Raw genomic sequence first — 55,546 nt, 5'->3', positions numbered from 1 at the left:
TGGCCGGCATCCTGCTCGGCGGCATCACCGTGGTGGTCTGGAAGCAGCTGTCCGGCGGTATCTTCGACCTGTACGAAATCATTCCCGGCTTTATCCTGGCGACTGTGGCGATCATCGCCGTCAGCCTGCTGACCGAGGAGCCGGAAGCCGCGCTGCAGGCCCAGTTCGACGATGTCGAGCGCAAACTGGCCTGATTAGGTTGCATCCACATCCGCAGCCGGTCGTCTGCGGGTGTGGCTCCCGAGCCAGGATTTTATGCTGATGCCCGGCCCGGGCCCCACGACGACCCGATAGTGCTTCGCCGGCCCACACCTCGTTGTGTTGGGCCGGTTTTTTTTGCCTGGATGAAACCCATTGAGCGGGCACCTCTTCTTTGTGCCGAGGGATTTAGCAGGCATGGCTGGCCCCCGGTTCAAAATCGCTCGATCCGGTAAGGCTGCGGGTCGATGGTCGGCGTTTCCCCGGTCATCAGGCTGACCACCAGCTCCGCGCTAACCGCTGCCTGGGTCAGGCCCAGGTGCTGATTGCCGAAGGCGAACAGCAGTCGGTCATGTTGCGGGTGGCGATCGATCACCGGCAGCGAATCGGGCAGGGTGGGGCGGTGGCCCATCCATTCGCGGCAGTTCAGCGCTGGGTCTGCGAGCGCCGGGACAAGGGCCTGGCTGTGTCGGCGCAGGGTCTTGAAACGGCGCGCAATCGGCTTCAGTCGCAGGCCGCCGAGTTCGCTGAAGCCCACCGCGCGCAGGCCGGAGTCCAGCGGGCTCATGACGAAGCGCCGCTCGGCCGAACCGATCGGCCGGTTAAGGCTGACGGCCGGGCTGTCCATGCTCAGGTGATAGCCGCGCTCCGCCTCCAGCGGCACCTCGATCCCTGTGCCTTGCAGCAGCGTCTTGCTCCAGGCACCGGCGCAAATCACCGCCTGATCGAAGCGCAGGTCTGCTTCCGCGGTCTTTAACCGGACCTGTTGCGCATTCGCGGAGAGGCTTTCGACCGCCTGCTGCACGAAGCGCCCGCCGCGCACCTCGAACGCGGCGAACAGCAGGCGGCAGAGTTGATAGGGCTCGCGCACCTGGCAGGCTTCGGGGAAATACAGGGCGTGGCTGAGCGTGCCGGCCAGCGCCGGCTCCAGTTGCGCCAGGCGCGTGGCATCGACCAGCTCGGCGCGCACGCCCCATTGCTGCAGGTAGCGGGCATGGGCCTTGGCGTCCTCCAGGCGCTGCGCCGACTCCCAGACCAACAGGTAGCCGGAGTTGCACAGCTGTTCGCTCGCGCCTATATCGGCCAGGCAACGCTGCCATGCCGGTAGCGCCGCCCGATTGAGCGCGAGCAGACCGTCACGCGAGCGCTCGACCTGAGCGGGACGGGCTGCGGCGACGAAGCGCACCAGCCAGGGCAGGCTGCGGTGCAGGTATCCCAGCGGCAGTGCCAGCGGCCCATGCGGGTCGAGCAGCATGGCCAGGGCACCGCGCAGGGTCTTGCCGTTGGACAGCGGGTCGATCAGCTCGGTGGCCAGGTAACCGGCGTTGCCGAAGGAGGCCCCCAGGCCTGGCGCATCTCGGTCGATCAGGGTCACCCGATAGCCCTTGCGCTGGGCCTGCAAGGCGGTACACAGGCCGATCACCCCGGCACCAACCACCGCGACGGAAACAGCAACAGGCTGGGTTGCAGCGGATGCTTGCATCAGGCCACCTCTTCTGCGGCAGTTGTCAGGGTATTGCCGGCCGAATGTCGGCTATCGGCATCTGCCTGGTCGTCCTCGGCACGCTTGGAAAACCAGCCGGTCTGGGCGTAGAGGATACCGATCAGCGGTGACAGCCAGCAGGCGAACGCCAGCGGCGCATAGAGCAGGTTGCTGTAGTCGCCGGACACCACCGACAGCCCCAGGGTACCGATGACGAAGGCACCGCCGGCATTCCAGGGGATCAGTGGCGAGACCAGGGTGCCGCCTTCCTCGATCGCGCGCGACAGGTTGAGGCGGCTATAGCCAAGACGGTCGTATTCCGGGCCATACATGCGTCCGGGCAGGGCGATCGACAGGTAGACATCGCCCGACACCGCATTGGTCGCCACCGAGGTCAGGATCGCGTTGGTCTGCAGGCCGCGGAAGCTCTTGCTCAGGCGCATGATCGAGCTGACCACGGACTCCAGGCAGCGGGTGCGTTCGAGTGCGCCGCCGAAGGCCAGGGCGAACATCATCAGGGTGACCACCCAGGTCATCGAGGTTACGCCGCCGCGGTTGAGCAGGCTATCGAGCGCCTCGGTGCCGCTGCTGATGGTGAAGCCGCTGTGGGCGAAGGTCAGCAACTGGTTGAGGTTGTAGTCGTAGTTGATAAAGGCGACCAGGCCGCCGAGGATGAAACCGGTGAACAGCGCGGGAAGCGGCGAAATCTTGAGGAATGCCAGGGCCATGACCACCAGCAACGGTACCAGCGGCAGGAAACCGAGGTCGAAGTGGCTGCCAAGGCCCTCTTTGAACAGGCGGATCTGCTCGAGCTGCGCTGCATCGACGCCGGACTGGCCGCCGACCAGCAGGTAGATCACGAAGGCGATGAGCATCGCCGGGATGGTGGTCGGCATCATGTTGCGGATGTGCGCGAACACGTTGGTTTCGGTTACTGCCGCCGCCAGGTTGGTGGTGTCGGATAGGGGCGATATCTTGTCGCCGAAGAACGAGCCGGAGACCACGGCACCTGCAGTCCAGTACAGCGGAATGCCGAAGGCGGTGCCGATGCCCACCAGCGCCAGGCCAATGGTACCGACCGTGGTCCAGCTCGAGCCTATCGACAGCGAGACCACCGAACAGAGCAGCATCGAAGCGGCCAGGAACCAGACCGGATCGATCAGCTCGAGACCGTAGTAGATCAGCAGCGGCACGGTGCCGCTGGCGATCCAGGTACTGACCAGCATGCCGACCAGAATCAGGGTGGCGATCGACGGCATGGCCACATGCAGCACATGGAAGGCACCGGATTCGATGTCCTTCCAGCGATAGCCCTGCGTCCAGCCCACCAGGCCGGTGATGGCGATACCGATGGCCAGCGCGATATGCGGGGTGAAGTCGTTGTAGTAGAAGATCTGCAGGGCCAGCAGGCCGATGGTCAGAACAATCGGAATCAGGGCCACCCAGAGGTTGGGCATGTTGATCGGGGCTGTGGGTTCTTTGGTCATGTCAGGAACTCCTCAAGATGAGCAACGGCAGGCCTCATCGTTTTGTTGTTGTTGGAGTAGGTAAAAAAGAGCACTCGTCGCCGAGTGCCCAAGCAGACGTTCGTTTCAGTCTTGATTGCGGAACGCGAGAATCGCCGCGGCTAGGTCTTCGCGCGAGTCGCCGACCGACTTGAACAGGGTCACCACTCGTTCGGCGTCGGCCAGGGCGGCGCGACCGGTGTGCTGGCCGCGGCACAGCTCGGCGAGTTCGGCGATAATCTTGTCGGTACCGATCGCGCCCTCACGGAGCGGGATGATCAGGTCGCCGGTCTCGCTCAGTGCGCCGTCCCGGGTATCGACGAACACCGCGCAGCGCTGCATGGCGACGTTGTCGGTCTCGCGCATGCTTGGTGTGAAACTCCCAACCAGGTCGAGGTGAGCGCCGGGCTTGAGCCAGTCGCCCAGCACCACTGGCTCGGTCGCCAGGGTCGCGCAGCTGACGATGTCGGCCGTGCCGACGACCGCTTGCAACTGATCGCTGGGGCAGACCCAGGCATCGATGTCGCTGTCTTTCAGCTCGGCCACCAAGGCCGCCGAAGCCGCCTCGTTGCGATCCCATACCTGCACGGTCTGGATCGGCCGCACGCTCATGTGCGCAGGGATCAGGCGGCGGCCCATGCGTCCGGCACCGACCATCAGCAGGCTGTTGGCATCGGCGCGGGAGAGAAAGCTCGAGGCCAGCGCCGAGGCGGCAGCGGTGCGCCGAGCGGTCAGCTCGTTGCCATCCAGCAGCGCCAGCGGGCGGCCGGTCTTGCCGCAGCTGAGCATATAGTGGCTGCTCAGACCGGGCAGGTGGCGCGCGTTGTTGCCGGGAAACACGTTGACCTGCTTGACCCCCAGGTACTCGCCTTCGATCCAGGCGGGCATCAGCAGCAGGGTGGCCGCAGGTTCCGCGGGGACCTCGAGGGTGTGATGATGGCGAATCGGCGAACGCACATCCTCACGGACGAAGATCTCTCTGAGCGCTTCGATCAAACTGCCCCACGGCAGGGCGTTTTGTACCTGGTCGGCATTCAGTTGCATGGCGGCTTTTCCCGTGGTTAATGTAATTTCCATGCTAACCACAGCCGATCGTTTGCCATTGACCCAGCCGCTGGAGTTATATACCCAGACTATGAAATCCCTCCCTCCCAGCGCGACCCAGGCACCATGAACGGCAGCCAGGCCCGACGCAATCTGATTGCGCTGCAGCGCGGTGAGCATTGTCATGACTATGCCCAGGTGCTGATCGGCTGGCGCGGGCGGATGGATTGCGAGTTCAACGACAGTTCAGGGCGTTTGACCAACGGTACTGCCGCCTTGGTGCCGGCCTCGGCCAGCCACCTGTATGCCGGTCTCAGCGAAGAAAGTGAACTGCTGGTGATCGACGTGTCGCTGAACGATCCTTATATACGGGCGCTGGAGCAGGCCTGCGAGCTGAAATTCAGCGAGACGCTGTTCCAGCGTCCGGAGTTTATTACCCTGGATGCCGCAGCGATGCCGTTGTTGGACTTCGCCGCAGGGCAATTGCGGTGTGATCTGGAGCGGGTGAGCACGCTAGTCAGTTGTCAGCTGGTGTCGCTGTTTATGACCCAGATGGTTCAACTCTATTCATCCGTTCCGCAGCTATCGTGGGGGTCGCGTCTGGCGACCGCCGAGCTCAATCAACTGATCGACCGGCGTCTCGCCGAGCCGCCTTGCAACGGCGAACTGGCAGCGGCGCTGAACCTCAGTGAGAGCCACTTCAACTTTCTGTTCCAGCGTAAGTTCGCGATGACGCCGCAACAGTATGTGATGAGTCGGCGCATGCAGCGGGCGCAGTTCCTGCTGCTCAACAGCGCGATGTCCTTGGCGGCGGTAGCCGATGAAGTTGGCTTTGCCGATGCATCGAGCTTCTCCCGCGCCTACAAGAGTTGCTTCAAGCAGACTCCGGGTTCTGTCCGCAGTGCCCGCCGTCCCGTCTAACTCGAGATGCTGGCCTTGGGGGCTCTACCCCGTGCCGGCGGGGCGTTTCTCTTGCGGTGGCGGGGTAAGTCAGCGTGTGTGATTCGTTTCCCCCTACCTAGAGTTTTTGGCAAATACTTCAGAGCGTTCGGCAACGCCGCTTTCTAGAAAGACTCCCGCGACGACGGCGAATTGTTGCAGATCGAGCGTGGTGCCGTGGAAGCAGCAGGCCTGCCTGGGCGTGATCTTATCTAACGCGATCATTCCCGCCGGCAGCCGATCGTCTGCAGGTGGGGCAGCCTAAACCGGACGCCCATGCGGGCACCGAGCCTGGAGCCCACGGTGCCCCGATAGTGCTTCGCCGGTCCACACCTTTGGTGCGGGGCCGGTTTTTTTATGACGGGAAACTTACCCAGGGTCATAACCCTCGCCGGCGCGGTGCGCTCATTCTTTGTCTGCGCGGGCTGGGCAAGCCGGCTCGACAAACGCTTGCTGCGCATAAAGTCCCATGGTCTGGCTCGTTGCCGTGCGCACGCCTGTGAATGCGCCTCACCAGGCTCTAGACTGCAGCGGTATAACTACAAGCCGAATGTGACCTTGCCTGCATGAAAATCCAGCCCTTACCGCCGCTCAACAGCCTGGTGGCTTTCGAAGCCGCAGCGCGGCACCTGAGCTTTACCCTGGCCGCGCATGAGCTTAACGTCACCCAGGGGGCGATCAGCCGCCAGGTGCGCCTGCTCGAGGATTACCTGGGTAAGAGCCTGTTCGAGCGCACCACCCGGGCGATCAACCTGAGCCCGACCGGCAGCCAGTATTACGATACGGTGCGCAGTACCTTGCTACAGCTGGCCCAGGCCACGGGTGAGATTCGTCACTGGCAGGGTGCTCAGCAGGTGACAGTGGTCACCAGTACGGCGATGGCTTCCCTGTGGCTGCTGCCCAAGGTGGCGGAGTTTCAGCGCGATAACGAAGAGATCGACCTGCGCATCATCGCCTATGACCAGGTCAAGGATTTCTCCCGCCTGGATTGCGACCTGGCGCTGTACTACTGCCGCACCCCGCCGCAAGACATGCAGGTGACCCCGCTGTTCACCGAGGAGGTGTTTCCGGTGTGCAGTCCGGGCTATCTGGCCAAGAACCCGGCATTGAGCAGCCCAGAGCAATTGGCCGACTGCACCTGGCTGTGGCTGGACGATCCGCAGCGCGACTGGATCGGCTGGGGCGAGTGGTTCCAGCGCCTCGGCCAGCCGGCACCCAAGCCCCGCCACCGGATCAATATCAACAGCTACTCGATGCTGATCCAGTCGGCGCTCAGCGGCCAGGGCATCGCCCTGGCCTGGTCGAACCTGGTCGACAATCACCTGCAAACCGGCGCGCTGGTACGCCCCATCGACACCGTGCTGCGGACAGATGCGCAGTTCTGCCTGCTCGAACCGCTGAGGCGGGGGGCGATGCGCCAGAGCGTCAAATGCTTCCGCGCCTGGTTGCTGGAGCAATTGCCACCGGCGTTGGACGAGACTACGCTCGGCGGCGGCGCATAACTGCAGGGCCGAAACGAACGCTGCCGCAGGCTTGTGGCCTGCGGCAGCGTTGCATGGAACAGTCGCGGCGCTAGTCTTCCGACTGGGCGTGGCTATCCCTCAGCAGGCCTTTTGCGCGGTAGCGTGAGGGGCCCCGCCCAGGGTGAGTGCAGGCGCAATGCCAGCGTCGCCCTGGGAGTGTTCCTGCGTTAGCGACTGACATCCCGATGGTGGTGTGGGATATCGGCGGAGCCGCCCGGCCGCAAGCAGTGTGGCGGGCGGGCTCAGGGGCAGGATAAGTACGCTGATCGATGGGCGTTGACGGTATCTGCGCAAGTCGGCATCCCCCGCCACAACCCATAAACTGCTTGAACATTCTCCAACAGCGCAAGGCTGCTGAGCCCGTGCAGCGGTCTGCCGCGCGCAGTTACTGGAGGCTGCGGTGCGGCCGCCTGACGCTGCTCAGTAGCGGGTTGGCGGTGCCTAAGGTGGCGTTTTCCCGGCCCCTGAAGCAAGCCATTTATTGTCATGGATTGATGATCTTTACGCATGTGGAGGCCCTCGTGAGCGACCAATTGCGGGGTCGGTGCGTTTTGCTGGATTGATGATAAAAACTCATGAATCTTGCTGTAAAAATCGTTTGTCGAACAATCCCCCGATTCTCGAAACTCGCTGTCAACGGAACCTGGCCAGTGAGCCTGCCGATCATCACCCACCGTGCCCAGCAGGGGAGAACAACAATGACCTCGACCACTTCTCAGAACATTCCTGTGCATCATCTGGAAACCGTTCTCAACCCGATTCATCAAGCCACCGGGCTGAGCAACGAGTTCTATACCGAGCAGCGCCATTTCGAACTAGAGCGCGATCAGGTGATGGGCAAGACCTGGGCCTGCGTCGGCTTCGCCAGCGATCTGGTGCAGAACGGTTCGGTCAAGCCGGTTGACTTCATGGGCCTGCCGCTGCTGCTGATGCGCAACCGCGAGGGCCTGGTGCAGGTGTTCCACAACGTCTGCAGCCACCGCGGCATGAAGCTGGTGCAGGAAGAGGGCACCGTGCAGGGCGTGATCCGCTGCCCCTACCACTCCTGGACCTACGACCTCAACGGCGGCCTGCGCGGCACGCCGCACATCGGCGGCATCGACCAGCACAAGGACGAGCGTTTCGCCTGCGAAAAGCATGGCCTGAAGGCGATCCGCAGCGCCATCTGGATGGACATGGTGTTCGTCAACCTGTCCGGCGATGCCCAGCCGTTGGAGGAGATGCTCGCGCCGCTGACCGCGCGCTGGAACCAGTTCCTCGGCGAAGACGGCATGAGCCTGCTGCGCCGCCGTCCAGGCTTTGATGCCACCACCCTGGACATCAACTGCAACTGGAAACTGGCGGTGGAGAACTACTGCGAGGCCTACCACCTGCCCTGGGTGCACCCGAGCCTGAATACCTATTCGCGCCTGGAAGACCACTACAACATCCTGTTCGACGAGCATTTCGCCGGTCAGGGCAGCTACGCCTACAACCTCTCCGACGTCGCCGGTACCCACCTGCCGCAGTTCCCGAGCTGGCCGCAGGACCGTCTGCGCAACGCCGAGTACGTGGCGTTCTTCCCCAACGTGTTGCTCGGCATCCAGGCCGACCACGCCTTCGCCATGCAGCTGGAGCCGGTGGCACCGGGCCGCACCATCGAGCACCTGCGCCTGTTCTACGTCGGCGACGAGGCCCTGGGTGACGAGTACGCCGCCTGCCGCAACGCCATCCTGGAGTCCTGGAAGGTGGTATTCGCCGAGGACATCGCCTCGGTCGAAGGCATGCAGAAGGGCCGTCATTCGCCGGGCTACAAGGGCGGTGCCTTCTCCCCGGAGATGGACATCCCCACCCACTTCTTCCACCAGTGGGCCGCACGCAAGCTGCTGGCCACCGTACCGTCCGCCTGAGGAGGCCGCCATGTATCCGATTGCCGAACATTGGCTGAACTACATCGACGGGCAGTGGTGCGACAGCGAGTCGCGCCTGACCGTCAACAACCCCGGCACCGGCGCGCCGCTGGCGAGCATCGCCCAGGCCTCCGTCGTCGATGCCGAGCGCGCCGTGCAGGCGGCCCGGCGTTGCGCCGACAGCGGCGCGCTGAGCAGCGTGCGCCCGGCGCAGCGGGTCACCTGGTTGCTGCGCATCGCCGAGGAGATTCGTGCGCTGACCGAGGAAGGTGCCTGGGTGCTGTGCCAGGAAAACGGCAAGAGCCTCAACGACGCCCGCGACGAGTTCATCGAGGCGGCGCGCTACTTCGAGTACTACGCCGGCATGGCCGACAAGATCGAGGGCACCTCGATCCCGCTGGGCAACGGTTACATGGACTTCACCGTCTATGACCCCATGGGCGTCTCGGCGCAGATCGTGCCCTGGAACTTCCCGGTGTCGATCTGCGCCCGTTCCCTGGCCCCGGCCCTGGCCGCCGGCAACGCGGTGGTGATCAAGTCGCCGGAACTGTCGCCGCTGGGCATGTGCGTGCTGATTCGCGCCATCGCCCAGGCCGGCTTGCCGCAGGGCGCGGTCAACCTGATCTGCGGCCGTGGCCGCGAGGTGGGCACGCACCTGGTGAACAGTGCCAAGATCGATCAGATCGTCTTCACCGGCTCGGTACCGACCGGCCAGACCATCCTCCGTGACGCGGCCGCGCATGCCATCCCCAGCGTCATGGAACTGGGCGGCAAGTCGGCGGCGATCGCCTTCGCCGACGCCGACCGCCAGCAGCTGCTGGCCAGCGTCAAGGGCGGCATCTTCTTCAATGCCGGCCAGGTCTGCTCGGCCATGTCGCGGCTGCTGGTGCAGCGCGAGATCTACGAAGAAATCGTCCAGTCCGTGGTCGAACTGGCCGAAGGCCTCAGCGTCGGCCTCGGCCAGGACAACCCGGACCTCACTCCGGTGGTCAGCGCCGGGCAACTGGCCAGCATCGAAACCCTGTGTCGGCGCGCAATCGATGAAGGTGCGGTGGCGGCCACCGGTGGTGAGGCCTTCAGCGACAGGGCCGGGCACTTTATGCGGCCGACCGTGTTCCGCGATGTCAGCCCCGAGATGTGCATCGCCCAGGAGGAGGTGTTCGGCCCGGTGCTGGCGATCATTCCCTTCGACAGCGAGGAACAGGCCCTGGCGATTGCCAACGGCACCGAGTTCGGCCTGGTGGCCGGGGTGTTCACCCAGGACATCAGCCGCGCCATGCGCTGCGCCCGCCGCCTCAAGGCCGGCCAGGTGTTCGTCAATGAGTGGTATGCCGGTGGCATAGAGACGCCGTTCGGCGGTGTCGGTTTGTCCGGTTTCGGCCGGGAAAAGGGCCAGGAAGCCTTGTACAGCTACGTGCGCACCAAGAACGTCGCCATTCGCGTAGCGGGGGAGTAAACGAAATGTTCAAGACCTGGCTCTGTGTGGTCTGCGGTTTGATCTACGACGAAGCGCTCGGCTGGCCGGATGACGGCATAGTCGCCGGCACCCGCTGGGACGATGTGCCGCAAGACTGGAAATGCCCCGAGTGCGGCGTTGGCAAGGACGATTTCGAGATGCTCGATATCAGCCCGGTAGTGGCCGTGGCTGCGGCCACCGCCAGTGCGCCGGTTGCCGCGGTTGTTGCTGCGCCGGTACCGCCGCAGCAGCCCGCCGCCGCCCAGCTGCGCGAGCCGATCGTGATCATCGGCAGCGGCTACGCCGGTTACGGCCTGGCCCAGGCCCTGCGCCGGGCCAATCCCGAGGTCGAGATCCGCGTGCTGACCCAGGAGTCCGGTCATCTGTATTCCAAACCGGCACTGTCCATCGGTCTGGCTCAGGGCAAGAGTGCCGCGGCGCTGGCCGGTGAGTCGGCCCTGGCCATCGAGAAGCGCCTGAAGATCCGCGTCTATCCCTATTGCACGGTCGAGCGCATCGACGCCGTGGCGCGGCGCCTGCACACCAACATCGGCGAGATGGAGTACGGCCAGTTGGTGCTGGCCAGCGGCGCGGCGCCGATCCGTCTGCCGATCGAGGGCGACACGGCGGCGCTGCTCAGCGTCAACAACCTGCACGATTATCAGAGCTTCCGTGAGCGCCTGGTCGGCGTGCAGCGGGTGGCGATTCTCGGCGACGGCCTGATCGGCTGCGAGTTCGCCAACGACCTGGCGGCAAGCGGCTTCGAGGTCAGCGTCATCGGCCTCGGTCAGTGGCCGATGGAACGCCTGCTGCCGCGCGAGGCCGGTCAGCAGTTGCAGGCCGTCCTGGGCGAGTTGGGGGTGAGCTGGCATTTGCAGAACACGGTGCAGCGCATCGACTCGGCCGAGCGGGGCTATCGCCTGACGCTCGCCGATGGTCAGCGTCTGGAGGCCGATCTGGTGCTGTCTGCCGTCGGCCTGCGGCCCAACCTGAGCCTGGCCGAAACGGCCGGGGTCGCGGTGGGGCGGGGTATTCAGGTGGACGCTCAGCTGCAGTGCTCGCAGCCGGGGATCTTCGCCCTGGGCGACTGCATCGAGATCGCCGGCCAGCTGCTGCCGTACCTGGCACCGATCAATCAGGGCATTCAGGCGCTGAGCAAGACCCTGCTCGGCCAGCCGACGACGGTCAGCTACCCGCTGATGCCGGTGACGGTGAAGACCCCGGCCGCGCCGCTGTGTCTGTTGCCGCCGGCCGTCGGCGTGGCCGGCGAATGGCGCTGCAGCGCCACCGACGATGGCCTCAGCGCCGGTTTCTACGATGCCGAGGGGGCGCTGCATGGCTTCGTCCTGCTCGGTCGCCAAGCCCAAGTGCAGCGCAATGCCTGGCTGCAATCCTGTCAGAACGCACAACGGGCAGTAGCCTGAGGGCGCAACCATGAGCAAGACCATCAATCTGCCCCACGACGACGCCAGTTGCGGCTGGTACGCCGCGCTGCCCGCCGCCAAGCCCGCCACCCGCCTGCAGGGCGAGCAGCGCGCCGACTTCGCGGTGATCGGTGCCGGTTTCGCCGGCCTGGCCGCCGCCCGCCGCCTGGCCGAGCATCACCCGCAGGCACGCATCCTCTTGGTCGATGCCCAGCGTGTCGGCTACGGAGCCTCGGGGCGCAACTCCGGCTTCGTCATCGACCTGCCGCACAAGTTCGCCCTGGAGCACCCGGACCCGGCGCACAAGCAGCGCCTGCTCGGCCTCAATCGCGCCGCCATCGCCCAGTTGCAGGGCCTGATCCAGCGCCACGCCATCGACTGCCAGTGGTCTCATGCCGGCAAGTACCAGGGTGCCGTGGGCCCGCGCGGCCTGGCCTATCTGGATCATTTCGAGCACCTGCTCAAGGGCCTCGGTGAGCCCTACCAGTGGGTCGAGCGCGAGGCGCTGGCCAAGGTAGTCGGCAGCCGCCACTACAGCCGGGCGATCTACACCCCGGGCTGCTACCTGATGCAGCCTGCGGCCCTGGTCAGCGGCCTGGGTGCTTCGCTGCCGGGCAACGTCGAACTGCTCGAGGAATCGCCGATCCAGCGCCTGGAGCGCGACGGCCAGGGCGGCTGGATTCTGCACGGCAATAACGGCCGCATCCGCACCCCGCAGCTGTTGCTCGGCACCAGCATCTTCACCCAGGAGTTCGGCTACCTGCGCAACCGCCTGTTGCCGGTGATGACCTTCGCCAGCTGGACTCGGCCGCTGAACGATGCCGAGCTGGAGGCCTATGGCGGTCAACTCGACTGGGGCCTGACCCCGGCCGACCACGCCGGTACCACGGTGCGCATGACCCAGGATCGCCGCCTGATGATCCGCAACACCTACAAGCACGTGCCCAAGTACGGCCAGAGCACCAGCGATGCCATGCGCGCCAGTGTGCGCGAGGACCACCGCAAGGCTTTCCTGGCGCGCTTCCCGCAACTGGCCAACGTGCCGTTCAGCCACACCTGGGGCGGCGTCTATGCCATCTCGCGCAACTTCACCAATTTCTTCGGCGAGCTGGCGCAGGGCGTGTATGCCTCGGCCTGCGACAACGGCGTCGGCGCGGCCTGGGGCACCATCTCCGGCACCCTGCTGGCCGATCTGGCGGTCGGCGCGGATTCGGCGCAGTTGCGTGACATCCAGGCGGTCACCGGCATGCCGTCGTTGAACCCGCCGGAACCCTTGCTCGGCCTCGGCGTGCGTTCGCGCATTCGCCTGGCGGCCTGGAACAGCCGGAGCGAGCTATGAGCCAGGTCGTTTCCGGCAAAGGTCCGGTGCTGTTGGTCGATCACCATGACCTGGATTTCATCCCGCGTGGCGGGCCACCCGGTGCCGCCTTCGTGGCCCGGGCCATCAGCAACGAGGTATCGCCGAACATCGGCATCGGTTTCGCCCGTTGGGAGGGTGCCGAGGTCAACTGGACCCTGCTGTACGACGAGGTGATCTTCGTCATCGAAGGCTGCTTCGAGCTGCAGGCCAACGGCCAGCTGTACTTGGTCAGGCCGGGCCAGCTGCTGTGGATACCCGAGGGTACCGAGCTGGTCTACGGCGGCCATGCGCTGTTCGGCTATGTGGTTCATCCGGGCGACTGGAAGCAGCGTCACGGCCTGGCCTGAGCCTGCGTCCTGATCGTTTTGCCGCCGCATTCCCTTGCAGGGAGCGGCGGTTTTCTTCGTTCTGGCCAAGGAGCCACACATGCTCGGACTGACCAAGGCCTTCGGTGCCCTGTACCTGGCCAGCCTGCTGATGCAGCTGGGTTCTACCCTGCTGATGACCTACCTGGCGCTGCGCCTGAGTGCCGACGGGGTGGTCGCGTTCTGGGGCGGCGCGCTGATGGCCGCCAACGCCCTGGGCATGATCGCCGGTGGCCGGGTAGGGCGCGTGCTGATCCAGCGGGTCGGGCATATCCGCACCTACGTGGCCTGCGCCGGGGTGACCTCTGCTGCCGTACTGGCCCATGAATTCAGCAGTGCCTTACCGTTCTGGTTATTGCTGCGCGCCTTGGTCGGCCTGGCCATGATGTGCCAGCTGATGGTGCTGGAGAGCTGGCTTAACGACCGCGCCCAGAGCGATCAGCGCGGCAAGGTGCTGGGCATCTATATGGTGGCGGTATATGTCGGCATGGTCCTTGGCCAGCTGGCCTTGAGCCTCAACGGTGACCTGGGTATTCGCGCGCTGCTCGGTGTGGCCATGGCCTTCGCTCTGTGTCTGGTGCCGGTGGCCCTGACCCGCAGCATGCACCCGGCCGTACTGCAGCCGGTACCCGTGGATATCAAGCTGTTTATCCGGCGGGTGCCACAGTCGCTGGTGACCATTCTGATGTCGGGGGTGATCACCGGTGGTTTTTATGGCCTGGCATCTATCTATGCCAGTCGCCAGGGCCTGGACACCAGCCAGGTCGGCCAGTTTATGGCACTGGCGATAGGTGCCGGGCTTGTCGCGCAACTGCCCCTGGGCTGGCTGTCCGATCGCCTGCCGCGCGCCAGCCTGATTCGCGGCGTGGCCGTGCTCCTGGTGTTCGCCTGCCTGCCCCTGGCTTTTTACCCGGCTCCTTCGTTTGCTGTCTTGCTGCTGTTCGGTGCGGCTATCGGCTTTCTGCAGTTCTGCCTGTACCCGCTGGGCGTGGCCCTGGCCAACGACAATATCGAAGCCGAGCTGCGGGTGTCCCTGGCCGGTTTGCTGCTGGTGGCTTACGGCGTCGGTGCCTGTATCGGCCCGCTAGTGGCGGGCGCGTTGATGGAGCAGTTTGGTGCACCCAGCCTGTATTACTTCTTTGCTGCCAGCGCCGCGCTGCTGGCTCTGACGGTTGGCCAGGGCCGGGTCAGCGGCGCGCACCTGCAGGCCGATGCGCCGCTGCATCACCAGGCCACGCCAGTTGGCCTGGCCTGCGCGACCCTGGCCGCTGCGGTGGAACCCGCCGAACCGCTTGCCGACGCGACGAACCCCGGCGAGCCGCTCGCGGTGTGCGAGCCGCGGGCCGGTTGAGCGCGTTCCGTTGCTTTGTGCCTGAACTCACCTATGTGGAAGCCCAGTCATGTTCGACAACAAGAATAAGTACCCGAGCGGCGAGTCCGTCGCCCTGCCCCTGCGCAACCCGGTCAGCGTCGAGACCCATGTGGCCGCCCGCGGCTATCGCCTGCAGCGGGTGCGCCAGCAACTGCTGGCCGCCGACTGCGCGGCGATCCTGCTCTATGACCCGGTGAACATCCGCTACGCCACCGATACCTCGAACATGCAGGTGTGGACCCTGCACAACTTCGCCCGCTACACCCTGGTGTTTGCCGAGGGGCCGGTGGTGTTGTTCGAGTTCCACAACTGCGAGCACTTGCACGAAGGCAACGAGCTGCTCGACGAGATCCGCCCGGCGATCAACTGGAGCTATTTCGGTGCCGGCTCGCGTATCTCCGAGAAGGCCAAACTGTGGGCCGCACAAATCGTCGAACTGCTGCGTCAGCATGCCGGCGCAGGTGCCCGGCTGGCGGTGGACAGGGCCGACTTCGAGGGACTCGATCTGCTGCGCGAGGGTGGTCTGTGCCTGGTCGAGGGCCATAGCCTGATGGAGGAGGCGCGCAAGATCAAATCCGCCGAGGAGCTGGAGCTGATGCGCTGGACCATCGCCGTGTGCGAGCGCGGCATCCAGCGCATGCACGACGAGCTGCGCCCCGGCATGACCGAGAACCAGCTGTGGGCCTGGCTGCACTTCGAGAACATCCGCCACGGCGGCGAGTGGATCGAGACCCGCCTGCTGGCTTCCGGGCCGCGCACCAATCCGTGGATGCAGGAGTCCAGCGACCGGGTCATGCGCGAAGGCGAGATCCTCTGTTTCGACACCGACCTGATCGGCCCCTACGGCTACTGCGCCGACATCTCCCGGGCCTGGACGGTCGGCCACGTGCCGCCCACCGCCGAGCAGCGCAAGCTCTACCGCCTGGCCCATGAGCAGGTGCAGCACAACATGAGCCTGTTGCGTCCGGGCCTCAGCCACCGCGAGTTCGTCGAGCGCTCCTGGGACATCCCGGCCGCTTATCACCACAACCGCTATTGCTGCGTGGTGCACGGCGTCGGCCTGGCCGACGAATACCCGGCCCTGGCGCACAAGGGCGCGGACTGGACCGGCAGCGGCTACGACGGCCAGTTCGAGGAGAACATGGTGCTCTGCGTGGAGAGCTACATCGGCGAGCGTGGCGGCAAGGAGGGCATCAAGCTCGAACAACAGGTGTTGATCACCGGCGATGGCTGCCAGGCGCTGTCGCAATACCCCTGGCAGCAGGACTGGTTGTAAGGCACCGCCACAGGTTTTGTGCCGTGGAGGCGTTCTGTGCAGCACGCCGCTTTGTACTCATTGAAGATCGGCCTTCTGGCAGGTCGCAAGGCCCCGTTACATGGCGGGGGTTGCTGCGGGGTGTGCGTGCGTCTGGAACGGTCGCCGGGCGATGAATTCGGCCTGTTTTATGGATGATAAAAAATCATTAATTGCGCAGGTTAAATGATTTGTCGCGAGCCTGGTCACTGCCTGACCATCGAGTCGTCGCTGCAGGTCCAGCTCGTGCTCCTGGCCCGCTTGGACTGCAGCGAAATGCGCCACGGAAATACCGATATTACAAAAACAATAGCGAGGAACCTTGCATGAGAGACATAGCTGTTGACGCTTCACCGCCGCGAAATTTCAATGTTCGCATCATGGGACTGAATTTCCACCGGACCATATTCCCGGCCTCCTTTCTGATCGTCCTGACCCTGGTGTTGACCGCGCTGAATGACCCAGTCGCCTTCGGTCAGGCCCTGGAAGGTGCCAAGGGCTGGATCCTGAAGAATTGCGACTGGTTCATCATGATCATGGGCAATCTGGCGGTGTTGTTCTGCGCCGGCCTGGCACTGTCGCCGTTCGGCAAGATCCGTCTGGGCGGCAAGGACGCCAAGCCGGAGTTCAGTACGTTGTCCTGGTTTTCCATGATGTTCGCCTCCGGCATGGGCGTCGGCCTGCTCTACTGGGGCGTGGCCGAGCCCGTGGCGCAGTACACCGCCTGGTGGAAGACTCCGCTCAATGTGGCCGCTAATACCCCGGAGGCGCTGCATGCCGCCATGGGTTCGACCATTTTCCATTGGGGCTTCCACCCCTGGGCGATCTACCTGACCAGCGCGCTGGTGGTGGGGTTCTTCACCTTCAACAAGGGGCTGCCGTTTTCCCTCAGTTCGGGCCTCAAACCGCTGATCGGCAAGGCGCACAAGGGCCTGCCTGGGCAACTGGTGGATATCTTCACCGTGGTGCTGACGGTGTTCGGCCTGGCCACCTCTCTGGGCCTGGGTGCCATGCAGGCGACCGCCGGGATCAGCCATGTGCTGGGTGTGCCCAACTCCTTCGCGTTTCAGTTGTTGTTTATCCTGGCCGTCACCGGCATGGCCGCCTTCTCCCTCTGGCGCGGCCTGAATGCCGGGGTAAAATTGTTAAGCAATATCAATATGTTGCTGGCGCTGGCGCTGTTCCTGGTGGTGGTGGTTGGCGTTGGCGTGTTGAACTTCTTCTCTGGCGTGCTGAGCACCACGATCGACTATGTCGAGTGGTTTGTGCCGTTGAGTAGCTGGATCGATCGCCCGGATCAGGACTGGTTCCAGGGCTGGACGGTGTTCTACTGGGCCTGGTGGTGCACCTGGGGACCCTTGGTTGGGGTGTTCGTCGCGCGGGTTTCTCGTGGTCGCACCCTGCGGCAGATGGTGGGCGTGGTGATGGTGGTACCGACTATTGCGACTATCTTCTGGTTCAGCGCCTTTGGCGGCGGCGCTATTGCCCAGGTGGTTAACGGCACTGGTAGCCTCGCGGCCGGTTTGGCAGACGTCAATATGGCGATCTTCCAGTTTCTCGACGTGCTGCCGATGGGGGCTATTAGCTCGCTGCTGGTAGTGCTGTTATTGGTCATCTTTATGGTCACTTCGGTGGATTCCGGCGCTCTGGTGGTCGACAACCTGTCGGCCGGAGGCGACCCGAACACCTCGCCAGGCCAGCGCGTGCTGTGGCTGGTGATGATCGCCGTGGTGACCATCATGCTCTTCGTGGTCGGCGGTGATACCGCGCTGAAAGGGATTCAGGCTGGTGCCGTGGCCATGGGGCTGCCGTTTATGGCGCTGATGCTGTTGTTGATGGTTGGCCTGCTAAAACAGTTGATCCGTGACGCCCGCGACAGAGACCAAGGCGCTTAAGGGGGCATCCGGTTATAGGCCTACGGCCTGGCGGGGGCGCGCTCGAGTATTGTTTAAGGGGAAAGGCATGAGCTGTGCGGGTTATACCCTGGAGCGCTTTATCGCTGACATGCGCCGGATAGTGGCCAGTGCCGTGGATGAGGCCGACCTGCTGTGCCAGCTGGAGCCTCTGGCTCAGCAGGTCGCCGCCGAGCGTAGCTGGCGGCGCGCGGAGATGTTTCACGCGGACCCGGAACTGGGCTTTGGTACCAGCCTGCTACATGTCGAGGCCGATCAATCGCTGTTCGTGGTGGTCGACAGTTGGCTGCCCGGGCGCGGGGTGCAGCCTCACGATCACGACACTTGGGCAGTGGTGGTCGGGGTGGAGGGCTGCGAACGCAATCTGTTCTGGCGGCGCCTGGACGATGGATGCCAGCCAGGCCATGCTCGGCTGGCCTGCATCGGCGAGCGTAGCATTGGCGCTGGCGAGGCGCTGGTACTGCCGCGCGGTAGTATCCACAGTGTGATCAACCCTGGAGAGCGCACCAGCCTGTCGTTGCATATCTACGGTCGTCACCTCAACTACACCGCACGGCGTCGCTTCGACCCCGAGCGCAATCTCGAATTGCCGTTTCTGATTGAGACGCGTTGATCCAGCCACGCGCGTCCAGCGTCTGTGTGTAGCGTGCCTGGCAGCCAGGGCGACCCTGCGCTCTGGCTGCGGATGTTGGCGCTCAGTCTTTTCCCGGCGGCTGCACTGGGCTAAGGTGCCCACCACCTTGGATTCCGCGACAGATCAGGCCCGTATGAGCTCAACCCCGAACAATCCGCTGCACGGCGTTACCCTCGAAGCCATCCTTAATAGTCTGGTCGAGCGCTTCGGCTGGGACGGCCTGGCCCAGCGTATCGACATCCGCTGCTTCAAGAGCGACCCGAGCATCAAGTCCAGTCTGACCTTTCTGCGCAAGACGCCCTGGGCCAGGCAGAAGGTCGAGGCCCTGTATATCCGGACGCTGAAGGGCTGAGTAGCACCTCGGGAAAACTGGCGCCCTTGTTGCACTACCTCTGCAAACGCCGCGAAGCGTCAAAAAACCGCGGCCAGTGGAGGAAGTCATGAGCCAGGGTGTTGAATTCAATCGCTTGATGCTGGAAATGCGTTCCATGCAGGCGGAAGCCATGGCGCGGCAGAAGCCTGTTGCCAGCACCCCGGAGCCCGGCGCGCCGAGTTTCTCCGAGATGCTCGGCCAGGCGGTCGGCAAGGTCAACGAGACTCAGCAGGCCTCCACTAAACTGGCGGAGGCCTTCGAGGTAGGCAAAAGCGGCGTCGATCTGACCGACGTGATGATCGCCTCGCAGAAGGCCAGCGTCTCCTTCCAGGCCATGACCCAGGTGCGCAACAAGCTGGTCCAGGCCTATCAAGACATCATGCAGATGCCGGTTTAAGGGTAGGGTTTGAATCATGGCTGAAGCCGTCGCTGCAAACGTACCTGCCACCACCGCTGGCGGTGAGCCGAAGAAGCCGCTGTTCGGCCTGACCTTTTTGGAAAACCTTTCCGATATGTCGATGCTGCGACAGATCGGCCTGCTGGTCGGCCTGGCCGCCAGCGTGGCGATTGGTTTTGCCGTGGTGCTCTGGTCGCAGCAGCCCGATTACCGCCCACTGTATGGCAGCCTCGACGGCATGGATGCGTCCCAGGTCATGGAGACCCTGAGCGCCGCCGACATCAAATACACCGTGGAACCCAACTCCGGGGCGCTGCTGGTCAAGTCCGAAGACCTGGCCAGGGCGCGTATGCGCCTGGCTGCGGCCGGGGTCAGCCCTGCGGACAATAGCGTCGGCTTCGAGATTCTCGACCGCGAGCAGGGCCTGGGTACCAGCCAGTTTATGGAGGCCACCCGCTACCGTCGCGGCCTGGAAGGTGAGCTGGCGCGCACCGTGTCGAGCCTGAACAACGTCAAGGCTGCGCGGGTGCACCTGGCCATTCCCAAGAGTTCGGTGTTCGTGCGCGACGAGCGCAAGCCCAGCGCTTCGGTGCTGGTTGAACTCTACCCGGGCCGCGGCCTGGAACCGAGCCAGGTGATGGCCATCGTCAACCTGGTGGCCAGCAGCGTGCCGGAAATGGACAAGGCCCAGGTCACGGTGGTCGATCAGAAGGGTACCTTGCTCTCGGACATCCAGGAGATGTCCGAACTGACCATGGCCGGCAAGCAGTTCGACTACAGCCGACGCATGGAAAGCCTGTTCACCCAGCGCGTACACAATATCCTGCAGCCGGTGCTCGGTGCCGGCCGCTACAAGGCGGAAGTCTCCGCGGACGTGGACTTCAGCGCGGTGGAATCCACCTCGGAAATGTTCAACCCCGACCAGCCGGCGCTGCGCAGCGAGCAGCAGGTCAATGAACAGCGCACCAGCAGCCTGCCGCCGCAAGGCGTACCGGGAGCCCTGTCCAACCAGCCACCGGCTGCCGCCAATGCGCCGGAACAAGCCACTGGCGGGGCCGCCGTGGCAGGGCCGGTGGCTGCAGGCCAGCCGCTGCTGGATGTCAATGGCGAGCAGATCATCGACCCGGCCACGGGCCTGGCCATGCTTGCGCCTTATCCGGCGGACAAGCGCGAGCAGTCCACGCGCAATTTCGAGCTGGACCGTTCCATCAGCTACACCAAGCAGCAGCAGGGACGCTTGCGTCGGCTGTCGGTGGCGGTGGTGGTGGATGACCAGTTCAAGGTCGACCCGGCCAGCGGCGACACCGTGCGTACGCCCTGGAGCAGCGACGAACTGGCGCGCTTTACCCGACTGGTGCAGGACTCGGTGGGCTTCGATGCCAGCCGTGGCGACAGCGTCAGCGTGATCAATACGCCATTTTCTGCCGTGCCGGGCGAGGAACTGGTCGCACTGCCCTGGTACCAGAGCGAGCTGTTTCTGCTGGCCATGGCCGGTCTGAAACAGCTGCTGCCGGCACTGCTGATCTTTATTCTGGTCTGGTTCGTGCTGCGTCCGGTGATGAAGAACATCACCGGCAACGGCGGCCGTGAAGGCGGCCTGCGCGGCGGTCGCGATGGCGATGTCGAACTGGGCGAAATGGGCGGTCTGGACAGCGATCTGTCCGAGGATCGGGTCAGCCTCGGCGGCCCGCAAAGCATCCTCCTGCCCAGCCCGAGTCAGGGGTATGATGCACAATTGAACGCCATCAAGAGCCTGGTCGCAGAAGACCCGGGCCGTGTGGCCCAGGTTGTAAAAGAGTGGATCAACGCCGATGAGTGACAATCGCACCGCCACCAAGCTGAACAAGGTCGACAAGGCGGCGATCCTGCTGCTCTCGCTCGGGGAAACCGATGCGGCCCAGGTGTTACGTCACCTCGGGCCCAAGGAAGTCCAGCGGGTCGGGGTGGCGATGGCCGGCATGCGCAATATCCAGCGCGAGCAGGTCGAACAGGTCATGGGCGAGTTCGTCGAGATTGTCGGCGACCAGACCAGCCTGGGCGTGGGGGCCGATGGCTATATCCGCAAGATGCTGACCCAGGCCCTGGGCGAGGACAAGGCTGGCAACCTGATCGACCGCATCCTGCTCGGCGGCAGCACCAGCGGCCTGGACAGCCTGAAGTGGATGGAGCCGCGCGCGGTGGCCGATGTGATCCGCTACGAGCACCCGCAGATCCAGGCGATCGTGGTGGCCTACCTGGACCCCGATCAGGCCGGCGAAGTGCTCGGTCATTTCGATCACAAGGTGCGCCTGGACATCGTCCTGCGCGTGTCCTCGCTCAATACCGTGCAGCCGGCGGCGCTCAAGGAGCTCAACCAGATCCTCGAGAAGCAGTTCTCCGGCAGCTCCAACACCACCCGCGCCGCCCTGGGCGGGGTCAAGCGGGCCGCCGATATCATGAACTTCCTCGACAGCGCGGTCGAAGGCCAGCTGATGGACTCGATCCGCGAAGTCGACGAAGACCTGTCCAGCCAGATCGAGGACCTGATGTTCGTTTTCGACAACCTGGCCGATGTCGATGACCGCGGCATCCAGGCGTTGCTGCGCGAAGTCTCCTCCGATGTGCTGGTGCTGGCGCTCAAGGGGGCCGACGAGGCGATCAAGGACAAGGTGTTCAAGAACATGTCCAAGCGCGCCGCCGAACTGCTGCGCGACGACCTCGAGGCCAAGGGGCCGGTGCGGGTCAGCGATGTGGAAACCGCCCAGAAGGAAATCCTTACCATTGCCCGCCGCATGGCCGAAGCCGGAGAAATCGTCCTCGGTGGCAAGGGCGGCGAAGAGATGGTGTAAATGGCCGCCAAAGAAGCCCCCAGCGAGCTGATTCGCGCCAAGGACGTCAACGCCTTCGATCTTTGGGCGCTGCCCAGTTTCGACCCCCTGGTCGAGCCCGCCGAGGTATCCGCCAGCACCGAGGCGGCCGCCGAACAGGCGCAAGCGACTGCAGAGGGGGCGGCGGAAGGGGAAGAGGTTGCCCTGGAAGATGTCAAACCATTGACGCTGGATGAGCTGGAGGCGATCCGCCAGGATGCCTACAACGAAGGCTTCACGACCGGCGAGAAGGACGGCTTTCATGCCGGCCAGCTGAAAGCCAAGCAAGAGGCCGAGATCGCCCTGGCGGCGAAAATGGCTGGTCTCGAGCAACTGATGACGCAGCTGTTCGAGCCCATTGCCGAGCAGGATCAACAGCTGGAAGCGGCCATGGTCAACCTGCTGAGCCATATGGCCCGCGAGGTGATCCAGCGCGAACTCAAGAGCGACTCCAGCCAGATCACCCAGGTGCTGCGCGAAGCCCTCAAGCTGTTGCCCATGGGCGGAGCGAGTGTGCGCATTCATCTCAACCCCCAGGACTTCGAGATGATCAAGGCCCTGCGCGAGCGCCACGAAGAGACCTGGCGCATTCTCGAAGATGACGCCTTGCTGCCCGGCGGCTGCAAGGTCGAGAGCGAGCTCAGCCGTATCGATGCCACGGTGGAAACCCGCCTGGATCTGGCCCTCAAGCAGTTGTTCGAACATCAACGTGAGCAGCTGGGCCACCCCCTGGAGGCCGATCTGCATACCGACCTGAGCAAGGCCGGGGCGCACGACGATGCTCCTTAAGCGGGTGAGCTTCGCCAAGCGTCTGGCAGCCTACAGCGATGCCGTGAAATTACCCAGCCAGCCGCTGGTCGAGGGCCGTCTGTTGCGCATGGTCGGCCTGACCCTGGAGGCCGAAGGCCTGCGCGTGGCCCTGGGCAGCCGCTGTCTGGTGATCAACGATGACAGTTACCACCCGGTGCAGGTCGAGGCCGAGGTGATGGGCTTTTCCAATGGCAAGATCTTCCTGATGCCGGTCGGCAGCCTGGTCGGCATTGCTCCTGGCGCGCGGGTGGTGCCGCTGCCGGATACCGGGCGTCTGCCCATGGGCGTGTCGATGCTCGGGCGGGTACTCGACGGCACCGGCCGCGCCCTGGATGGCAAGGGCCGGATGAGGGCCGACGACTGGGTGCCGATGGACGGCCCGGCGATCAACCCGCTCAATCGCAACCCCATCAGCGTGCCGCTGGATGTGGGCATACGTTCGATCAACGGCTTGTTGACCGTGGGCCGCGGCCAGCGCCTGGGCCTGTTCGCCGGTACCGGGGTGGGCAAGTCGGTGCTGCTCGGGATGATGACGCGCTTTACCGAGGCCGATGTCATCGTGGTCGGGCTGATCGGCGAACGCGGTCGTGAGGTCAAGGAATTTATCGACGAGATTCTCGGCCATGAGGGCCTGACGCGCTCGGTAGTGGTGGCCTCGCCGGCCGATGACGCGCCACTGATGCGCTTGCGTGCCGCAATGTATTGCACGCGTATTGCCGAGTACTTCCGCGATAAGGGCAAGAACGTACTGCTGCTGATGGATTCGCTGACCCGCTTCGCCCAGGCCCAGCGCGAGATCGCCCTGGCCATCGGCGAGCCGCCAGCGACCAAGGGCTATCCGCCCTCGGTATTCGCCAAGCTGCCCAAGCTGGTCGAGCGTGCCGGTAACGCGGAGAAGGGCGGCGGCTCGATTACCGCCTTCTACACCGTGCTCAGCGAAGGCGACGACCAGCAGGACCCGATCGCCGATGCCGCCCGTGGTGTGCTCGACGGGCATATCGTGCTGTCCCGGCGGCTCGCCGAGGAGGGCCATTATCCGGCCATCGATATCGAGGCCTCGATCAGTCGGGTGATGCCGCAGGTGGTGTCCGCCGAGCATATGCGCCTGTCGCAGCGCTTCAAGCAGCTCTGGTCGCGCTACCAGCAAAGCCGCGACCTGATCAGCGTCGGGGCCTACGTGGCGGGCGGCGACGCCGATACCGACTTGGCCATTGCCCGGCAACCGGCGATGGTCAAGTACCTGCGGCAGAACCTGGGGGAAAACGAAAGCCTGGCCAACAGCAGTGCGCAACTGGCAGCCACCTTCAACCCCGCCGGCGCGCCTTAAGCCATGTCACAGAGTCGAGCCGCGCGTCTGGCACCGGTCATTGTCATGGCGGAACGGGCCGAGCGCGAGGCGGCGCTGCAGCTTGGCCACTGTCAGGGCCTGCTGCGTCAGGCGGAAGTGCAGCTGGGCGAACTGGAGCGCTACCGTGGCGATTACCAGCAGCAGTGGATCAGCGAAGGCCAGCGCGGGGTGTCCGGACAGTGGCTGATGAACTACCAGCGCTTTCTCTCGCAGCTTGAAACCGCCATCGGCCAGCAACGCCAGAGCGTCGATTGGCACCGCGGCAATATGGACAAGGCGCGGGAGCTCTGGCAGCAGCGCTATGCCCGCCTGGAAGGCCTGCGCAAGCTGGTCAAACGCTACCTGGACGAAGCCCGTCTGGCCGAGGACAAGCGCGAGCAAAAGCTGCTCGACGAGCTGTCACAGCGTTTATCCGGACGCGATTCGCTTTCCTGATGCCCCGTCTCGCCATTTCGGCTGCAGCCCGCGGCGCACGGCCTTGCCAGCACGCCCGGCGGCACCGCCGCGGCCATGGTTGGGGCGGCGGGCGCAAGTCGACCCCGGCGGCAGTTGCTCCATGGCCTTTAGGGTGCTACATCTTGAACATGCACAGCACGTGGCCAGCGGCATCCTCGGTACCCTGGCTTTTTCGTTTATAGGAGCAATTCATGACTATCACCTCGCTGTCCTCATCCGACGGGCAAGAGTTGACCATTCTGATTCAGGGACGTTTTGATTTCGGGGCCCATCAGGAGTTTCGCAACGCCTACGAGCGCGTCAGCAGCACGCCGAAGACCTATGTCGTGGATCTGCAGGGCACCACCTATCTGGACAGTTCGGCGCTGGGCATGCTCTTGCTGTTGCGTGACCATGCCGGTGGTGACAGCGCACAGATCCGTCTGCTCAATTGCAACCCGGACGTGCGTAAGATTCTGGCGATCTCGAATTTCGAGCAACTGTTCCAGATCGCCTGAGGTCACCGCCATGCCAGAGCGTCTGTCCATTCTGATCGCCGAGGACAACGCTGCCGATCGCATGCTGCTGTCGACCATCGTCAGCCGTCAGGGCCATCGGGTGCTGACCGCCAGCAATGGCCTGGAGGCGGTCGCGCTATTCGAGCAGGAGCGCCCGCAGCTGGTGCTGATGGACGCCCTGATGCCGCTGATGGATGGCTTCGAGGCGGCGCGACGAATCAAGCAGGCGGCCGGCGAAGAGCTGGTGCCGATCATCTTTCTCACCTCCCTGACCGAAGGCGAAGCGCTGGTGCGTTGCCTGGAGGCCGGCGGCGATGATTTTCTCGCCAAACCCTACAACCGGGTGATTCTCGAAGCCAAGATCAACGCCATGGAACGCCTGCGCCGCCTGCAGGACACCGTGCTGAAACAGCGCGATCTGATCGCCAAGCACAATGAGCACCTGCTCACCGAGCAGCGGGTGGCCAAGGCGGTGTTCGACAAGGTGACCCATTCCGGTTGCCTGGATGCGCCGAATATCCGCTACCTGCAGTCGCCCTATGCGGTGTTCAACGGCGACCTGCTGCTGGCCGCCTTCAAACCGTCCGGCGGCATGCATATATTGCTCGGCGACTTCACTGGCCACGGCCTGCCCGCGGCGATCGGGGCCATGCCGCTGGCCGAGGTGTTCTATGGCATGACCGCCAAGGGCTACTCGATGGCCGAAGTGCTGCGCGAGATCAATGCCAAGCTCAAACGCATCCTGCCGGTCGGGGTGTTCTGCTGTGCGACCCTGCTCAATATCAGCTTCCAGCGCCAGATCGTCGAGGTGTGGAGCGGTGGCCTGCCCGATGGCTACCTGCTGCGCAGCAGCGGCGAGCGTCTGCCGCTGGTGTCACGGCACCTACCGCTGGGGGTGCTGGAGCCGACCAGCTTCAATGACAAATACGAGGTCTACCCCCTGGCCCTGGGGGATCGGGTATTCCTGCTCTCCGATGGCGTGCTGGAAGCGCGCAATCCGCAAGGCGAACTCTTTGGTGAGGCGCGTCTGCTCGAGGTGTTTACCCGCAACCGCCTGCCGGCAGAGTTATTCAACGAAATTCAGCGGGCGCTGACGCTGTTCAGTGGCGAACAGCAGGACGATGTCAGCCTGCTGGAGGTCAGCCTGGTCGAGGATGGCGCGCTGGCGCGTTCCCCCCTAGCGTTCGCGGACAGTGGTCAGAGCCATCCGCTGGACTGGTCGGCGAGCTTCGAGTTTCGCGGGGAAACCCTGCGCCACTTCAATCCGCTGCCGTTTCTGCTGCAACTGCTGCTCGAGGTGCAGGGCCTGCGCCCCCAGGGTGGGGCCCTGTACACGGTGCTCGCCGAACTCTATTCGAATGCTCTGGAGCACGGTGTGCTGGGGCTGGACTCGGCGCTGAAGTCCAATGCCGAGGGCTTTGCCGAGTATTATCGGCAGCGCAGCCAGCGCTTGGCGTGTTTGAGCGATGGTTATGTGCGTTTTCACCTGCATCTGCTGCCTGAGGCGGGCGGTGGTCGCCTGGTGGTGAGGGTTGAAGACAGTGGGCCGGGCTACGACCCTTCGCTCGCCCTGGCGCAGCAGGTGCCTGTGTCAGGCCTCAGCGGGCGTGGCCTGACCCTGGTGCGGCAGTTGAGCGAGCGCTGCAGCTGGGATGCCGGCGGGCAGGGTGTCAGCGTGGAGTTTTCATGGTTGCCTGGGGCATAATCCGGCGCAGCATGTCCAGGGAGGTTGAGGTTGTCCGATATCCATCTAGATAGCAACGTATTGGCGGCCTTGCAGGACGTCATGGAAGATGAGTATCCGGTCCTGCTGGATACCTTTCTGCTCGACTCCGAGGAGCGCCTGCTCGGGCTGCGCCAGGCACAGCAGGCTGCCGATGCCCAGGGCCTGCGCCTGGCTGCGCACAGCTTCAAGGGCAGTTGCAGCAATATGGGCGCGCTGATGCTGGCGGGCCTGTGTCGGCAGCTGGAAGAGGCCGGCCGTCGCGAGCAGCTGGAACTGGCCCCCGAACTGGTGGAGCAGATCGAGCGAGAGTTCGCCATCGTGCGGATTCTGATGAAGTCCGAGCGTCAGCGCTACCGGCATCTTTAATCGGGCTTGCGCGCCGCCGCGAAGTTGGCCCAGCCCTTGCAAGACTCTCCCCACGACTAACCCCGAGCGGAGAGTATCCATGTCCGTTGCCCCCGATCTGCTGCTTAAATCGGCACCCGAGACAAAACCCCGGGCGGCCGCGGCCAAAGCGCCGGCGAAAGCTGCCGAGCCCTCCAGGAATGGGGCTTCCAGCTTTTCCCAGGTGTACGCCAAGGAACGCCAGGCCAAGGCCGCGGAGCGCAGCGATGCACCGGCCAGGCCGGCTCGCGAGAGCCAGCCCAGGGCGCAGGAAGAGGAAAACCCCCAGGCCGCCACGGCCATTGGCCAACCGGAGCTTGCCGATAGCGGCAAGGCTTTGCCGAGTGAGCCGGCAAGCGAAGAGGCGGTGCTGGACCCTCTGCTGTTACTGGGTATGGGCGCTGAGCCGGTTGACGCGCAAGAGACGGCAGAGTTGCCGGCGGAAACCGAGCCGGAGCCGCTGCTGATCTCGACCGGCAGCCTGACCAGTTCCGGGCCTGCGAGCATGACCGAGGCCAGCTTCGACCCGCAGATCGATGCCTTGAATCAGTTGCCGGCCGTGCGTATGGCCCTGGAAATGGGGGCCAAGGAGAACGCCAAGGTCGACCATGCCACGCTGCACGCGCAGATGAATCCGGCCGCCCAGAACGCGGCCCAGAATCCGGGGCAGAGCATGCTCGCCAGCGGTCTGCTCGAAGAGATGCAACCGGTAGACGAGGCGTTGCCGGAATCGTTCGAGCTGCAACTGGAGTCCTTGGGTAGTAAAGGACTCGAGGCGCTCAAGGAAAGCTCGGCACAGACGCCGCCGGAAAACTTCGTCAGCAAACTCAATGCCCTGAGCCAGGCGATTGGCCAGCAGCAGTCCATATCGGCCCGGGCCCCGGTGATACCCGGGCAGCCGGTGCCGATGCAACAGGGCGGCTGGAGCGAGGCGGTGGTCGACCGGGTGATGCTGATGTCCAGCCAGAACCTCAGGTCGGCGGAGATCCAACTGGACCCGGCCGAGCTGGGGCGTCTGGAAGTGCGTATCAGCGTCAATCAGGAGCAGACCCAGGTCACCTTCGCCAGCCCTAACGCCGGCGTGCGCGAGGCGCTGGATGCGCAGATGCACCGCCTGCGGGAAATGTTCGCCCAGCAGGGTATGAACCTGCTGGATGTGAATGTCTCCGATCAGTCGTTGAACCGTGGCTGGCAGGGCCAGGAGGGCGAGGGCAACGGCCGCGGCGGGGCGGGTCGGGATGGCTTCGCGGCGGACGAGGAGCTGCTTCATAATCCTGTGGATACACGTGGCGGCACGCCAATCGCCGCCCGCGGTCTGGTCGATTACTACGCCTAGGCAGTGGGTGCGCCTGAGGTCCGATAGGCAACCGGGCTGGTTGCCGCTGTAGTTGCCGAGCGCACTGATCTAAACTCTGTTTCGCCCGACTCCCGTAACAGGGCGTCGGGCGATTCTGTTTGGGGCGATCTATGGCTGCGGCATGGGCCCGGTGACATGGTCCGCGCTGCGCGGCCGACGGCTGGAAACGGCTGTTCGACAGGCTGGCATAACACTTGCTCTTAACCCTTTGAAACGGATAGAACTCCGAATAGTGACGGATTATTGGCATGGCTAAGAAAGAAGCACCGCAGGCACCGGCAAGCGCCGAGGCCAAACCGGCCGGCAAAATGAAACTGATCATCCTGATTGCCGTGGTCGTGCTCCTGGCCGTGGGCCTGTCGGTGGGGGCCACCTGGTTCTTTCTGAGCAAGGGCGACAGCGCCGCCGAGCAACAGGCCCAAGCCTCTGCCGAACCCGCCGTGCCGCTCAAGCAGCCGGCGATCTATGAAGAGCTGAGCCCGGCCTTTGTGGTCAATTTCACTCAGAAGGGGCGGGCCCGTTACATGCAGGTCAGCGTGGCCCTGATGGCCCGCGACCAGCTGGCGCTGGACGCTCTCAAGGTGCATATGCCGGTGCTGCGCAACCGCCTGGTGATGCTGTTCTCCAGCCAGGATTTCGACACCCTGATCACCCCGGTCGGTAAGGAACTCCTGCGCCAGCAGGCCACCGCCAGCGTGCAGGAACTGGCCGAGAAGGAAACCGGCAAGCCGACCGTCGAACAAGTGCTGTTCACCAATATCGTATTGCAGTAATCGGGAGCCGAAGATGGCCGTGCAAGACCTGCTTTCCCAGGATGAAATCGATGCGCTGCTGCACGGCGTCGACGACGGCTTGGTCGAAACCGAGGACGAGGCTGAGCCCGGTAGCGTCAAACAATATGACCTGACCAGCCAGGATCGCATCGTTCGCGGGCGCATGCCGACCCTGGAGATGATCAACGAGCGCTTCGCCCGCTATACCCGTATCAGCATGTTCAACCTGCTGCGCCGTTCGGCCGATGTGGCCGTGGGCGGCGTGCAGGTGATGAAGTTCGGCGAGTACGTGCACTCGCTGTATGTGCCGACCAGCCTGAACCTGGTGAAGATGAAGCCGCTGCGCGGCACCGGGCTGTTTATTCTGGATGCCAAGCTGGTGTTCAAGCTGGTGGACAACTTCTTCGGCGGCGACGGCCGGCACGCCAAGATCGAGGGCCGCGAGTTCACCCCGACCGAGTTGCGGGTGGTGCGCATGGTGCTGGACCAGGCCTTTGTCGACCTGCGCGAGGCCTGGCATGCGGTGATGGATATCAACTTCGAGTACGTCAACTCGGAGGTAAACCCGGCACTGGCCAATATCGTCAGCCCCAGCGAGGTGATAGTCGTTTCGACCTTCCACATCGAACTGGACGGTGGTGGCGGCGACCTGCATATCACCATGCCCTATTCGATGATCGAGCCGATTCGCGAGATGCTCGATGCGGGTTTTCAGTCCGATGTCGACGACCAGGACGAGCGCTGGATCAAGGCCCTGCGCGAAGACATTCTGGGCGTCAGCGTGCCCCTGGGCGCGACAGTCGCCCGGCGTCAGCTGAAGCTGCGCGACATCCTGCATATGCAGCCGGGCGATGTGATTCCGGTCGAGCTGCCCGAACACGTGGTGCTCTGCGCCAATGGCGTGCCTTCTTTCAAGGTCAAGCTGGGTGCCCACAAAGGCAACCTGGCGTTGCAGGTGCTCGGTCCCATAGATCGCCAGCGTTAACCCCTAGCCCCCTTTACTGCCAGCCGAGGATCCACGATGGCCGACGAGAATCAGAACGAAGCCACCAGCCCCGAAGAACAGGCGCTTGCCGACGAGTGGGCGGCGGCATTGTCCGAGGCCGGCGATGCCGGGCAGGACGATATCGATGCCATGCTGGCGGCGAGCAACACGGCTCCGGCCGTGCCGCGTGCGGCCATGGAGGAATTCGACAACGCGCCGAAGATGAACCTGGCGGTGAATCTGGATGGACCGAACCTGGATGTGATTCTGGATATTCCGGTGTCGATTTCCATGGAGGTCGGCAATACCGATATCACCATCCGCAATCTGCTGCAGCTCAACCAGGGCTCGGTCATCGAACTCGACCGCCTGGCCGGCGAGCCGCTGGATGTGCTGGTCAACGGCACTCTGATCGCCCACGGCGAAGTGGTGGTGGTCAACGAGAAGTTCGGCATTCGCCTGACCGACGTGATCAGCCCGAGCGAACGCATCAAGAAGCTGCGCTGATCATGCCTAGAGTCTCGTTGCTGGGTCTGGCCCTGCCGTTCTGGGCCGTCGCCGCCGAATCGGCCGAGAAGGCCGCGACCCCGCTTGCCGATTCGACCAGCGGCGGCCAGTTGGCGCAGTTGCTGTTCGGGCTGTTGCTGGTGATCGGGGTGATCTTCCTGCTGGCCTGGCTGGTGCGGCGCGTGCAGCAGATCGTGCCGCGTGGCGGCCAGGTGATCAAGATAGTCGCGACCCAGGCCCTGGGGCCGCGTGACCGGCTGGTGCTGGTGCAGGTGGGTGGCGAACAGATTCTGCTGGGGTTGACCCCGGGCACCATCAGGGCGCTGCACGTGATGGCTGAACCGGTGCATTTCCCCGATGCCGAACCGGCCTCGGCCGAGTTCGCCCAGCGTCTGATGGAGCTGTTGGGCAAGGACCAGAAGGACAAGTCTTGATGCTGCGTTTGCTGCTGGTACTGGTTTTTAGCCTGGGTGCTGCGCTTGCGTTCGCCGAAGATGCGCCGACTGCCAGCACCTTGATTCAATCGGGCAACAACCCGCTGTCGGTTCCGGCCATTACCCTGAGTACCGACACCGACGGCCAGCAGGAATACTCGGTCAGCCTGCAGATCCTGCTGATCATGACGGCGCTGAGCTTTATCCCGGCGTTCGTCATGCTGATGACCAGCTTTACCCGGATCATCATCGTCTTCTCGATTCTGCGTCAGGCCCTGGGGTTGCAGCAGACGCCTTCCAACCAGATCCTGGTCGGTATGGCGCTGTTTCTGACCCTGTTTATCATGGCTCCGGTGTTCGAGCAGATTAACCAGGAAGCCCTGCAGCCCTACCTGAATGAGCAGATGCCGGCTCAGGAGGCCATCAGTCGGGCCGAGGTGCCGATCAAGAATTTTATGCTGTCGCAGACCCGCGAGAGCGATCTCGAGCTGTTCGTGCGCCTGTCCAAGCGTACCGATATCGCCAGCCCGGAAGCGGCTCCGTTGACCATTCTGGTGCCGGCCTTTGTCACCTCGGAGCTGAAAACCGCCTTCCAGATCGGCTTTATGATCTTTATCCCGTTTCTGATCATCGACATGGTGGTGGCGAGCATCCTGATGGCCATGGGCATGATGATGCTCTCGCCGCTGATCATTTCCCTGCCGTTCAAGATCATGCTGTTCGTCCTGATTGACGGCTGGGCGCTGATCATGGGCACCCTGGCTGCCAGCTTTGGAGGGCTCTAGGCATGACGCCTGAAGTGGCGGTGGATCTGGTGCGTGGAGCCCTGTGGCTGACCGCGAGCATCGTGGCGATCATCGTGGTTCCCAGTTTGATCGTTGGCTTGCTGGTGGCCATGTTCCAGGCCGCGACCCAGATCAACGAGCAGACCTTGAGCTTTCTGCCGCGTCTGCTGGTGATTCTGGTGGTGCTGATCATGGCCGGGCCCTGGCTGGTGCGCGAGCTGATGGAGTACACCGAGACCCTGATCATGAATATTCCGATGCTGATCGGCTGACGCCCGTGCTTGAGCTGAGCGATGGGCAGATCGGCAGCTGGGTGGGCAGTTTTCTGCTGCCGCTGTTTCGTATCGCCTCCATGTTGATGCTGATGCCGATCATCGGCACTCAGTTGGTTTCGGCGCGGGTGCGGCTGTATTTTGCCCTGGCCATCTGCGTGGTGTTGATGCCGACCCTGCCCGAGATGCCGGCAGTGGATGCCATCAGCCTGCAGGTCTTGCTCTGGATCGCCCAGGAAATTCTCATCGGCGCGATGCTGGGCTTCACCCTGCAGCTGTTCTTCCAGGTTTTCGTGATCGCCGGGCAGATCGTGGCCATGCAGATGGGCCTGGGCTTCGCCTCCATGGTCGATCCGGCCAACGGCGTCTCGGTGCCGGTGATCGGCCAGTTGTTTATGATTCTGGTGACCCTGCTGTTTCTCGCCATGAATGCCCATCTGGTGGTGTTCGAGGTGCTGGCGGAGAGTTTCGTGACCCTGCCGGTGGGCGGCGGCTTTCTGCTCGACAACTACTGGCAGGTGGCTAATCGGCTGGGTTGGGTGATCGGCGCGGCGCTGCTGCTGGTGTTGCCGGCGATCACCGCACTGCTGGTGGTCAACCTGGCGTTCGGGGTAATGACCCGCGCCGCGCCGCAGCTGAATATCTTCTCCATCGGATTTCCCCTGACCCTGGTGCTGGGTCTGGTTATCGTCTGGGTCGGCATGGCCGATATCCTCGCGCAATACCAGGTGTTTGCCACCGAGGCTTTGGGCTTTCTACGTGCGATGGCGGGCGCATAAGCGATGGCCGAATCCGAGAGCGGTGCCGAAAAAAGCGAGGAGCCCACGGACAAACGCTTGCGCGAGTCGCGCAAGAAGGGGCAGATCGCTCGTTCCAAGGAGCTCAATACCCTGGCCGTGACCCTGGGCGGTTTCGGCGGGTTGCTGGTATTCGGTGGCAGCATGGGCGGGGCCATGCTGAACATCATGCGCGGCAACTTCTCCCTGCCGCGGGAGGTGATCATGGATGAGAACAGCATGGGGCTGTGGCTGGCCGCCTCAGGGGAAATAGCCATGGAGGCCATGTTCCCGCTGTTTCTGTTGCTGCTGGTGGTGTCCATCCTGGGACCCATCTCCCTGGGTGGCTGGCTGTTTTCGGCCGAGGCCATGGCCCCCAAGGCCAGCCGGATGAACCCGCTGGCCGGGCTCAAACGGATGTTTTCGGTCAATGCCCTGGTCGAGCTGCTCAAGGCCTTGGCCAAGTTTGTGCTGATTCTGCTGGTGGGGGTGGCGGTACTGGCGGCCTTTCAGGATGACCTGCTGGCCATCGTCCATGAGCCCGTCGAGTCGGCCATTATCCATGCGCTGAGCGTGGTGGGCTGGAGCGCGCTGTGGATGTCCTGCGGGCTGATTCTGATCGCCGCAGTGGATGTGCCGTTCCAGCTGTGGAGCAACAAGAAAAAGCTGATGATGACCAAGCAGGAGGTGCGCGACGAGTACAAGGACAGCGAAGGCAAGCCCGAGGTCAAACAGCGTATCCGGCAGATGCAGCGGGAAATCTCCGAGCGCCGCATGATGCAGGCCGTGCCCGAGGCCGATGTGGTGATCACCAACCCGACCCACTTTGCCGTGGCGCTCAAGTACGATCCGAGCAAGGGCAGCGCGCCGGTGCTGCTGGCCAAGGGTGGCGACTTCACCGCCCTGAAGATTCGCGAAATCGCCAACGAACACAAGGTGATGGTGCTGGAATCGCCGGCCCTGGCGCGGGCGGTGTTCTATTCCACCGAGCTGGATCAGGAAATCCCCGCCGGCCTGTACCTGGCCGTCGCCCAGGTCCTGGCCTACGTCTACCAGCTGCGCCAGTACCGGGCCGGCAAGGGCAAGCGCCCGGCCCCGTTGCCGGACCTGCCGATCCCGCCGGATTTGCGCCGCAACGAGTGACGCACAGCCTGCCGCCGGCATGCCGGTGATAGGCTGTGCCGTCTAGTCGATCACGCCGCAGGCTACGCGTGTTCCGCCACCGCCCAGTGGTTGGGGATGGTCGGCATGGTTGTCGCCACCTGCATGGACCATCAGCGACAGGCCTTTCAGCTCCCCTGGATGCTTGATCCGTGGTGCCAGTACCGGCTGGCTGGCCTTGCCGTCCGCCGTGACCAGCAGGGTGGGCAAATCACCCAGGTGGCCGTCGCCCCAGGGCTGACCGTGTTTGCCAGTGTTCTGCGGGTCCCAGTGGCCGCCAGCGGCTTCGGCTGCCGAGGGCTGGCCATCCTTGGGGGCCGGATCGCAGCTGGGCTGGCTGTGTACATGAAAGCCATGCAGGCCGGGTTCGAGGCCGTGCAACTGCGGGGTAAACACCACGCCATACGGGCTCTCGCTGATAAGCACCGTGCCGATCGAGGCCCCCTGGCCTTTGCCATCCACGGCCTTGAGTTCGACCGACAGTTCGGCTGCCTGAAGGTTGGCGGCGCAGCAGCCGGCCAGTGCGGCAATCATCCATCGTTTCATTGTTGAATTCCTCGGTGGCTCTCGAGAAAACGCGGCGGGCATGCCGCGTCCTGCCAGTGCTGGGACTGGCATTTGCTGCCGAGGTTCGCTGTTTCTATCACGCGCCAGCATTCCTCCCTGGTGGAGCGCCGCCTGGCGAGTGATTGCGAGCGGCGTGGGTGAAAGTGGAAGGCTTCTTGCAATCACCGACACAGTGACGCCTTGGGCGTCAAAAGATTGAATCGGCTGGGGTAGGGCAGTGGCAATAGATCGTTCGCAAATGATCAGTGATGTGCGCAGCAACCTGTCGGGGTTGAAGCAGGGCAATCTGGGTATTCCGCTGTTGCTGCTGGTCATGCTCGGCATGGTCATGCTGCCGATTCCGCCCTTTCTCCTCGATGTGCTCTTCACCTTCAGCATCGCCCTGTCGATCGTGGTGCTGCTGGTCAGCATCTATGCGCTGCGGCCCCTGGATTTCGCGGTATTCCCCACCATTCTGCTGGCCGCCACCCTGTTGCGCCTGGCGCTGAACGTCGCCTCGACCCGGGTGGTGCTGCTGCACGGGCATGGCGGCGGCGATGCCGCAGGACAGGTGATCCAGGCCTTCGGCGAGGTGGTGATCGGCGGCAACTATGTGGTCGGTATCGTGGTGTTCGCCATTCTGATGATCATCAACTTCGTGGTGGTGACCAAAGGTGCCGGGCGCATTTCCGAGGTCAGCGCACGCTTTACCCTGGATGCCATGCCGGGCAAGCAGATGGCCATCGACGCCGACCTCAACGCCGGCCTGATCGACCAGGCCGAAGCCAAGCAGCGCCGTTCCGATGTGTCCCAGGAAGCCGACTTCTACGGCTCCATGGACGGTGCCAGCAAATTCGTGCGCGGCGATGCGGTGGCCGGCCTGCTGATTCTGTTTATCAACCTGATCGGCGGCATCGCCATCGGCGTGTTCCAGCACAGCCTGAATTTTGTCGATGCGGGCAAGGTCTACACCCTGCTGACCATCGGTGACGGCCTGGTGGCACAGATTCCTTCGCTGCTGTTGTCCACCGCGGCGGCCATCATGGTGACCCGGGTTTCCAGTTCCGAGGATATGGGCGCTCAGGTCAATCGCCAGATGTTTGCCTCGCCCCGCGCCCTGGCGGTGGCGGCCGCGATCATGATCGCCATCGGTCTGGTGCCAGGCATGCCGCACTTCTCCTTTATCGGTCTGGGCCTGGTGGCGGCTGGCGCGGCCTACTGGATCGCCAACAAGCAGCGGGTGGTCCAGGAGAACGAGATCAAGGAAGTGCAGCGCCAGCAGGAGCTGCTGCCGGCGCAGCGGGCCCAGGAGGTCAAGGAGCTGGGCTGGGATGACGTGACGCCGGTGGATATGGTCGGCCTGGAGGTGGGCTACCGCCTGATCCCGCTGGTCGATCGCAACCAGGGTGGCCAGCTGCTGGCGCGGATCAAGGGGGTGCGCAAGAAGCTGTCCCAGGAAATGGGCTTTCTTATGCCCTCGGTGCATATTCGCGACAACCTCGATCTGCAGCCCAATGCCTACCGTTTGACATTGATGGGGGTCAGCGTGGCCGAGGCCGAGGTCTATCCGGATCGCGAGCTGGCGATCAACCCGGGGCAGGTCTTCGGCACGTTGAACGGCATTGCCGCCAAAGACCCGGCGTTTGGCCTGGAGGCGGTGTGGATCGACCCGAGCCAGCGCGATCAGGCCCAATCCCTGGGGTACACCGTGGTCGATGCCAGTACCGTGGTCGCCACCCACCTCAACCAGGTGCTGCACAAGCATGCCCACGAGCTGCTGGGGCATGAGGAAGTGCAGCAGCTGCTGCAGCTGCTGGCCAAGAGTTCGCCCAAGCTGGCCGAGGAGCTGGTGCCGGGTCTCATTTCGCTGTCGACCCTGCTCAAGGTGTTGCAGGCTTTGCTGCAGGAGCAGGTTCCGGTCAGGGATATCCGCACCATCGCCGAGGCCATCGCCAATGTCGCGGTCAAGAGTCAAGATCCCGCCGCGATGGTGGCGGCGGTACGCGTCGCCCTGGCTCGGGCAATCGTGCAAAGCATTGTGGGACTAGAGCTGGAGCTGCCTGTGATCACCCTGGAGCCCAGGTTGGAACAGATATTGCTCAACAGTATGAACAAGGCCGGACAAGGCTCCGAGGAGGGCATTCTTCTGGAGCCTGGGATGGCCGAGAAGCTGCAGCGTTCCCTGGTGGAAGCGGCGCAGCGCCAGGAGATGCTCGGCAAGCCGGTGATACTGCTGGTGGCCGGTCCGGTCCGGGCGATGCTCTCGCGCTTCGCGCGGCTGGCGGTTCCGAGTATCCATGTACTGGCATACCAGGAAATTCCGGACAACAAGCAAGTCACCATCGTCGCGACGGTGGGGCAGAACTAACCGAGGTTACAGGCCATGCAGGTCAAACGCTTTTTCGCCGCCGATATGCGTACCGCCATGAAACTGGTGCGCGATGAGCTGGGTGCCGATGCCTCGATCATCGGCAATCGCCGGGTTGCCGGCGGTGTCGAGCTGACTGCCGCACTGGATTATCAGATTCCTGCCGCGCCGGCCCGCCAGCCCAACCCGGCGCTGGAGGCCGAGCTGCGTCAGACCCAGGCGAAGATCGCCTCGGCCCAGGCCGAGCTGGTCAGCCGTGCCCAGGGCGATGCCGGCAAGGACCGCCAGCTGCTTGGCGCGCCGCTGAGCATGCCCGCTGCCAGTCTGGCGGCGGCTCTGCAACAACCTCAGGGTGCACCGGCTGCGGTGAGCGATCAGCGCGCCCTGGATGCCATGCGTTTCGAGTTGCATGGTCTGCGCGAGCTGATCGAGGTGCAGCTCGGCTCCATCGCCTGGGGCCAGTTGCAGAACCGTCGGCCGCAGCAGGCCAACCTGTGGCGGCGCCTGCAGCGCATGGGCCTGTCCGCCGAGCTGGCCAAGGCCCTGCTCGAGCGCGTGGCCAATGTCGCCGAGCCGCGCCAGGCCTGGCGCATGCTCCTGGCCCATCTGGCCCACGCGATCAAGACACCGAAGCAGGAACCGATGGACGAGGGCGGGGTGATCGCCCTGGTCGGTCCCGCCGGCATGGGCAAGACCACTACCCTGGCCAAGCTGGCGGCGCGCTACGTGCTCAAGTACGGCGCGCAGCATATCGCCCTGGTCAGCCTGGACAGCTACCGCATCGGTGCCCAGGAGCAACTCAAGACCCTGGGGCGCATCCTCGATGTGCCGGTGACCCTGGTCGATCCGGGACAGTCGCTGACCCAGGCCCTGGCCCCGCTGGCGCGCAAGCGCGTGGTGCTGATCGATACCGCCGGCCTGCCGGGCAACGATCCGGCTCTGCGCATGCAGCTGGAAACCCTGGCCAGTCGCGGGGTCAATGCGAAGAATTATCTGGTGATGGCGGCAACCAGTCAGAGCCAAGTGCTGAAAGCGGCCTACCATAGTTACAAACCGTGCGGTTTGTCCGGCTGCATCCTGACTAAAGCGGACGAAGCCACCAGCCTGGGCGAGGTTTTAGGGCTGGCTATTAGCCAGCGTCTACCGGTAGCCTATCTGACCGATGGGCCGCGGATCCCGGACGATCTGCATGTGCCGCGCAGCCATCAGCTGGTGAGTCGGGCGGTGGGGCTACAGGCGACCCAGGACCCCAGCGAGGATACGATGGCCGAGATGTTTGCCGGCCTCTATCAGCAGCCAACGCGCCGCGCGAGTTGAGCATTAATCAACAGAACACCGCCAGCCGCATGGCTGCGGTCGAAGTTAGACAACAGGTGTGTAGATAACATGGGTATGCATCCCGTACAGGTGATTGCTGTAACCGGCGGCAAGGGTGGCGTCGGTAAGACCAATGTGTCGGTGAATCTGGCTCTGGCCCTGGCCGACCTCGGCCGCCGGGTGATGCTGATGGACGCCGACCTGGGCTTGGCCAACGTCGACGTACTGCTGGGCCTGACCGCCAAACGCACCCTGGAAGATGTCATCAGCGGCGAGTGCGAGTTGCGTGAGGTTCTGCTACAGGGGCCGGGGGGCATCCGCATCGTGCCGGCGGCCTCCGGCATCCAGAGCATGGTGCAGCTGTCGCCGATGCAGCACGCCGGACTGATTCAGGCCTTCAGCGATATCAGCGACAACCTCGACGTATTGATCATCGACACCGCGGCCGGGATCGGCGATGGCGTGGTCAGCTTCGTGCGCGCGGCCCAGGAAGTGTTGGTGGTGGTGTGCGACGAGCCGACCTCGATCACCGATGCCTATGCCCTGATCAAGCTGCTCAACCGCGACCACGGCATGAACCGCTTTCGCGTGCTGGCCAATATGGCCCATAGCCCGCAGGAGGGTCGCAATCTGTTTGCTAAGCTGACCAAGGTCACCGATCGTTTTCTCGATGTCGCCCTGCAATATGTAGGGGCCGTGCCCTACGACGAGTCGGTGCGCAAGGCCGTGCAGAAACAGCGTGCGGTCTATGAAGCCTTCCCACGCTCTAAATGTGCGCTGGCGTTCAAGGCGATAGCCCAGAAGGTCGATGCCTGGCCGCTGCCGGCCAACCCGCGCGGTCATCTGGAGTTTTTCGTCGAGCGTCTGGTGCAGCAACCGGTCGCGGACCCGGCCATATGACAGCAGCCTCTGGACTCCGTATGTACAGCAAAGCACAGGCGCAGGACTCCCAGCACCAGTTGATCGAGCGCTATGCGCCTCTGGTCAAACGCATTGCTTACCACCTGTTGGCGCGCTTGCCGGCCAATATCCAGGTGGACGATCTGATTCAGGCCGGCATGATCGGCCTGCTCGAAGCGTCAAAAAAATACGACTCCAGCAAGGGTGCCAGTTTCGAGACATTCGCCGGTATCCGCATTCGCGGCTCCATGCTCGACGAGGTGCGCAAAGGTGACTGGGCCCCCCGTTCGGTGCATCGAAACAGCCGCATGGTTAGCGATGCCATTCGGGTAATTGAGGCCAGAACCGGTCGAGACGCTAAAGATCAAGAGGTTGCGGCCGAACTCCAATTGAGTCTCGAGGATTACTACGGCATTCTTGGCGACACGTTGGGCAGCCGCCTGTTCAGCTTCGACGACCTGTTGCAGGATGGCGAGCACGGCGGCGGGCTGCGCGAGGATCTTGCCGGCCACCACCTCGAACCCTCACGCGATCTGGAAGACGAACGCTTTCAGGCGGCGCTGGCCGATGCCATTGCCGGCCTGCCGGAGCGAGAGCGGCTGGTGCTGGCGTTGTATTACGACGAAGAACTGAATCTCAAGGAGATCGGCGAGGTACTGGGGGTTAGCGAGTCTCGCGTCAGTCAGCTCCACAGCCAGTGCGCGGCACGGTTGCGGGCGCGGCTTGGCGAATGGCGCGCGAACTAGGCAGTTAAATCAGCAGGCCGGTTTCACGATTAAAGGCGTAGCCAGGTGCTGGATACGTTTGGACTGTACGGAGGTCGACTTGGACAAAAATATGAAAATCCTCATCGTTGATGACTTTTCAACGATGCGCCGGATCATCAAGAACCTCCTGCGCGATTTGGGGTTCACCAATACCGCGGAAGCCGATGACGGCACCACCGCCTTGCCCATGCTGCAGAGTGGCAGTTTCGATTTCCTGGTGACTGACTGGAATATGCCAGGCATGACCGGGATCGACCTGTTGCGTGCGGTGCGTGCCGACGAGCGCCTGAAAACCCTGCCGGTGCTGATGGTCACGGCAGAAGCCAAGCGCGATCAGATCATCGAGGCGGCGCAGGCGGGGGTGAACGGTTATGTGGTCAAGCCGTTCACCGCTCAGGTGCTCAAAGAGAAGATCGAAAAGATCTTCGAGCGGGTCAACGGCTGATGTTTGCCGCGAGGGTACTATGGAATACGAAGATTCCCCTCAGAGCGACCTCGAGTCGACTCTGAAGCAAAGCGCTCGCCAGCTGGTTGACAGCCTGGAACAAGGCAATTTCGGCGAAGCGGTACAGCTGATCCATGAACTCAACAAGGCACGCGATCGTGGCCTGTATCACGAAGTCGGCAAACTGACCCGGGAACTGCACAACGCGATCGTCAATTTCCAGCTCGATCCGCGCGTCCCCCATGCCACCGAAGTCTCCCAGATCACCGATGCCACCGAACGCCTCAACTATGTGGTGACGATGACCGAGAAAGCGGCCAATCGCACCATGGACCTGGTCGAGCAGAGTGCCCCGCTGGTCAATGACCTCAGCGCCGAAGCGCAGAGCCTGAGTGCCGACTGGGGGCGTTTTATGCGCCGCGAGATGAGTGCCGATGGCTTTCGTGAGCTGGCCAAGCGCGTCGAGTTGTTTCTTGCCCGCAGTGAGCGTGACGCCAGCAAGCTGTCCGGTCATCTCAACGACATTCTGCTCGCCCAGGACTATCAGGACCTCACCGGCCAGGTGATCAAGCGGGTGACGCAACTGGTTACCGAGGTCGAGAGCAACCTGCTCAAGCTGGTGCTGATGGCCAGTCAGGTCGATCAGATTGCCGGCATCGAGCACAACCACGAATTGCTCCGCGCCGAACAAGAACAACAAAAAGAGCCTTCCAGCGGTGAAGGTCCGCAGATTCATGCCGATAAGCGTGATGACGTCGCATCCAATCAGGATGATGTCGACGATCTGCTTTCCAGCCTGGGATTTTAGGAGCACGTCTATGAGCTTCGGCGCCGATGAAGAAATCCTCCAGGACTTCCTGGTGGAGGCCGGCGAGATTCTTGAACTACTGTCCGAACAGCTTGTAGAGCTGGAGAGTCGGCCGGACGACATGAATCTGCTCAACGCTATTTTTCGCGGGTTCCATACCGTCAAAGGTGGTGCTGGTTTTCTCCAGCTCAATGAGCTGGTGGAATGCTGCCATATCGCAGAAAACGTCTTCGACATCCTGCGCAAGGGCGAACGACGCGTCGACTCGGCGCTGATGGATGTGGTGCTGGAAGCACTGGATGCGGTCAACAGCATGTTTACCGAGGTGCGCGAGCGCACCGACCTGACCCCGGCCACGCCCGAGCTGCTGGCTGCCTTGGCACGTCTGGCCGAGCCGGCGGGAGCCGCTGCGCCGGTCGCCGCAGCGCCCGCTGCAGCGCCAGCGCCTGTGGGCGGCGGGGCCGATATCACCGACAGCGAGTTCGAACAGCTGCTCGGTGCTCTGGATGAGGCCCCCAGTCAGGCGGCCGTGGCTGCCGGCAGCGATGAAATTACCGATGACGAATTCGAGTCCCTGCTCGATCAGTTGCATGGCAAGGGCCAGTTCGCGGCCGCCGAGACCGCCAGCGTGGCGGCTCCCGCCGCAGTTGCCGCGGCGGCATCCGGCAGCGACGAAATCACAGATGACGAATTCGAGTCTTTGCTCGACCAGTTGCATGGCAAGGGCCAGTTTGCCCCGCCGGCAACCCCCGAGCCAACGGCCAAGGCAGCCCCCGCGGCGGCATCCGGCAGTGATGAAATCACCGATGACGAGTTCGAGGCGCTGCTCGATCAGCTGCATGGCAAAGGCAAGTTTGTCGAGCCCGAGACCGTCAGCACTGCGCCTGCGGCCGCCCCGGCGGAGCCGCTTGAGCCCGCCAAATCGGTGGTCAAGCCCGCGGCGAAACCTGCGGCCAAGCCCGAGCCGGCCAAGGCTATGGCTGCCCCGGCCAACGAGAAGGCTGCCCCGCCCAGCGAGGCGGAAACCACGGTCAGGGTCGACACCGCGCGCCTGGACGAGATCATGAACATGGTCGGCGAGCTGGTGCTGGTGCGTAACCGCCTGGTGCGCCTGGGCTCCAACAGCGCCGATGAGGCCATGGCCAAGGCCGTCTCCAACCTCGATGTGGTCACCGCGGACCTGCAGACCGCGGTGATGAAGACGCGCATGCAGCCGATCAAGAAGGTCTTCGGGCGCTTCCCGCGACTGGTTCGCGATCTGGCGCGCCAGCTTAAGAAAGAGATCAATCTGGAGCTGGTCGGCGAAGAAACCGACCTGGACAAGAACCTGGTCGAAGCCCTGGCCGATCCGCTGGTCCACCTGGTGCGCAACGCGGTCGACCACGGTATCGAGATGCCGGAGGAGCGCGAGGCCTCGGGCAAGCTGCGAGGCGGCAAGGTGGTGCTCTCGGCCGAGCAGGAGGGCGACCATATCCTCCTGTCGATCTCCGACGACGGCAAGGGTATGGACGCCGATGTGCTACGCGCCAAGGCGGTGGAGAAGGGGCTGCTGGACAAGGATGCGGCCGACCGCCTCAACGAATTCGAATGCTACAACCTGATCTTCGCCCCGGGCTTCTCGACCAAGACCGAGATTTCCGACGTGTCCGGCCGCGGTGTCGGCATGGACGTGGTGAAAACCAAGATTTCCCAGCTCAATGGCACGGTCAACGTGTTCTCGGTCAAGGGCCAGGGCTCGAAGATCGTCATCAAGGTGCCGCTGACCCTGGCGATCATGCCGACCCTGATGGTGATGCTGGGCAACCAGGCCTTCGCCTTCCCGCTGGTCAACGTCAACGAAATCTTCCACCTCGACCTGTCGCGCACCAACGTGGTCGACGGCCAGGAAGTGGTGATCGTGCGCGACAAGGCGCTGCCCCTGTTCTACCTCAAGCGCTGGCTGGTGAGTAAGGCGGCGCATGTTGAGCAGGGCGAGGGCCATGTGGTGATCCTCACGGTCGGCAATCAGCGCATCGGCTTCGTCGTCGATCAACTGGTGGGCCAGGAGGAGGTGGTGATCAAGCCGCTGGGCAAGATGCTCCAGGGCACTCCGGGCATGTCGGGCGCGACCATCACCGGCGATGGGCGCATCGCCCTGATTCTCGACGTACCGAGCATGCTGAAGCGTTATGCTCGGCGCATCTGAATATTGACGGCACGCCTGTCTTCGTCGTGCCGTTTAGGAGTGTTTATGGCTGTTAAGGTGTTGGTGGTTGACGATTCCGGTTTCTTTCGCCGGCGTGTGTCGGAAATTCTTTCGGCCGACCCTAATATCCAGGTGATCGGTACAGCCACCAACGGCCGCGAGGCCATCGATCAGGCGCTGGCCCTCAAGCCGGACGTGATCACCATGGATTACGAGATGCCGATGATGGATGGCATCACGGCCGTGCGTAATATCATGCAGCGCTGTCCAACCCCGGTGTTGATGTTTTCCTCGCTGACCCACGAAGGCGCGCGGGTGACCCTGGATGCGCTGGAGGCCGGGGCCGTCGATTTTCTGCCGAAGAACTTCGAAGACATCTCGCGCAATCCGGAGCGGGTCAAGCAACTGCTGTGCGAGAAGATCCATACCATCGCCCGTAGCAACAGGCGCAGTTTCAGTCCGCCTGCCGCCTCGGTCGCCGCCCCGGCTGCGCCAGCCAGGCCGGCGGGACGTCCCGCCGCCAGCGCTGGCGGCAGTTCCTTGAGTCGTCCGGCGAGCGCTTCCGTTGGCGCGCCGGTCAGTTCGGCTGCGCCCAGGCGCAAGGCCTACAAACTGGTCGCCATCGGCACCTCGACCGGTGGCCCGGTGGCCCTGCAACGGGTCCTGACCCAGTTGCCGGCCAGTTTCCCGGCCCCCATCGTACTTATCCAGCATATGCCTGCGGCCTTTACCAAGGCCTTCGCTGAGCGCCTGGACAAGCTCTGCCGGATCAGCGTCAAGGAGGCCGAGGACGGTGATGTGCTGCGCCCGGGCCTGGCCCTGCTGGCTCCCGGCGGCAAGCAGATGATGGTCGATGCCCGGGGCATGATCAGGATCCTGCCCGGCGACGAGCGTCTGAATTACAAGCCCTGCGTCGATATCACCTTTGGTTCGGTGTCCAAGTCGTATCACGACAGGGTGCTGGCGGTGGTGCTGACCGGCATGGGGGCGGATGGCCGCGAAGGTGCGCGTCTGCTCAAGCAGAGCGGCAGCCAGGTATGGGCCCAGGACGAAGCCAGCTGCGTGATCTACGGCATGCCGATGGCCATCGTCAAAGCCGACCTGGCCGACGCGATCTACCCGCTCGACGAGATTGGCAGGCACCTGGCGGAGACCTGTATATAAATGGATGTACTGAGCCTGATTGGGGTCATCCTGGCCTTTGTCGCCATTCTTGGCGGTAACTACCTGGAGGGTGGCCATGCGGCGGCATTGCTCAACGGTCCGGCGGCCCTGATCGTGATCGGCGGTACCCTGGGCGCGGCCTTTCTGCAGGCCCCGGTCAATGTGTTCAAGCGCTCGCTGGCCATCAGCAGCTGGATTTTCTTTCCGCCGCATATCGACTTGATCGGCGGCATCAACAGGGTTGTGGGCTGGAGCATGACGGCGCGCAAGGAGGGGCTGCTCGGCCTCGAGGCGGTGGCCGATGCGGAGACCGACCCCTATGCGCGCAAGGGCCTGCAGTTGCTGGTCGACGGTGCCGAACCGGAAGCCATCCGCAGCATTCTTGAAGTTGACCTGTATACCCAGGAAGGTCGCGATATCCAGGCCGCCAAGGTGTTCGAGAGCATGGGCGGCTATGCGCCGACCATCGGTATCATCGGGGCGGTGATGGGCCTGATCCATGTCATGGGCAACCTGGCCGACCCGAGCATGCTCGGTAGCGGTATCGCCGTGGCCTTCGTCGCCACCATTTATGGCGTCGGTCTGGCCAACCTGCTGCTGCTGCCGATCGGCAACAAGCTCAAGGCCATCGCCCAGCGCCAGTCGCGCTACCGGGAGATGTTGCTGGAGGGCGTCCTGTCGATCGCCGAAGGCGAGAACCCGCGTTCCATTGAGTTGAAGCTGCAAGGCTTTATGGATTGATGGGAACAGACTATGGCCCGCAGGCGGCATCACGAAGAACATGCAAATCACGAGCGCTGGCTGGTGTCCTACGCGGACTTCATCACGCTGCTGTTCGCCTTTTTTGTGGTCATGTATTCGATTTCCTCGATCAACGAGGGCAAGTACAAGATCCTTTCGGACAGCCTGACCGGGGTTTTCAACCAGCCCGATCGCGCCATCAAGCCGATACCGGTCGGCGAGTTGCGTCCGCGTACCATCGAGCCTGCGCCTACGCAGGTCGATGACGAAAGTCCTCAGTCCTCCTCCGATTCCCTGGTCAGCATCGCCAGCAGTATTCGCGAGGCCTTCGGCGAGCTGATTGAGACCGAGCAGCTGAGGGTCAGCGGCAATGAGTTGTGGATCGAGATCGAGCTCAGCTCCAGCCTGCTGTTTACCAGTGGCGATGCCATCCCCAATGGCGCGGCTTTCGACATCATCGAGAAGGTGGCCAAAATTCTGGCACCCTATGAAAACCCCATTCATGTCGAGGGGTTTACCGACAACCTGCCGATTCAGACGGCCCAGTTCCCGACCAACTGGGAGTTGTCCACCGCGCGGGCGGCGACCATCGTGCGTATGCTGAGCCTGGACGGCGTCAGCCCAGGGCGTCTGGCGGCGGTCGGCTATGGCGAGTTCCAGCCGGTTGCGGACAATACTACCGCCGAGGGCCGTGGACGCAATCGCCGGGTGGTCCTGGTGATTTCCCGCAATCTCGATGTGCGTCGCAGTGTCAGCGGGGTGGGCAGCGGCAACGCCAGACCCGATGCCGCCCTGCGGCGGGCTGGCACGCAACCTGCACCAGCGTCACCAGCGCAGGCCCCGCAAGCGGGTGCCGTCAATCCCCTGTCGCCAGTCCCATAAGGGCGGCACCCATTCTCGGTCAGGCGCAAGCCCACCGGGAGGATGAAGAGAATGAGAGTCTGGGCAGTAGCCAATCAAAAAGGTGGTGTGGGTAAAACCACCACCTCGATCGCCCTGGCCGGCTTGTTGGCCGATGCCGGCAAGCGCGTGGTGGTGGTCGATCTCGACCCCCATGGGTCGATGACCAGTTACTTCGGGCATGACCCCGACAGCCTCGAGCACAGCTGTTTCGACCTGTTTCAGCATCAGGGCAGCGTGCCCCCGGGGCTGGCGCAGGCCCTGCTGCTGCCGACCAGCGACGAGCGCATTGCCTTGCTGCCATCGAGTACCGCGCTGGCGACCCTGGAGCGACAGTCCCCGGGGCAGAGCGGCCTGGGGCTGGTGATCGCCAAGAGTCTGGCGCAGCTCTGGCAGAACTTCGATTACGCGGTCATCGACAGCCCGCCCTTGCTCGGCGTGCTGATGGTCAATGCCCTGGCGGCCAGCCAGCAACTGGTGATCCCGGTGCAGACCGAGTTCCTCGCGGTCAAGGGCCTCGAACGCATGGTCAGCACCCTGGCGATGATCAATCGCTCGCGACGTCAGGCCTTGCCCTACACCATAGTGCCGACCCTGTTCGACCGGCGCACCCAGGCGTCCATGAGTACCCTGCGGGTGTTGCGCAACAGTTATCCCGAACACCTGTGGCCCGCCTATATCCCGGTGGATACGCGCCTGCGCGATGCCAGTCGGGCCGGCCTGACGCCCTCGCGCTTCGACCACAACAGCCGTGGGGTGCTGGCCTATCGTGCCCTGCTCAAGCACCTGCTGACTCAGCAGACCGCCGCGCAGGTTGCCTGAGATGAGCCGTTACATTGAAGATAAGCGCTCAAGTCTGCCGTCGGCGCGGCCGATAGCCTGTACAGGTCGTTTTTGCGGGTTGCATTCATGAGTCGTCCCCTGGTTACAGCTACACGTCCGCAACTGGCTTTGCAGTCCTATCTGGACGGCTTGCTGCAGGAGGCAGCGGTCGAGTTGGCCGATAGCGTCGGGCTGGACGAGTTCGAGGCCGCCGTGCTCGAGGAGCAGGTGCGCGATGCCCGGGCGACGCCGCAGGCGATAGCGAGTCCGCTGCCGGCGGTACCAGCACCGCGGCCGTTGCCGACTGTCGAAATACCCGCGGCCCAGCCTGTTGCCGAGGCCGTGGTGGCCGAAGCGGTGCCGCAAAGCCACACCGAGTCTGCGCCGCCGCAGGCCCCCGGGGCGCTGCTGGGCGGTCGTCCCGAGTGGGCGCAGGAACCCTTCGAGTGCCTGTTGTTCGATGTGGCCGGGCTGACCCTGGCCGTGCCTCTGGTGTGTCTGGGTTCGATCTATCCACTGGCCGGGCAGGAGCTCACGCCATTATTTGGCCAGCCGGACTGGTTTCTCGGCATACTGCCGTGCCAGGCGGGTAACCTGAAGGTGCTGGATACCGCGCGCTGGGTGATGCCCGACCGCTACCGCGACGATTTTCGCGATGGCCTGCAGTATGTGATTTCGGTACAGGGTTATGAGTGGGGGCTGGCCGTGCACCAGGTCAGCCGGTCGATTCGCCTGGACCCCAGTGAGGTCAAGTGGCGTACCCAGCGTACCCAGCGGCCTTGGCTGGCGGGCACGGTGATCGAACATATGTGCGCGCTGCTGGATATCGCCTCGTTGGCCGAGTTGATTGCCAGCGGTGCGGCCAAGCGCATGGCGGCCGGTAGGCTGCATTGAATATTTTCGGGCGGCGCGGGTAGCGCGGTCTGGCATCTATAGTAATGACAGCGGGACAAATACCCGCGACATGACGAGGCTAGGGACATGAAGAAAAGTTCTGCACAAGGTTCTGAAGATCCGATTCTGCAGTGGGTGACTTTCCGTCTGGACAACGAAACCTATGGCATCAACGTGATGCAGGTGCAGGAAGTGCTGCGTTATACCGAGATCGCCCCTGTGCCGGGTGCTCCGAGCTATGTGCTGGGCATCATCAACCTGCGCGGCAATGTGGTGACGGTGATCGACACCCGCCAGCGCTTTGGCCTGGACTCCACCACGGTGACGGACAATACCCGTGTCGTGATCATCGAGGCCGACAAGCAGGTGGTGGGCATTCTGGTCGACAGCGTGGCCGAGGTGGTCTACCTGCGTCAGTCCGAGGTGGAAACCGCGCCCAATGTCGGCAACGACGAGTCGGCCAAGTTTATCCAGGGCGTGTGCAACAAGAACGGCGAGCTGCTGATTCTGGTCGAACTGGACAAGATGATGAGCGAAGAAGAATGGTCCGAGCTGGAGAGCATCTGAGCCATGCTCGAGGCCCTGCTGGCGATACTGGCCCTGGTCTGTCTGGGGTTGCTGGCTGCCTGTGTCTGGCTAGCCAGGCAGCTGCGTCAGACCGTGCAGTTGCAGGCCGAGGGCGATGCGCTGCGTGATCAGCGGCTCAAGGAGCTGAGTCGGCGGCTGGATGCCTACCTGGCCGGCAGCGTGCAGATGGGCGAGGAGCTGCACGAACTGCGGCGCGTCGTGGCACCCTTGCCGGACAAGTTGAGTCAGATCGAGCAGCGCGATCCCAGCAGCCTGTCCTTTACCCAGGCGGCGCGCCTGGCCGGCATGGGGGCCAGCGTCGATGACCTCACCCAGTCCTGCGGCCTGAGCAAGGCCGAAGCCGAGCTGGTCAGCAAGATGCAGCAGGCCCGCACCCGGCGCTCCTGAGTCGATCCCCGCAGGCCCCGGGCGCGTTTAGCGCGGCGGTCCGTCGAGTTGGGGCAGGGGTGGGGTGATATCCGGCTCGCGGTCGAAGCCGGCCGGGCACTTGCCCTTCAGATACCAGGCGAACGCGATGATCTCGGCGATACAGCGGTACAGCTGCTCGGGAATCGCGTCGCCCAGCTCCAGGCGCGCCAGCAGGCGCACCAGTTCCGCATTCTCGTAGATCGGCACCTCATACTCGCGGGCAATGGCCAGAATCGCTTCGGCCAGCTCGTCGTCGCCCTTGGCGCTGAGTATGGGGGCGTTCTGACCGTCGTAGGTCAGGGCGATGGCCTGGCGTGGCGCGGTCTTTTTCATGCGGTTTCGTCCACCCAGCGCTGTTCGAGGGTCGTGCGCGGGCCGCGCGGTGGCGTGCCCTGGTTGCAGGCCAGCTCGCCGACCTGCACGCCAACGCCATTAAGGCGCTGGCGCAGATTGTCCAGTTCGCCGTCGATCAGGCTGACGGTGCTGCCGCGTTCGGCCCACAGCTGGCTCGACAACCGGCCCTGGACCAGCTGCGCCTGCACTTGCAAGGGCCCTAGCGGTTCGAGGTCGAAGGCCAGTTCGACCTTCCACAGGGTTTCCTTCTTCTCGGGCTTGTCCGCCTTGTTGCCCTCGTCGCGCTGGATCTTGACCTGCAGGGGCACCAGTTCCTGCTGGTTGCGCATCGGCAGCTCCAGTTGCCAGGTGGTCAGCAGGTTGCCGTCCGGGCCGACCTGGCTTTGCGCCAGGCTGGACAGTTGATGGGTCTGCAGGCGGGAAACCGCCGCCGCGGCCAGTTTCAGCAGGGTTTCCAGATCGGCTTCGCCGTCCATGGCCTGCAGCAGGCGCGAGGGCAGGGGGAAGTTCAGGGCCTGCTGGCGGCTGCTCATCTGGCCGAGGCCCAGCAGGTTGCGCGCCAGAGCCGGCATGGCCTGGGCCAGCACCGCGCCGGCATTGGCCGCAGCCAGGGGCTGGCCGCTCGGGGCATTGGGCAGGAGCTGGGTGATCAGGCGCAGCAGATTGGCTTTCAAATCGGTAGGCAGGGCGTGACCCTGACCGCTCAGCAGTTTGCTTTCGAGCAGCAGGCCGCTGTCGCCGATGGCCTGGCTCAGGCCCTTGGCCGTGCTCAGTTGGGCGGCATCGGGCAGGCCGCCCAATAGTTTGTCGATGCTGGTGCGCAGGCCCTCCGGTAGCGCCTGCTTGGTCGTCAGGCCTTGCAGGGCGCTGAGCAGGCCTTCCAGAGAACCCTGGCGATTGTGCTGGGTAGTCAGCTGCTGACCGAGCACCAGTTGGTCGAGGCGGCCGCTCAGGGGCAGGAAGTTCAGCGCCTGGCGGCCCTGTACCTCGGCGCTGAGCAAGCTGCCGAGGGGCAGCGGTAGCGGCGTCTCCAGGGCCAGCTTGCTGCCGGCCAGCGGCGTGTTGAGCAGATTGAGGACAACCTTGTAGATCACCTGCTGGGTTTTGCCCTGCAGCAGTTGTTCGCGGGCCTCCACCTTGCCCTGCAGCAGGGTGCCGATGGGCAGCTGCTGCAGGTCCAGGCTGGTCAGGGCCTTGCCGGTGCCGGTCTGCAGCAAGACTGCCAGCCGGGTTTCCGAGAGGGCGGTGACTGCCAGCGCGGTACCCTGAGCCAGGGGCCGTGGGCTGCTGGCTTCGAGTGTGGTCTGGCGGCCGTTCTCGAGGGTCAGCTTGAGCAGCACCTGGAAGCTCTGGGCCACCTCCTTCAGGGCGATGACTTCGGCCTTGGCGGTTTCGCCACTGGCCAGCAGCCCCTGCATAGGCTGCAGCAGCTTTAGCGCCAGATCGGCAGGTAGGTTATTGGCGCGACTGCTCGGCGGCGTCGGTGAAACCGGGCGCGGGCTGCTGATTTCGCTCATGGACGGGTTACAACCTGTCGAAAATGCCCACTGCGGGAGGCGGGGCCGGGCATGTATAATCGCGCACCGTCCGAGAGGGTATTTACAAATTACTGCGCTCGGCCATGCTGCGTTGAAACCAACCTCAAAATGCTCATGTACTACTCGTACACTCCGCTTTTTCGGCTGTTTTCGCCTTGCCAGGCCATCGCTCGCTACTTTTGTAAACACCCTCTGGGGGCGGCGCGCATTGCGCTTGCCTCAGTATAGCGGCCAAGACTCTGCCGACTTGAACAGCTTTTGCCATCCATCTTAGGTGCCGATGCCTTGACCAGTCCCCTTCTCGAAGCCGTGGCGCTCGCTTGTGAGCGGGACTGGCGCATGCTCTTCGAACGCCTGGAGCTGCGTCTGGTTCCCGGCGAGATGCTTCAGGTGGCCGGTCCCAACGGCAGCGGCAAGACCAGCCTGCTGCGTCTGCTGGCCGGTCTGATGCAGCCGACGGCGGGGGAAGTACGCCTCAATGGCCTGCCTCTGACTGCACAGCGCGCGGAACTGGCGCGCAACCTGCTGTGGATAGGCCACGCCGCCGGGATCAAGGGGCTGCTCACGGCCGAGGAGAACCTCACCTGGCTCTGCGCCCTGCATCATCCCGCCGAGCGCGAGGCGATCTGGCAGGCGCTGGCGGCAGTGGGGCTGCGCGGTTTCGAGGATGTGCCCTGTCATACCCTGTCCGCCGGCCAGCAGCGCCGCGTGGCGCTGGCCCGCCTGTATCTGCCCGGGCCGCCATTGTGGGTGCTCGATGAGCCCTTTACCGCGCTGGACAAAGCGGCGGTGGCGCAGTTGGAGCAGCACCTCGCGCAGCATTGCCAGCTGGGCGGGTTGGTGGTGTTGACCACGCACCACGAACTGACGGTCAAACCGGCCGGTTACCGCGAGCTTGATCTGGGGCAGCGTCCGTTATGAGCAATGTCTTTACCCTGCTGCTGGCCCGTGAAGCGCGCTTGCTGTTTCGGCGTCCGGCGGAGTTGGCCAACCCGCTGGTGTTCTTCGCCATAGTGATCGCCCTGTTCCCGTTGGCGGTGGGCCCGCAGACGCAGTTGTTACAAAGCCTTTCGCCGGGGCTGGTGTGGGTGGCGGCGCTTTTGGCCGTGCTGCTCTCGCTGGACGGGCTGTTTCGCAGTGATTTCGAGGACGGCTCGCTGGAGCAGTGGGTCCTTTCGCCGCACCCCCTGGCCCTTCTGGTTCTGGCCAAGGTGCTGGCACACTGGCTGTTTTCCGGCCTGGCCCTGGTGCTGCTGGCACCGCTGCTGGCGCTGATGCTCGGTCTGCCGGGGCGCTGCCTGCCGGTATTGCTGCTCTCGCTGTTGCTCGGTACCCCGGTGCTGAGCCTGCTGGGGGCGGTGGGCGCGGCGCTGACGGTGGGTCTCAAGCGTGGTGGCCTGTTGCTGGCGCTGCTGATTCTGCCGCTGTATATCCCGGTGCTGATTCTCGGCAGCGGGGCGTTACAAGCCAGCCTGCAAGGACTGCCGGCGCTGGGCCACCTGTTGTGGCTGGCCAGCCTCACCGCCCTGGCGGTGACCCTGACACCTTTTGCCATCGCCGCCGGTCTTAAGATCAGCGTCGCTGAGTAGACAATAAGCCTGAATGGCCGGTTGATCCTGGTGCTTGCCTGCGCCGCGATTCGCCCTAGCACTGATGAGTGACCTGATGAACTGGACGTGGTTTCACAAACTGGGCTCGCCCAAGTGGTTTTATGAGATCGGCGCGCGCTGGCTGCCCTGGCTGGCGCTGGCCGCGGTCTTGTTGCTGACTGTCGGCCTGGTCTGGGGCCTGGCCTTTGCGCCGCCGGATTACCAGCAGGGCAACAGCTTTCGCATCATCTATATCCATGTGCCGGCGGCGTTCCTCGCCCAGTCGATCTACGTGATGCTGGCGGTGGCCGGTATCGTCGGCCTGGTGTGGAAGATGAAGCTGGCCGATGTCGCCCTGCAGCAGGCCGCGCCTATCGGGGCCTGGATGACCGTAATCGCCCTGCTGACCGGTGCCATCTGGGGCAAGCCGACCTGGGGCACCTACTGGGTGTGGGATGCGCGCCTGACCTCGATGCTGATTCTGTTGTTCCTGTATTTCGGCGTGATCGCCCTGGGCCAGGCCATCAGCAACCGCGACAGCGCGGCCAAGGCCTGCGCGGTGTTGGCGATTGTCGGGGTGATCAATATCCCGATCATCAAGTACTCGGTGGAGTGGTGGAACACCCTGCACCAGCCCGCCACCTTCAGCGTGGTGGAGAAACCGACCATGCCATTCGAAATGTGGATGCCGCTGTTGTTGATGGTGCTGGGTTTCTACTGCTTCTTTGGCGCGGTACTGCTTATGCGCATGCGCCTGGAAGTGCTCAAGCGTGAGGCGCGCAGCAGTTGGGCCAAGGTTGTCGTCAAGGCGCAGGTGGAGAAGGGTCTATGAGCTTTGCCAGCTTTAGCGAGTTTATCGCCATGGGCAGTCACGGGCCTTATGTCTGGTCCTGCTATGCCATCAGCCTGGCGATATTGGGGCTGAATGTGGCGCTGCCAATCCTGGCCCGCCGCCGTTATCTGCAAGACGAGGCGCGTCGTTTGCGCCGGGAGGAGTCGAAGTGAACCCTGTGCGCAAGAAGCGCTTGTATATAGTCCTGGCCATTCTCGCCGGTGCCGGCATCGCGGTGGCCCTGGCTCTGAGCGCGCTGCAGCAGAACATCAACCTGTTCTACTCGCCGACCCAGATCGCCAACGGCGAGGCCCCGCAGGACACCCGCATTCGCGCCGGTGGGCTGGTGGAAGAGGGCTCGGTCAAACGCTCCGGCGACTCGCTGGATACCGACTTCGTGGTCACCGACGGTGCCGAACACGTGACGATCCGCTACAGCGGCATTCTCCCCGACCTGTTTCGCGAAGGGCAGGGCATCGTCGCCATGGGCAAGTTGAATGCCGATGGCGTGCTGATCGCCGACGAGGTCCTGGCCAAGCACGATGAAAACTATATGCCGCCTGAGGTGATGCAGGCGCTGGAGCAAAGTGGCATGAAGCAGCAGCATGACGCGGCCACTCAGGGAGGCGCGCAATGATTCCCGAACTCGGCCATCTGGCCATGATTCTGGCCCTGTGCATGGCGCTGGTGCAGGCCAGCCTGCCGATGGTCGGAGCCTGGCGGGGCGATCGCCAGTGGATGAGCCTGGCCCAGCCCGCGGCCTGGGGCCAGTTCAGCTTTATGCTATTCGCCTTCGTCTGCCTGACCTACGCCTTTATGGTCGACGATTTCACCGTGGCCTATGTCGCCAACAATTCCAACACGGCCCTGCCCTGGTACTTCAAGTTCAGCGCCGTATGGGGCGCGCACGAAGGTTCGCTGCTGCTCTGGGGCCTGATCCTGGCCAGTTGGACCTTCGCCGTGTCGATCTTCTCGCGGCAGCTGCCGGAAGAAATGCTCGCCCGGGTGCTGGGCGTGATGGGCATTATCAGCATCGGTTTTCTGCTGTTTCTGATCATCACTTCCAACCCCTTCGAGCGCCTGCTATTCGATACCCCGGCCAATGGCCGCGACCTCAACCCGCTGCTGCAGGACTTCGGCCTGATCATTCATCCGCCGATGCTCTATATGGGCTATGTCGGTTTCTCGGTGGCCTTCGCCTTTGCCATCGCCGCGCTGCTCGGCGGCAAGCTGGATGCGGCCTGGGCGCGCTGGTCGCGGCCCTGGACCACGGTGGCCTGGGCCTTCCTCGGCGTGGGTATTGCCCTGGGTTCCTGGTGGGCCTACTACGAACTCGGCTGGGGCGGCTGGTGGTTCTGGGACCCGGTGGAGAACGCCTCCTTTATGCCCTGGCTGGTCGGCACCGCGCTGATCCACTCCCTGGCGGTGACCGAGAAGCGCGGCGTGTTCAAGAGCTGGACCGTGCTGCTGGCCATCGCCGCCTTCTCCCTGAGCCTGCTGGGGACCTTCCTGGTGCGCTCCGGGGTGCTGACCTCGGTGCATGCCTTCGCCAGCGATCCGGAGCGTGGGGTGTTTATCCTGGCGTTTCTGCTGCTCGTGGTGGGAGGGTCGCTGACCCTGTTCGCCATCCGCGCGCCGGTGGTCAAGAGCCAGGTCGGTTTTGCCCTGTGGTCGCGGGAAACCCTGCTGCTGGTCAACAACATCATTCTGGTGGTAGCGGCGGCAATGATTCTGCTCGGCACCCTCTATCCCCTGGTGCTGGATGCCATCAGCGGCACCAAGCTGTCGGTCGGCCCGCCTTACTTCAATGCGCTGTTCGTGCCGCTGATGGGCTTGTTGATGGCGATGATGGCGGTGGGCGTAATGGTGCGCTGGAAGGACACGCCGCTGCAGTGGTTGCTGAGCATGCTCTCGCCGGTGCTGATCGGCAGCGTGGTCCTGGCGGTGGTGGTGAGCCTGCTGCTGGGCGATTTCAACTGGGCCGTGCTCGGCGTCTGGCTGCTGGCGCTGTGGGTGGTACTGGCCGGGGTGCGCGATATCTATGAGAAGACCCGGCACAAGGGCTTGCTCAAGGGCTTGCCGAGCCTGACCCGC

General features: G+C 63.8%; 57 protein-coding genes and 1 pseudogene (2 of these 58 cut by a window edge). 52 read left to right on the top strand and 6 right to left on the bottom strand.

Annotation, left to right across the window (positions count from 1 at the left end):
• Positions 1 to 194, top strand: the 3' end of a protein-coding gene (gene putP, locus AACY13_RS17965; protein ID WP_339462932.1) for a sodium/proline symporter PutP. The gene continues 1,291 nt to the left of window position 1, outside the view; only the last 194 of its 1,485 coding nucleotides appear in the window; its start codon lies off the left edge, out of view; it ends in the stop codon at positions 192 to 194.
• Positions 195 to 412: 218 nt separating this feature from the next.
• Here the strand turns inward: putP and AACY13_RS17960 are convergent, their stop codons facing one another.
• The 3 genes from AACY13_RS17960 to AACY13_RS17950 all read right to left on the bottom strand — a co-directional run bounded on the left by AACY13_RS17960 (position 413) and on the right by AACY13_RS17950 (position 4,230).
• Positions 413 to 1,681, bottom strand: a complete 1,269-nt coding sequence (locus tag AACY13_RS17960; protein WP_339462931.1) for an NAD(P)/FAD-dependent oxidoreductase — start codon at positions 1,679 to 1,681, stop codon at positions 413 to 415.
• A complete protein-coding gene (gene nhaC, locus AACY13_RS17955) occupies positions 1,681 to 3,168 on the bottom strand; it encodes a Na+/H+ antiporter NhaC (RefSeq protein WP_339462930.1) in 1,488 nt (495 codons plus the stop codon). Before nhaC ends, AACY13_RS17960 begins: the two co-directional genes overlap by 1 nt.
• Positions 3,169 to 3,273: 105 nt before the next feature.
• Complete coding sequence (locus tag AACY13_RS17950; RefSeq protein ID WP_339462929.1) at positions 3,274 to 4,230, bottom strand: ornithine cyclodeaminase family protein; 957 nt, start codon at positions 4,228 to 4,230, stop codon at positions 3,274 to 3,276.
• A 126-nt stretch (positions 4,231 to 4,356) separates the two neighbouring features.
• Here AACY13_RS17950 and AACY13_RS17945 point away from each other — a divergent pair, with 126 nt between their 5' ends.
• The 31 genes and pseudogenes from AACY13_RS17945 (at position 4,357) to flhB (ending at position 34,268) form a co-directional block, all read left to right on the top strand.
• On the top strand, positions 4,357 to 5,151 hold the full coding sequence (locus AACY13_RS17945; protein WP_339462928.1) for an AraC family transcriptional regulator: 795 nt from the start codon (positions 4,357 to 4,359) through the stop codon (positions 5,149 to 5,151).
• 584 nt (positions 5,152 to 5,735) lie between these two features.
• Positions 5,736 to 6,671: a LysR substrate-binding domain-containing protein gene (locus AACY13_RS17940; RefSeq protein ID WP_339462927.1), complete on the top strand. Its 936-nt coding sequence runs from the start codon at positions 5,736 to 5,738 to the stop codon at positions 6,669 to 6,671.
• 719 nt (positions 6,672 to 7,390) lie between these two features.
• Positions 7,391 to 8,581 carry an aromatic ring-hydroxylating oxygenase subunit alpha gene (locus AACY13_RS17935; RefSeq protein ID WP_339462926.1) on the top strand — a complete coding sequence of 397 codons (1,191 nt, stop codon included), beginning with the start codon at positions 7,391 to 7,393 and terminating at the stop codon, positions 8,579 to 8,581.
• Between the two features lie 10 nt (positions 8,582 to 8,591).
• Positions 8,592 to 10,037 carry an aldehyde dehydrogenase family protein gene (locus AACY13_RS17930; RefSeq protein WP_339462925.1) on the top strand — a complete coding sequence of 482 codons (1,446 nt, stop codon included), beginning with the start codon at positions 8,592 to 8,594 and terminating at the stop codon, positions 10,035 to 10,037.
• Between the two features lie 5 nt (positions 10,038 to 10,042).
• Positions 10,043 to 10,207: pseudogene (locus AACY13_RS17925) on the top strand (rubredoxin); the annotation flags it as partial.
• Positions 10,196 to 11,461: an FAD-dependent oxidoreductase gene (locus AACY13_RS17920; protein WP_339462989.1), complete on the top strand. Its 1,266-nt coding sequence runs from the start codon at positions 10,196 to 10,198 to the stop codon at positions 11,459 to 11,461. The pseudogene AACY13_RS17925 and the gene AACY13_RS17920, both read left to right, overlap by 12 nt.
• Before the next feature lie 10 nt (positions 11,462 to 11,471).
• Entirely contained in the window at positions 11,472 to 12,800 is a 1,329-nt protein-coding gene (locus AACY13_RS17915; RefSeq protein WP_339462924.1) for an NAD(P)/FAD-dependent oxidoreductase, read from the top strand.
• Complete coding sequence (locus AACY13_RS17910) at positions 12,797 to 13,168, top strand: ethanolamine utilization protein EutQ (RefSeq protein WP_339462923.1); 372 nt, start codon at positions 12,797 to 12,799, stop codon at positions 13,166 to 13,168. The genes AACY13_RS17915 and AACY13_RS17910 overlap by 4 nt, the downstream gene beginning before the upstream one ends.
• Before the next feature lie 79 nt (positions 13,169 to 13,247).
• Positions 13,248 to 14,537, top strand: a complete 1,290-nt coding sequence (locus AACY13_RS17905) for an MFS transporter (RefSeq protein WP_339462922.1) — start codon at positions 13,248 to 13,250, stop codon at positions 14,535 to 14,537.
• Positions 14,538 to 14,586: 49 nt separating this feature from the next.
• Positions 14,587 to 15,834, top strand: a complete 1,248-nt coding sequence (locus tag AACY13_RS17900) for a M24 family metallopeptidase (protein ID WP_339462921.1) — start codon at positions 14,587 to 14,589, stop codon at positions 15,832 to 15,834.
• 398 nt (positions 15,835 to 16,232) lie between these two features.
• Positions 16,233 to 17,747: a BCCT family transporter gene (locus AACY13_RS17895; protein WP_339462920.1), complete on the top strand. Its 1,515-nt coding sequence runs from the start codon at positions 16,233 to 16,235 to the stop codon at positions 17,745 to 17,747.
• A gap of 67 nt (positions 17,748 to 17,814) precedes the next feature.
• Positions 17,815 to 18,378 carry a cysteine dioxygenase family protein gene (locus AACY13_RS17890; RefSeq protein ID WP_339462919.1) on the top strand — a complete coding sequence of 188 codons (564 nt, stop codon included), beginning with the start codon at positions 17,815 to 17,817 and terminating at the stop codon, positions 18,376 to 18,378.
• Between the two features lie 154 nt (positions 18,379 to 18,532).
• Complete coding sequence (locus AACY13_RS17885; RefSeq protein WP_339462918.1) at positions 18,533 to 18,751, top strand: VF530 family protein; 219 nt, start codon at positions 18,533 to 18,535, stop codon at positions 18,749 to 18,751.
• A gap of 88 nt (positions 18,752 to 18,839) precedes the next feature.
• Positions 18,840 to 19,169, top strand: coding sequence for a flagellar hook-basal body complex protein FliE (gene fliE / locus AACY13_RS17880; protein ID WP_339462917.1), 330 nt, complete (start codon positions 18,840 to 18,842; stop codon positions 19,167 to 19,169).
• Positions 19,170 to 19,185: 16 nt separating this feature from the next.
• Positions 19,186 to 20,988 (top strand): flagellar basal-body MS-ring/collar protein FliF, encoded by a 1,803-nt coding sequence (gene fliF, locus AACY13_RS17875; protein ID WP_339462916.1) that lies wholly within the window; start codon positions 19,186 to 19,188, stop codon positions 20,986 to 20,988.
• A complete protein-coding gene (fliG, locus tag AACY13_RS17870; RefSeq protein WP_339462915.1) occupies positions 20,981 to 21,997 on the top strand; it encodes a flagellar motor switch protein FliG in 1,017 nt (338 codons plus the stop codon). Before fliF ends, fliG begins: the two co-directional genes overlap by 8 nt.
• Positions 21,998 to 22,804: a flagellar assembly protein FliH gene (gene fliH / locus AACY13_RS17865; RefSeq protein ID WP_339462914.1), complete on the top strand. Its 807-nt coding sequence runs from the start codon at positions 21,998 to 22,000 to the stop codon at positions 22,802 to 22,804.
• On the top strand, positions 22,794 to 24,152 hold the full coding sequence (gene fliI / locus AACY13_RS17860; RefSeq protein WP_339462913.1) for a flagellar protein export ATPase FliI: 1,359 nt from the start codon (positions 22,794 to 22,796) through the stop codon (positions 24,150 to 24,152). The genes fliH and fliI overlap by 11 nt, the downstream gene beginning before the upstream one ends.
• A 3-nt stretch (positions 24,153 to 24,155) precedes the next feature.
• Entirely contained in the window at positions 24,156 to 24,608 is a 453-nt protein-coding gene (fliJ, locus tag AACY13_RS17855) for a flagellar export protein FliJ (protein ID WP_339462912.1), read from the top strand.
• Positions 24,609 to 24,820: 212 nt separating this feature from the next.
• Entirely contained in the window at positions 24,821 to 25,126 is a 306-nt protein-coding gene (locus AACY13_RS17850) for an STAS domain-containing protein (protein WP_339462911.1), read from the top strand.
• A 10-nt stretch (positions 25,127 to 25,136) separates the two neighbouring features.
• Complete coding sequence (locus AACY13_RS17845; RefSeq protein ID WP_339462910.1) at positions 25,137 to 26,831, top strand: SpoIIE family protein phosphatase; 1,695 nt, start codon at positions 25,137 to 25,139, stop codon at positions 26,829 to 26,831.
• A gap of 30 nt (positions 26,832 to 26,861) precedes the next feature.
• Positions 26,862 to 27,218 (top strand): Hpt domain-containing protein, encoded by a 357-nt coding sequence (locus AACY13_RS17840; RefSeq protein WP_339462909.1) that lies wholly within the window; start codon positions 26,862 to 26,864, stop codon positions 27,216 to 27,218.
• A 79-nt stretch (positions 27,219 to 27,297) separates the two neighbouring features.
• Complete coding sequence (locus AACY13_RS17835) at positions 27,298 to 28,572, top strand: flagellar hook-length control protein FliK (RefSeq protein ID WP_339462908.1); 1,275 nt, start codon at positions 27,298 to 27,300, stop codon at positions 28,570 to 28,572.
• Between the two features lie 269 nt (positions 28,573 to 28,841).
• Entirely contained in the window at positions 28,842 to 29,366 is a 525-nt protein-coding gene (gene fliL / locus AACY13_RS17830; RefSeq protein ID WP_339462907.1) for a flagellar basal body-associated protein FliL, read from the top strand.
• 13 nt (positions 29,367 to 29,379) lie between these two features.
• The gene (gene fliM / locus AACY13_RS17825; protein WP_339462906.1) at positions 29,380 to 30,351 is read left to right on the top strand and encodes a flagellar motor switch protein FliM; all 972 of its coding nucleotides are present in this window, start codon (positions 29,380 to 29,382) and stop codon (positions 30,349 to 30,351) included.
• A 36-nt stretch (positions 30,352 to 30,387) separates the two neighbouring features.
• Positions 30,388 to 30,858, top strand: coding sequence for a flagellar motor switch protein FliN (gene fliN, locus AACY13_RS17820; protein WP_339462905.1), 471 nt, complete (start codon positions 30,388 to 30,390; stop codon positions 30,856 to 30,858).
• Positions 30,859 to 30,860: 2 nt separating this feature from the next.
• Positions 30,861 to 31,292 (top strand): flagellar biosynthetic protein FliO, encoded by a 432-nt coding sequence (gene fliO, locus AACY13_RS17815; RefSeq protein WP_339462904.1) that lies wholly within the window; start codon positions 30,861 to 30,863, stop codon positions 31,290 to 31,292.
• Complete coding sequence (gene fliP / locus AACY13_RS17810; RefSeq protein ID WP_339462903.1) at positions 31,292 to 32,077, top strand: flagellar type III secretion system pore protein FliP; 786 nt, start codon at positions 31,292 to 31,294, stop codon at positions 32,075 to 32,077. The genes fliO and fliP overlap by 1 nt, the downstream gene beginning before the upstream one ends.
• A 2-nt stretch (positions 32,078 to 32,079) precedes the next feature.
• Positions 32,080 to 32,349, top strand: a complete 270-nt coding sequence (gene fliQ, locus AACY13_RS17805; protein WP_339462902.1) for a flagellar biosynthesis protein FliQ — start codon at positions 32,080 to 32,082, stop codon at positions 32,347 to 32,349.
• 5 nt (positions 32,350 to 32,354) lie between these two features.
• Positions 32,355 to 33,128, top strand: coding sequence for a flagellar biosynthetic protein FliR (gene fliR / locus AACY13_RS17800; protein ID WP_339462901.1), 774 nt, complete (start codon positions 32,355 to 32,357; stop codon positions 33,126 to 33,128).
• 3 nt (positions 33,129 to 33,131) lie between these two features.
• Positions 33,132 to 34,268 (top strand): flagellar biosynthesis protein FlhB, encoded by a 1,137-nt coding sequence (flhB, locus tag AACY13_RS17795; protein ID WP_339462900.1) that lies wholly within the window; start codon positions 33,132 to 33,134, stop codon positions 34,266 to 34,268.
• A 42-nt stretch (positions 34,269 to 34,310) separates the two neighbouring features.
• On the opposite strand, the gene sodC is transcribed toward flhB, so the two are convergent.
• Positions 34,311 to 34,832 carry a superoxide dismutase [Cu-Zn] SodC gene (sodC, locus tag AACY13_RS17790; RefSeq protein ID WP_339462899.1) on the bottom strand — a complete coding sequence of 174 codons (522 nt, stop codon included), beginning with the start codon at positions 34,830 to 34,832 and terminating at the stop codon, positions 34,311 to 34,313.
• A 244-nt stretch (positions 34,833 to 35,076) separates the two neighbouring features.
• Here sodC and flhA point away from each other — a divergent pair, with 244 nt between their 5' ends.
• The 14 genes from flhA (at position 35,077) to AACY13_RS17720 (ending at position 49,118) form a co-directional block, all read left to right on the top strand.
• Entirely contained in the window at positions 35,077 to 37,200 is a 2,124-nt protein-coding gene (gene flhA / locus AACY13_RS17785) for a flagellar biosynthesis protein FlhA (RefSeq protein WP_339462988.1), read from the top strand.
• A 15-nt stretch (positions 37,201 to 37,215) separates the two neighbouring features.
• A complete protein-coding gene (gene flhF / locus AACY13_RS17780; RefSeq protein ID WP_339462898.1) occupies positions 37,216 to 38,517 on the top strand; it encodes a flagellar biosynthesis protein FlhF in 1,302 nt (433 codons plus the stop codon).
• Between the two features lie 69 nt (positions 38,518 to 38,586).
• Positions 38,587 to 39,417, top strand: a complete 831-nt coding sequence (gene fleN / locus AACY13_RS17775) for a flagellar synthesis regulator FleN (RefSeq protein WP_339462897.1) — start codon at positions 38,587 to 38,589, stop codon at positions 39,415 to 39,417.
• A complete protein-coding gene (gene fliA, locus AACY13_RS17770) occupies positions 39,414 to 40,163 on the top strand; it encodes an RNA polymerase sigma factor FliA (RefSeq protein WP_339462896.1) in 750 nt (249 codons plus the stop codon). The genes fleN and fliA overlap by 4 nt, the downstream gene beginning before the upstream one ends.
• A 91-nt stretch (positions 40,164 to 40,254) precedes the next feature.
• On the top strand, positions 40,255 to 40,629 hold the full coding sequence (locus AACY13_RS17765; RefSeq protein WP_178113450.1) for a chemotaxis response regulator CheY: 375 nt from the start codon (positions 40,255 to 40,257) through the stop codon (positions 40,627 to 40,629).
• Between the two features lie 19 nt (positions 40,630 to 40,648).
• Positions 40,649 to 41,437 (top strand): protein phosphatase CheZ, encoded by a 789-nt coding sequence (locus tag AACY13_RS17760; protein WP_339462894.1) that lies wholly within the window; start codon positions 40,649 to 40,651, stop codon positions 41,435 to 41,437.
• A 10-nt stretch (positions 41,438 to 41,447) separates the two neighbouring features.
• Positions 41,448 to 43,622 (top strand): chemotaxis protein CheA, encoded by a 2,175-nt coding sequence (locus tag AACY13_RS17755; RefSeq protein ID WP_339462893.1) that lies wholly within the window; start codon positions 41,448 to 41,450, stop codon positions 43,620 to 43,622.
• 45 nt (positions 43,623 to 43,667) lie between these two features.
• Positions 43,668 to 44,786 (top strand): protein-glutamate methylesterase/protein-glutamine glutaminase, encoded by a 1,119-nt coding sequence (locus AACY13_RS17750; RefSeq protein ID WP_339462892.1) that lies wholly within the window; start codon positions 43,668 to 43,670, stop codon positions 44,784 to 44,786.
• Entirely contained in the window at positions 44,787 to 45,527 is a 741-nt protein-coding gene (locus AACY13_RS17745) for a flagellar motor protein (protein ID WP_339462891.1), read from the top strand. It begins immediately after the preceding gene.
• Between the two features lie 12 nt (positions 45,528 to 45,539).
• Complete coding sequence (gene motD, locus AACY13_RS17740; protein ID WP_339462890.1) at positions 45,540 to 46,409, top strand: flagellar motor protein MotD; 870 nt, start codon at positions 45,540 to 45,542, stop codon at positions 46,407 to 46,409.
• Between the two features lie 51 nt (positions 46,410 to 46,460).
• Positions 46,461 to 47,249, top strand: coding sequence for a ParA family protein (locus AACY13_RS17735; RefSeq protein ID WP_339462889.1), 789 nt, complete (start codon positions 46,461 to 46,463; stop codon positions 47,247 to 47,249).
• Positions 47,250 to 47,336: 87 nt separating this feature from the next.
• Positions 47,337 to 48,143 (top strand): CheW domain-containing protein, encoded by an 807-nt coding sequence (locus AACY13_RS17730; RefSeq protein ID WP_339462888.1) that lies wholly within the window; start codon positions 47,337 to 47,339, stop codon positions 48,141 to 48,143.
• An 87-nt stretch (positions 48,144 to 48,230) separates the two neighbouring features.
• On the top strand, positions 48,231 to 48,710 hold the full coding sequence (locus AACY13_RS17725) for a chemotaxis protein CheW (RefSeq protein ID WP_339462887.1): 480 nt from the start codon (positions 48,231 to 48,233) through the stop codon (positions 48,708 to 48,710).
• Between the two features lie 3 nt (positions 48,711 to 48,713).
• A complete protein-coding gene (locus AACY13_RS17720) occupies positions 48,714 to 49,118 on the top strand; it encodes a DUF2802 domain-containing protein (RefSeq protein WP_339462886.1) in 405 nt (134 codons plus the stop codon).
• Positions 49,119 to 49,145: 27 nt separating this feature from the next.
• Here AACY13_RS17720 and AACY13_RS17715 read toward each other — a convergent pair whose 3' ends face one another.
• Positions 49,146 to 49,472: an EscU/YscU/HrcU family type III secretion system export apparatus switch protein gene (locus AACY13_RS17715; protein WP_339462885.1), complete on the bottom strand. Its 327-nt coding sequence runs from the start codon at positions 49,470 to 49,472 to the stop codon at positions 49,146 to 49,148.
• Positions 49,469 to 51,010: a flagellar hook-length control protein FliK gene (gene fliK, locus AACY13_RS17710; protein ID WP_339462884.1), complete on the bottom strand. Its 1,542-nt coding sequence runs from the start codon at positions 51,008 to 51,010 to the stop codon at positions 49,469 to 49,471. The genes AACY13_RS17715 and fliK overlap by 4 nt, the downstream gene beginning before the upstream one ends.
• Positions 51,011 to 51,316: 306 nt before the next feature.
• Here fliK and ccmA point away from each other — a divergent pair, with 306 nt between their 5' ends.
• The 6 genes from ccmA to AACY13_RS17680 all read left to right on the top strand — a co-directional run.
• On the top strand, positions 51,317 to 51,952 hold the full coding sequence (gene ccmA / locus AACY13_RS17705; protein WP_339462883.1) for a cytochrome c biogenesis heme-transporting ATPase CcmA: 636 nt from the start codon (positions 51,317 to 51,319) through the stop codon (positions 51,950 to 51,952).
• The gene (gene ccmB, locus AACY13_RS17700) at positions 51,949 to 52,620 is read left to right on the top strand and encodes a heme exporter protein CcmB (RefSeq protein WP_325509379.1); all 672 of its coding nucleotides are present in this window, start codon (positions 51,949 to 51,951) and stop codon (positions 52,618 to 52,620) included. Before ccmA ends, ccmB begins: the two co-directional genes overlap by 4 nt.
• Positions 52,621 to 52,693: 73 nt before the next feature.
• Complete coding sequence (locus tag AACY13_RS17695) at positions 52,694 to 53,452, top strand: heme ABC transporter permease (protein WP_339462987.1); 759 nt, start codon at positions 52,694 to 52,696, stop codon at positions 53,450 to 53,452.
• Positions 53,449 to 53,625 carry a heme exporter protein CcmD gene (ccmD, locus tag AACY13_RS17690; RefSeq protein ID WP_339462882.1) on the top strand — a complete coding sequence of 59 codons (177 nt, stop codon included), beginning with the start codon at positions 53,449 to 53,451 and terminating at the stop codon, positions 53,623 to 53,625. The genes AACY13_RS17695 and ccmD overlap by 4 nt, the downstream gene beginning before the upstream one ends.
• Entirely contained in the window at positions 53,622 to 54,089 is a 468-nt protein-coding gene (gene ccmE / locus AACY13_RS17685; protein ID WP_339462881.1) for a cytochrome c maturation protein CcmE, read from the top strand. The genes ccmD and ccmE overlap by 4 nt, the downstream gene beginning before the upstream one ends.
• Positions 54,086 to 55,546 carry the 5' portion of a heme lyase CcmF/NrfE family subunit gene (locus AACY13_RS17680; RefSeq protein ID WP_339462880.1) on the top strand. Its footprint extends 513 nt past the window's final position, so 1,461 of the gene's 1,974 nt are visible here — the first part of the coding sequence; its start codon is at positions 54,086 to 54,088; the stop codon falls past the right edge of the window. Before ccmE ends, AACY13_RS17680 begins: the two co-directional genes overlap by 4 nt.

It is taken from the genome of Pseudomonas sp. EA_105y_Pfl2_R69, from assembly GCF_963970915.1.
Taxonomy (GTDB): Bacteria; Pseudomonadota; Gammaproteobacteria; order Pseudomonadales; family Pseudomonadaceae; genus Aquipseudomonas.
Note: the sequence above shows the minus strand (reverse complement) of the source record. Positions and strands in the feature narration are given on the sequence as shown.

What these genes read in the sequence shown, in the direction of transcription:
- AACY13_RS17960 (WP_339462931.1), bottom strand. Translation starts at nt 1,681, where the DNA reads ATGCAAGCATCCGCTGCAACCCAGCCTGTTGCTGTTTCCGTCGCGGTG.
- nhaC (WP_339462930.1), bottom strand. Translation starts at nt 3,168, where the DNA reads ATGACCAAAGAACCCACAGCCCCGATCAACATGCCCAACCTCTGGGTG.
- AACY13_RS17950 (WP_339462929.1), bottom strand. Translation starts at nt 4,230, where the DNA reads ATGCAACTGAATGCCGACCAGGTACAAAACGCCCTGCCGTGGGGCAGT.
- AACY13_RS17945 (WP_339462928.1), top strand. Translation starts at nt 4,357, where the DNA reads ATGAACGGCAGCCAGGCCCGACGCAATCTGATTGCGCTGCAGCGCGGT.
- AACY13_RS17940 (WP_339462927.1), top strand. Translation starts at nt 5,736, where the DNA reads ATGAAAATCCAGCCCTTACCGCCGCTCAACAGCCTGGTGGCTTTCGAA.
- AACY13_RS17935 (WP_339462926.1), top strand. Translation starts at nt 7,391, where the DNA reads ATGACCTCGACCACTTCTCAGAACATTCCTGTGCATCATCTGGAAACC.
- AACY13_RS17930 (WP_339462925.1), top strand. Translation starts at nt 8,592, where the DNA reads ATGTATCCGATTGCCGAACATTGGCTGAACTACATCGACGGGCAGTGG.
- AACY13_RS17920 (WP_339462989.1), top strand. Translation starts at nt 10,196, where the DNA reads ATGCTCGATATCAGCCCGGTAGTGGCCGTGGCTGCGGCCACCGCCAGT.
- AACY13_RS17915 (WP_339462924.1), top strand. Translation starts at nt 11,472, where the DNA reads ATGAGCAAGACCATCAATCTGCCCCACGACGACGCCAGTTGCGGCTGG.
- AACY13_RS17910 (WP_339462923.1), top strand. Translation starts at nt 12,797, where the DNA reads ATGAGCCAGGTCGTTTCCGGCAAAGGTCCGGTGCTGTTGGTCGATCAC.
- AACY13_RS17905 (WP_339462922.1), top strand. Translation starts at nt 13,248, where the DNA reads ATGCTCGGACTGACCAAGGCCTTCGGTGCCCTGTACCTGGCCAGCCTG.
- AACY13_RS17900 (WP_339462921.1), top strand. Translation starts at nt 14,587, where the DNA reads ATGTTCGACAACAAGAATAAGTACCCGAGCGGCGAGTCCGTCGCCCTG.
- AACY13_RS17895 (WP_339462920.1), top strand. Translation starts at nt 16,233, where the DNA reads ATGGGACTGAATTTCCACCGGACCATATTCCCGGCCTCCTTTCTGATC.
- AACY13_RS17890 (WP_339462919.1), top strand. Translation starts at nt 17,815, where the DNA reads ATGAGCTGTGCGGGTTATACCCTGGAGCGCTTTATCGCTGACATGCGC.
- AACY13_RS17885 (WP_339462918.1), top strand. Translation starts at nt 18,533, where the DNA reads ATGAGCTCAACCCCGAACAATCCGCTGCACGGCGTTACCCTCGAAGCC.
- fliE (WP_339462917.1), top strand. Translation starts at nt 18,840, where the DNA reads ATGAGCCAGGGTGTTGAATTCAATCGCTTGATGCTGGAAATGCGTTCC.
- fliF (WP_339462916.1), top strand. Translation starts at nt 19,186, where the DNA reads ATGGCTGAAGCCGTCGCTGCAAACGTACCTGCCACCACCGCTGGCGGT.
- fliG (WP_339462915.1), top strand. Translation starts at nt 20,981, where the DNA reads ATGAGTGACAATCGCACCGCCACCAAGCTGAACAAGGTCGACAAGGCG.
- fliH (WP_339462914.1), top strand. Translation starts at nt 21,998, where the DNA reads ATGGCCGCCAAAGAAGCCCCCAGCGAGCTGATTCGCGCCAAGGACGTC.
- fliI (WP_339462913.1), top strand. Translation starts at nt 22,794, where the DNA reads ATGCTCCTTAAGCGGGTGAGCTTCGCCAAGCGTCTGGCAGCCTACAGC.
- fliJ (WP_339462912.1), top strand. Translation starts at nt 24,156, where the DNA reads ATGTCACAGAGTCGAGCCGCGCGTCTGGCACCGGTCATTGTCATGGCG.
- AACY13_RS17850 (WP_339462911.1), top strand. Translation starts at nt 24,821, where the DNA reads ATGACTATCACCTCGCTGTCCTCATCCGACGGGCAAGAGTTGACCATT.
- AACY13_RS17845 (WP_339462910.1), top strand. Translation starts at nt 25,137, where the DNA reads ATGCCAGAGCGTCTGTCCATTCTGATCGCCGAGGACAACGCTGCCGAT.
- AACY13_RS17835 (WP_339462908.1), top strand. Translation starts at nt 27,298, where the DNA reads ATGTCCGTTGCCCCCGATCTGCTGCTTAAATCGGCACCCGAGACAAAA.
- fliL (WP_339462907.1), top strand. Translation starts at nt 28,842, where the DNA reads ATGGCTAAGAAAGAAGCACCGCAGGCACCGGCAAGCGCCGAGGCCAAA.
- fliM (WP_339462906.1), top strand. Translation starts at nt 29,380, where the DNA reads ATGGCCGTGCAAGACCTGCTTTCCCAGGATGAAATCGATGCGCTGCTG.
- fliN (WP_339462905.1), top strand. Translation starts at nt 30,388, where the DNA reads ATGGCCGACGAGAATCAGAACGAAGCCACCAGCCCCGAAGAACAGGCG.
- fliO (WP_339462904.1), top strand. Translation starts at nt 30,861, where the DNA reads ATGCCTAGAGTCTCGTTGCTGGGTCTGGCCCTGCCGTTCTGGGCCGTC.
- fliP (WP_339462903.1), top strand. Translation starts at nt 31,292, where the DNA reads ATGCTGCGTTTGCTGCTGGTACTGGTTTTTAGCCTGGGTGCTGCGCTT.
- fliQ (WP_339462902.1), top strand. Translation starts at nt 32,080, where the DNA reads ATGACGCCTGAAGTGGCGGTGGATCTGGTGCGTGGAGCCCTGTGGCTG.
- flhB (WP_339462900.1), top strand. Translation starts at nt 33,132, where the DNA reads ATGGCCGAATCCGAGAGCGGTGCCGAAAAAAGCGAGGAGCCCACGGAC.
- sodC (WP_339462899.1), bottom strand. Translation starts at nt 34,832, where the DNA reads ATGAAACGATGGATGATTGCCGCACTGGCCGGCTGCTGCGCCGCCAAC.
- flhF (WP_339462898.1), top strand. Translation starts at nt 37,216, where the DNA reads ATGCAGGTCAAACGCTTTTTCGCCGCCGATATGCGTACCGCCATGAAA.
- fleN (WP_339462897.1), top strand. Translation starts at nt 38,587, where the DNA reads ATGGGTATGCATCCCGTACAGGTGATTGCTGTAACCGGCGGCAAGGGT.
- fliA (WP_339462896.1), top strand. Translation starts at nt 39,414, where the DNA reads ATGACAGCAGCCTCTGGACTCCGTATGTACAGCAAAGCACAGGCGCAG.
- AACY13_RS17765 (WP_178113450.1), top strand. Translation starts at nt 40,255, where the DNA reads ATGAAAATCCTCATCGTTGATGACTTTTCAACGATGCGCCGGATCATC.
- AACY13_RS17760 (WP_339462894.1), top strand. Translation starts at nt 40,649, where the DNA reads ATGGAATACGAAGATTCCCCTCAGAGCGACCTCGAGTCGACTCTGAAG.
- AACY13_RS17755 (WP_339462893.1), top strand. Translation starts at nt 41,448, where the DNA reads ATGAGCTTCGGCGCCGATGAAGAAATCCTCCAGGACTTCCTGGTGGAG.
- AACY13_RS17750 (WP_339462892.1), top strand. Translation starts at nt 43,668, where the DNA reads ATGGCTGTTAAGGTGTTGGTGGTTGACGATTCCGGTTTCTTTCGCCGG.
- AACY13_RS17745 (WP_339462891.1), top strand. Translation starts at nt 44,787, where the DNA reads ATGGATGTACTGAGCCTGATTGGGGTCATCCTGGCCTTTGTCGCCATT.
- motD (WP_339462890.1), top strand. Translation starts at nt 45,540, where the DNA reads ATGGCCCGCAGGCGGCATCACGAAGAACATGCAAATCACGAGCGCTGG.
- AACY13_RS17735 (WP_339462889.1), top strand. Translation starts at nt 46,461, where the DNA reads ATGAGAGTCTGGGCAGTAGCCAATCAAAAAGGTGGTGTGGGTAAAACC.
- AACY13_RS17730 (WP_339462888.1), top strand. Translation starts at nt 47,337, where the DNA reads ATGAGTCGTCCCCTGGTTACAGCTACACGTCCGCAACTGGCTTTGCAG.
- AACY13_RS17725 (WP_339462887.1), top strand. Translation starts at nt 48,231, where the DNA reads ATGAAGAAAAGTTCTGCACAAGGTTCTGAAGATCCGATTCTGCAGTGG.
- AACY13_RS17720 (WP_339462886.1), top strand. Translation starts at nt 48,714, where the DNA reads ATGCTCGAGGCCCTGCTGGCGATACTGGCCCTGGTCTGTCTGGGGTTG.
- AACY13_RS17715 (WP_339462885.1), bottom strand. Translation starts at nt 49,472, where the DNA reads ATGAAAAAGACCGCGCCACGCCAGGCCATCGCCCTGACCTACGACGGT.
- fliK (WP_339462884.1), bottom strand. Translation starts at nt 51,010, where the DNA reads ATGAGCGAAATCAGCAGCCCGCGCCCGGTTTCACCGACGCCGCCGAGC.
- ccmB (WP_325509379.1), top strand. Translation starts at nt 51,949, where the DNA reads ATGAGCAATGTCTTTACCCTGCTGCTGGCCCGTGAAGCGCGCTTGCTG.
- ccmD (WP_339462882.1), top strand. Translation starts at nt 53,449, where the DNA reads ATGAGCTTTGCCAGCTTTAGCGAGTTTATCGCCATGGGCAGTCACGGG.